Origin of the sequence: Actinomyces lilanjuaniae, assembly GCF_003606385.1 — a bacterium.
GTDB classification, from domain to species: domain Bacteria; phylum Actinomycetota; class Actinomycetes; order Actinomycetales; family Actinomycetaceae; genus Actinomyces; species Actinomyces lilanjuaniae.
The window spans coordinates 2,874,811-2,931,407 of sequence record NZ_CP032514.1; the positions used below are offsets into that span (position 1 = coordinate 2,874,811).

Below are 56,597 nucleotides of genomic sequence, written 5' to 3' on the forward strand. Positions count from 1 at the left end.
GTCCAGCTCGATGAGACCGTTGTCAGCCAGCAGCTGCAGCCCGCGGGCCGCGTTGGCAGGGTCACTGTTGATCAGGATAAGACCCCCCTCAGGCAGGTCGTCCACCGAGGTGTACTTGGAGGAGTACAGGCCCAGGGGCTCGATGTGGACGTCGGCAATACTGACGAAGTCGTAGCCCTTCTCGTCGATCTGCTGCTCCAAGAAGTTGGGGGTCTGGTAGAAGTTGGCAGCCAGGTCACCATCGTTCAAGGAGGTGTTCGGCGTCTGGTAGTCGTTGATCTCCACGATGTCCAGGCTGATACCGCTGCCCTCGACCAGGTTGTCCTGGACGTACTGCAGGATCTGCACGTGGGGGACGGGCGTGGCACCGATCGAGATGACGACGTCGTCGCCCTGCTGCTCAGTACCGGGGATCGGCCCCGAGCTGCTGCTGCAAGCGGCCAGGGTCGCCCCGACAGCCACGACGAGGCCGGTGGAGAAGGCGCGACGGGTCAGGCCGACCGACCTGCCCGGTGCCGTCGCCACGCGACGCCGGGCAGAGACAGGAGAAACGGAAGACATGTGAGAGGTCCTTTCAGATACGAGCCGTGGGTCCCAGGCCAGCAGGGCGCTGGCCACGGCAGTTGCAGGGGGTCAGGTAGGCAGTCGCCAGCACAGGCCGACTGCCGCCGAGGCCAGGCGTCGTACCGGGGGTGCCGGGCAGCCGCTGCCGTGGATAAGACCAGTCATCCCCCAGCAGCTGCCAGGACCGAGGCGGCTCGCCGTTCCTCCGGCTGGTGGTTGCCTCAGCGGTGGTCCACCAGCCGGCTGAGCATGTCGCCAGCCAGCTGGATGACAGCGACGATCAGCAGGATCAGGACGACGGAGACGACCATGACATCAGACATGCTGCGGTTGTAGCCGTACTGGATGGCGAGGTCCCCAGGCCCCCGCCCCGATGGTGCCCGCCATGGCGGTGTAGCCCAGGAGGGCGATCAGGGTCACCGTGGCCGACTGGATGAGAGTGGGCAGCGCCTCCCGGACTAGCACCCCCCAGGTGATCTGGGTCCCGGAGGCCCCCATCATAAGAGCCGCCTCGACCTTGCCGTGGTCCACGTTGTTGACCGCCGTCTCCACTAGTCGCGCGTAGAAGGGAATCGCCCCGATGGTCAGCGGGACGCAGACGGCCTGCCAGCCCAGGGAGGTGCCCACAATCAGCCGCGTCAAGGAGGCGATCGCGACCATGAGGATGATGAAGGGCATGGAGCGCCCGACGTTGACCACGAAGGAGAGGACCTCGTAGAGAGGACGATTGCGGTGCTGTCCACGCGTGCCCGTGGTCACCAGCGCCAGTCCCAGGAGCAGCCCCAGGACGACTGTCAGGAAGCCCGAGACAAAGGTCATCTGCATCGTCTCGGTGACGGCGCTCAGGAGCCTGCGCTCGAACACCGGGTTGTTCTGCCACGTCTGGTCCTCACTGCTGGCTGCCAGAAGCACAGGGGCCGCACCCAGAGCCGCCTGCGTGGAGCCGTGCGCGGCAGCAGAGACACTCATAAGAAGACTCACGCTCGTACCTCCGCAGTGATACCGGCCTGGCGCAGCGCGGTGACGCAGCGCGATGCCTGGGTAGCAGGAACAGTCACGGCTAGACGGCCGATCTGGGCTGCCCCGACCGTCTCGAAGACCCCGGAGGCGATGTCCCCGCCCAGCTCGGCCACCATCGACATCAGGGCAACAGCGGCCGGCTCACCAGGGTGTGCCGTGACACAGACGTCAAGGACGGCATCCCCCTGGGACCGAGCAGCCTCAGGGACCGCCGGGAGGGGGACCACCTCACGGGAGAGCCGGGAGGAGGTGTCGAGCACGACGTCCTCCAGGCGGCCGCCCTCCACGACCCGGCCTGCCTCCAGCAGGCTCACCGCGTCACAGACCTGGCGGACCACGCTCATCTCGTGGGTGATGATAATGACGGTCAGCCCCAGGGCGTCACGCACGTCCCTGATAAGGTCCAGGATGGAGCGCGTGGTCTCCGGGTCCAGGGCAGAGGTGGGCTCATCGCACAGGAGGACGGAGGGGTCGTCGGCCAGCGCCCGGGCGATACCGACACGCTGCTTCTGACCGCCGGAGAGCTGTGCCGGGTAGGAGGCACCCCGGTCAGCCAGTCCCACGAGCTCAAGCATGCGCTCGACGGTCTGGCGGCGCTGGCCCCTGGGCACGCCCGCCAGGGCCAGGGGGTAGGCAATGTTCTGCGCCGTGGTGCGCTGGTCCAGGAGGTTGGCGTGCTGGAAGACCATCCCGATACGACGGCGGGCCTCACGCAGCTGACGCGCGGACAGGGATGTCATGTCCTGCCCGGCCACACGGATGCGCCCCTGGGTGGGACGCTCCAGGGAGGTCAGGCAGCGCACCAGCGTGGACTTGCCCGCCCCGGAGGTCCCGACGATGCCGTGGATGGTCCCGGGGGCGACGTCAAGGCTCAGCCCGTCCAGGGCACGCACCTGCGCTCCTCCACGTAGTCGGTAGACCTTGCGGACGTCCTTCAGCGAGATCATGGGGTCGGGCGACGCCGGGGCGTCCTCCTCGGGAGCCGGTGTGCTCACCGCTGGTCCGCTCACTGCTACCTCCATCGGTCCTGGCGGAAGCACCCGCACCGCGACGGGGGTTGCTGCAACGTCAACGAGCCAGGTCTCTCGGCTGCTCTGGATGGTCGGCTACACGTTACGCATCCGGGACCCCGCAAGCAAGCTGACACCCTCACGCCATGGCCGAGCCACGGGGCACAAGCTCGCCCACAACTATGCTGACACCCGCCCCAGGAGGCCTCCGCGCGTCGAGGACTGTGCTTGGATCACACTATGAGTCCCGCACCGTCCTCACCCTCGTCTGCCTCCGGCCCCCTCGCCGAGAGCCTCACACCTGACATCCTGGGAGACCCGTGGGTGGCCCGGCACCTCCCCGTGCGGGAGTCACCCCGGAAGGCGCCCGGCGCCCACCACGCCGTCCTGGTCCATCAGCACCAGGCCGGGCGGGCAGGCGTGCCACGACACGCCAAGGCCGTGCTCTACATCCACGGCCACAGCGACTACTTCTTCCAGACCCACCTAGCCCAGGCCTACCTGGAGACGGGCTACGAGTTCTACGCCCTCGAGCTGCGCTCCTGCGCCCGGGCCGGGATCGGGCACCCACGCCCCCACAGCGTGCGCGACCTCCGCGTCCACGACGAGGAGATCGCCAAGGCGCTGCACGTCATCCGCACCGAGCACGGGCACGCAACCGTGGTCCTCAACGGGCACTCCACCGGTGGCCTGCAGGCAGTCATCTGGGCGGCCGACCACCCGGCCACGGTGCAGGCAGTAGTCCTCAACTCACCCTGGCTGGACCTACAGGCCTCCGCGTTCATGCGCTCCTACGGAACCGCCTTCGTGGATCTCCTGTCCCGTCACGACCCCGACCGAGTCATCCCCGACCCCCGCAACCCGAGGCGGGGAGCCGGCGTCCCCGACGTCTACGTACGCTCCCTGCACCAGCACTGGGAGGGTGAGTGGGACTGGGACCTGGCCCTCAAGCCGGCGGTGTCCCTCCCGGCGCGCGCCGGCTTCCTGACAGCGGTCCGCCGCCTGCACCGCGAGGTGCACCACGGCCTGGGCATCCAGGAGCCTGTCCTGCTGTGCTGCTCGACGACCACGGGGCCGGTATCACCGACGGTCCAGGAGGCCCAGCGCAGCGACGTGGTGCTGTCAGTGGAGCAGATGCTGGCACGCGCACCCCTCCTGGGACCGGACGTGACGGTCTGTCAGGTCCCCGAGGGGGTCCACGACCTGTCGCTGTCCCGGCCCGCCGCCCGAGCCCAGTACCTGGCCTCGGTCACCCAGTGGCTGCGGGCCCGGCTGGGCTGAGCGCCCGGCAGCCTCACATCCAGGGCCGCAGCCGCACGGCCAGCTCGTCACTGACACGCTCGACCACCTGGAGCGTGTCAGTAAAGTCCTCCACGGACCCGTACCAGGGATCGGGCAGGTCTGGCACCGCCCCCGGAGCCGCCGCAGTGCCGGATACCGGCGACGCACCCGGCTGAGGCGACACCTCAGGATCCAGCGCCCGGTACATCACTACACGGGAGGGGTCAGCGCCCAGGCGCTCACCCCGGCGCCGCAGCTCACGCCAGTGGTGGGCGGTCATGGCCAGGAGAAGGTCGTTACCCAGGATCTCAGCGTCGCTGATGCGGTGGGCACGGTGGCCCGCAATGGCCTCAGAGGCCGTCGGGCTGGTGTAGCCCGCCTCAGCCAGCACGCGCCGCGCCCGGGGGTCAATGGGACTGCCCTCCTCCTCGTCGGAGGTGCCTGCCGACCAGACCACGACGCTGGTCCCGGCCACGGGCACCCGCCGCGAGACAGCGTGCTGAGCGCGCCTGGCTGCGCCACCTGGCCCCCTGTCCACCCCTACGGCAGCAAGGCGGTCGCACAGCACCACCCTCGCCATGGCGGAGCGGCAGATGTTGCCGGTGCAGACCAGCATGACCTGGTACAGGCCGTCAGTCTGGGGCGGCGGCAGGGCGACAGGGGCGCTCGAGACAGTCATGGCTCCATTGTCTCCCGGGGCTGTCTCCCGGGCCTTGTCGGCCTTGTCCTGTACCCGCCGTCCGCCTGGGCGTAGGTGAACCAGCATGGCGATGCACAGCGTGTCTGACCCTGCACGTCCTCACTGCGCCCAGAACCCCTCCACGTCTACGACCCCGCCGCTGGCCTCGAAGTCCGCCTGGACCGCCTCACGCAGGCCGGCGTCGCACAGCCAGTCCAGGGACACCGCAGCCAGCCCGTAGGCTCCGTCCACCACGGCCGTGTCTGCCGCGGGAGAAGCAGCGGCCTGCGCCATCTCGCGGGTGTGAAGCGCGACGTCAGGACCCTCGGTCACCTTGACAAGCGGGTGGATCCCCGGCACGCGCTGGGAGACGTTGCCAAAGTCCGTCCCGGCGGCGATCGTCTCGCTGAGCACGCCAGCAGGCAGAGGGTCGCGGCCCCGCTCCCGCTGGGAGCGCACCCACGACTCCAGGAGCGGGGCGTTATCGCGCACCGGCATCTCGTTGGTGAACGAGTCTGTACGGATCTCCACACCCGTACCGGTCATGAGCGCCGCCCCGTACAGCACCTCCTCCACCCGGGCAACGACCTCCTTGAGGGTCTCGGGATACTTCGAGCGCACCATGACAGCCAGCTCAGCGCGCTCCGGGATGACGTTGGCGACCTCTCCGCCGTCCACTACCACGGCGTGGAGGCGGTCCATGGGCAGCAGGTGCTGGCGCAGCAGGCCGAACCCGGTGAGGGCCAGGGTGGCAGCGTCCAGCGCGTTACGCCCCATGAACGGCTGGGAGGAGGCGTGGGCGGGTACGCCGCGGAACACCACGCTCAGGCGCCGCACCCCCAGCCAGGTCTGGTGCGTGACGTCAGCGGCGTAGGAGTGGGTCTGGACAGCCGCATCGACGCCGTCCAGCATGCCCCGGGTGGCCAGGATCTCCTTGGCTGTCGAGTTCTCCTCAGCCGGGGTGGTCTGCAGCACGACGCGTCCAGGCAGCGGAGCCGCCTCCCCACCGCCCTCCTGGGCTATTCGGTCTACGGCCGCCAGCGCCAGGAAGGCACCCACCGAGCTGGCGCACATGACGTTGTGACCGCAGCCGTGGCCGATACCGGGAAGGGCGTCGTACTCGCACAGGATCGCGATGGTCGGGGCAGACTCACCCGTCCGCCCCACCTGCGCCCTCAGGGCTGTGTCCATGCCGTAGACGCCGACCTGGGGCTCCAGGTCGTGGCGACGCAGGAGGTCGGCCACAGCAGCAACAGCGTGGTACTCCTGGTAGCCGGTCTCAGGATGTTCGTGGATGTCGTGGGACAGCGCAACCAGCTCCGGGCCGAGCACCTCCACGGTCTGCCTCAGCCGCCGTCTCAGGGCCGACGGGGCACCGACGCCCTCCGCGAGGCAGGCGGCAGACCCCGCTGCGGCCTGGCGCTCGGCTGTCTCCTGGGCCATACGCGTCTGAACAGATCGTGAGGGAACGGTGGGGACAGAGAGGTCACGCATACCCCTATGATGCCGGATACGGAGGTTTTGCGGGGGGCGTAACGGCAACCCTCTCCCGCACGGCGCCTCGTCCCGTAAGGCGCTGCCGGCGGACGCGACGGACGCACGGTCCCACCCGCACAGGGGTCGTCACTCCTCAGGCAGAAGGATGGAGGCGCCCAGGGCGAAGGGGAATCCGGGCTTGAGCAGGCACTGCACAGCGGGCTGGGCCATCTCCAGCACCTTGTCCGCGTCAAGCCCCTCCTCCCCTCCGCCACCTCCCCGGCCTGCCTGCCCAAGGTCGGCCACAAGGTCGGCGTAGGGGACGGTCAGGTCCAGCAGCGTCATCTCCCCGAGCGAGTCGCCTTCTCCCACGCCCCTCCCTCCATGTCCAGCAAGGTGCCCAGGTGGAAGGTCATCACCGCGTGGTCGTCAGCCTCAGCGGGAACGGACAGCAGGTGGTGCGGCTCGGGGTCCCGGGAGCACGCAGGGCGAAGACCAGGATCCCGCCGTCACGGGCGGCCCGCAGCATGCAGCGACCAACATGGATGCCAAAGCCCACCAGGTCAAAGTCACCCTCCATGGCCTGCTCGACGCTCAGCGGCTCCCGAGGGCCACCGGCATGCCCGAGCCAGGGTTGTTGACGGCACGGCGGCCCGAGGGAGAGGCCGCCCTGAGGTGCAGGAGCCGCCCGCCGTGTGTCAGGGTACCGGTCTCCACATGCTCGACCCAGCCCGGCGGGGTCGAGGCCGGGCCGGGCTCCGTCTCCACCAGCCCCAGACCCAGGACACCAGCCAGGTCGGTACCGTCCACGGGGCGGTGCCAGCTGATGGTGGCGTCGTCGTGCCAGACAGGGAGGACCCCGTTAAAGGGAACACCAAAACGAACATGCTCGGCGGACGGGTCCTGCGGGCGGGGCGCAGGGTCGGCACCCGGCCTGGACGCGTCGGCGGGCCGGGCGGGACCGTCGACGGCGCGGGAGGCGTCGACGTGCCTTCCTCGGGAACCCGCTGGGAACTCACTCATACCCCCAGGCTAGTGCCCCCCGACAGGTTTCTCAGGCCCTACCTTCCTTCCCGCACCGGTTCCCCCTCACGCACACGCAGCCGCTCCGTCTTGCGCGCCCGCTCCCACTCGTGGCAGGGCCGCGCGGACATGGCCAGCAGCGCCAGGACGCTCAAGGACGCCGACACCACCACTCCCCACCCGGCCTGGCGCTCACCCACGGCCGATACCTGAGTCATGGTGTTGATGATGTGGAGGGTCAAGAACACCATGAGTGCGATCCGCCCACGCGGGTGTCCGAACCAGGCCGCCACCCCCAGGCCTGCGATAGCTGCCATAAGAATAACCGTGACCGTGACGGCGACCGTCAGCACGGCCCCTCGTTCGTCGGCCACACCTGCCCCTTCCAGGCCGTCAGCCAGCGTCCCCACGACACCTGAGGTGACCAGCCTGAGCACGTTGACCACTGTCACCAGGACCAGCAGGACCACGGCGACCACCAGCTCAGGGGGTCTTCTCCTGCGCACCTGGGCCTCGGCCTGCCGGGCCTCAGCCAGCTCGCTGCTGCCACGCAGCCCCGGTACCACCTCGTTGAGGTCGAGGACGTAGAGGTCACCGTCGGTGACGACCCGGTCCCCACCACCGTTCTTGTCATGGTAGGCGGTGAAGAAGTCCGGCCACACCGACAGCTCAGCCGCCTGGTTGGCCCACAGCACGTCGTCGACGACGTAGTTGCGCTCGACGTCGATATTGGCGTCGATCTTGTGGGTCACCTGGAGGGTGAGGGTGGACAGCCCCACGGAGCGGTCGTAGGTGGCCGCCGCCAGCCACTCCACGCGGCGCCCACCGGGCATGACCCATCCGCTGGGGGCGTGCCAGAAGCGGATGTGGTGGCGCTGGGCAGGGTTGCCCTCGACCTCCTTCTGGTAGGCAAAGTCCTGCTTGCGTCCGAAGAGCAGCAGGTCGGATACCGGGGCGGCAGGGTAGGAGCGGCGCAGCAGGGAGGAGACGACAATGTTCCACGAGGTGCGCAGGGATATGGGGTCGGCTCGTACCCACCCAGCCGTTGTCATGGCCTCGTGGATGTCCTCCTCGTGGCCCTGGACGGCAAGGTTGACCGGGTCGCCCAGCAGGCCGTCGGCGGTGCGGGTCCGCCCGATGAAGTACTCGGGGACGTAGAGCCAGGTGAGCACCTGGTGCAGGCGCGGCAGGGCGAGGTAGGCCAGCACCACCCAGAAGAGGACGACGTTGAGGGCCGCCCATGGCTCCAAGTGCCAGCCAGAGCCGAGCAGGAGCCAGGCAAGCCACAGGGCAGCCAAGGCAGCGGCAGCGAAGAAGAGCGCGTCCAGGACGTCATCAAGTCCCCACCTTCGGGCCTCCGTGGCTGAGAGCTTGGCCGAGCCTGCCGGGTAGACCGGTGCCGAGGCGGGACGGGGGCGCACGGCAACCGCTGGCGTCGAGTCAGCTGGCACGACAGTCGCCGAGGCGGCCGACCCTACCGGTGCTGGCGCCTCTGCCGCTGCCTGCGCTCCCGCACACGCGGCGCTAGTCGCCGCTGACTCGGCACCATCACCGTGGCGGCCGAGGGGCGAGGGAGTTTCTGTCACACCTGCACGATAGTGGGCGACCTGCCTGGCTGGCACGTGTCACCCGGTCTCTTTCCAGTCCCCGACCTGAAGGGCGGCCGACGGTCACGCAGTGCAGCCCGGTACAGGCCTGGCAGCAGGCCCCGACGGAGGAGTCTCCACCACAGGCCTGCGGCCAGGAGCTGCTACACGGAGCGCTGCGTCGGACTGCCAGCAAGGAGGACCTGCAGGACCCGCGGCGCGGTGAAGCGGCGCGGGTGTGTCCCGGGACTGACAAGCTGGAGGAGCCCGAGGTCAACCAGCTGTCCCACCAGGGTGTTGGCCCGTCCATAGGACAGCCCAAACTCGGCCTGCACCGTGCGGACAGTGAAGGAGGGGTTGGCCACTGCCAGTCCCACCAGGTCGACAGCATGAGCCGAGCTCAGGGAGGAGGCCCGGACCTCCTCCACCAGGTCCTCCTGGACCCTGGCCAGCGCCAGCATCTGCTCACGGGTGGCAGTAGCCGCCGCAGCCAGGCCCTGCGCGAAGAAGGTGAGAAAGGCGTCCCGGTCGCCGCGTGCGCTCACCCCCAGCAGGGCGTCGTAGTACTGGGCACGACGGGCCTCGAACCACGGCGAGACAGTGAGCGTGGGCTCACTGAGGACCCCGACAGACAGCAGGGACGCGACGATGAGGCAGCATCCAAGGCTGCCAGCGCGGCCCTCGCCTGGGCGACAGCCCGGTGGGTGGCGCCTGCCAGGACCGGCTCCGCAGGGCCAAGGGGGGTCGGGACAAAGGCCTTGTGAGCCCAGGCCCCAGGACCGGGTCCGAGCCGGAGATGTCCACCAGCTCCCCCATCAGCTCGTTCTGGAACATCAGTAGGTCCACGATGTCAGTCCAGGGCTACTTGTGTGACATCCGGGCCGACGGCTTTGCACACAACAGCCGCACGTCGTCCGCACGACCGGTCCCGGAGGATACCGCTCCGACGAAAACGGGCACGGCGACGGGCACGGAAAAGGGGCCAGAGGTGGTCGAGCCACCCAGGCCCCTCGCGCCCAGCCCCTGTTTGATGACACTCTGTGTTATCCTACATGTGACATAGCATGCTCGGACCTGACCGCCACAACGGCAGCATCAGGAGCCGGAGATCGGGGGCCGGAGTAGGTGTCACAGAGCGCAAGGGGTGCCACATGATGCGTCGCATCAGGTCAGTGTGGCGCACCCTCACCGGCGCCTTCACCGGCTGGACCAGGATCGCCCTGGCGGCGATGCTGGGGGTTTTCCTGGGCCTGGCCGGCTTCACGGTCCAGTACTCCGGGGTGACAGGCTACCTGGGCGACAACCCGGAGAACTGCGCCAACTGCCACGCCATGGACGAGCAGTACGAGGCGTGGCAGAGGGGCAGCCACCACGACGTGGCCACCTGCCACTCATGCCACACCCCGCACGACAACCTGGCCTACACCTACATCAACGAGGCCGACAACGGTCTCTGGCACTCGCTGCGGTTCACGCTGGACAACTACCCGCAGAACATCCAGATCCGTGAGCACAACCGTAATATTACCGAGGCTGCCTGCCTCCACTGCCATGGCGACTTCGTCGACCAGGCCACCAACAGTTCGGCCCACAAGGGTGAGACGGTGTCGTGCATCCGCTGCCACGACGGCGTCGGGCATGAGAGGTAACGCGAGATGAGCACCGAGAAGGACGACACCACGGGCGCCGGGCATGACACCGGCAGGGACGATAGCGGCAGGGACGACGCCGCGACGAGCGGGGACGAGAACGACACCACGTCCGCCACAGAGTCGACTGCGCAGGCCGCTGCCGAGGACTCCGGAAAAGGCACCGGGAAGACCGGGAAGAAGAGCACCCGCCGCTCGCGGTCACGGTGGATACCGGTCGTGGTCCTCGTCAGCGTCGCCGTGTCCACGGCGGCCCTGACCTGGCTGCTGACGACGATCTTCTCCCACAGGCAGGAGTCGGCGGCCTCCTTCACCGAGGTGGTCGAGCTGACCGACACCTCCTACGACCCGGCGGTGTGGGGGGAGAACTTCCCCATCCAGTACGAGCAGTACCGCCAGACCGTCGAGGACACCGACGGTGACTTCATTGAGGTCACCCCCACCGCTGAGGACCCCCGCGAGTACCACACGATCTCCCGGATCGAGTCCGAGCCCCGCGCCCAGAGGATGTGGCGCGGCTACGCCTTTGCCGTGGACTACACCGAGCCCCGCGGGCACGAGTGGGCTCTGCTGGACCAGATGTACACCGAGCGCACCGACGAGCGCTTCAACCAGCCTGGGGCCTGCCTGAACTGCCACGCCTCCACGCCCGAGATCTACGACGAGCTGGGCGACGGCGACCGTGAGGCCGGCTTCGAGGCCATGAACGCAATGGACTACGAGGACGCGGTCGAGCACGCCTCCTCCTCCATCGCCTGCATCGACTGCCACGACCCGCAGACCATGGAGCTGACGATCACCCGTCCCGCCTTTGCCGAGGGGATCCGCGAGGCGAAGGCGGCCGAGGGCATTGAGGACTTTGACGTCAACCGTGACGCCACCAATCAGGAGATGCGCACCTACGTGTGTGCGCAGTGCCACGTCGAGTACTACTTTGCCGGGGACGGCAAGACCCTGACCTTCCCGTGGGACAACGGCCTGACCGTCTACGACGCGATGGACTACTACGACGACATCGGCTGGACCGACTTCACCCACGAGGAGAGCGGCGCCGAGGTGCTCAAGGCCCAGCACCCCGACTTCGAGACCTGGTCGCAGGGCATCCACGCGGCCAACGGCGTCACCTGCGCCGACTGCCACATGGCCTACGGCCGGGAGGGAGCGGCAAAGGTCTCCAACCACCAGATCATGAGCCCGATGGCCAGCGAGGAGACTATCAACGCCTCCTGCCTGACCTGCCACCACTCCAGCGCCGAGGAGATGCGCCAGCGCGTGGACACCATCCAGACCACGTGGCAGAGCTCGCTCAACGTCAGCTTCACCGCCCTGGACGCGCTGATCACTGACATCACCACCGCGGTCGACAACGGCAGCGCCGACGAGGCCGACCTGGAGAAGGCCCGTGACTACCAGCGCAAGGCCCAGTTCGTCGTCGACTACTCGTTCTCCGAGAACGGTCGGGGCTTCCACGCCCCCGCCTACTCAGTCTCCATCCTCAACCAGGCGACCGACTGGGCCCGTTCCGGACAGCTGGTACTGCGCGGCATCGAGGTCGACAACGGGGTCGGGCCGGCGATCCCGGAGCAGCACATGCCCAGTGACGACGACTGACGGAGGGCGCAGGCAGGCATGGTAGACGACGCACAGTCGGGGACCGACGGCGACGGCCCGGGCCAGGGGCCGCAGCCGGACTCAGTCGGCCGCCCGGGCCGCGACGAGCTGCGCTCCTTCCTCTCATCTGCTCCTGAGGGGCTCAGGGGCTGGGCCAGTGAGCAGCTGGCGCGCCTCGACGCCGAGGGGGCCGACGGTGAGCCCGACCCACCTGCCGGCTCCGGGCCTGGCGGTGCAGACGGTGCGCACGGTGCTACCGGGGACGACCTGGACGACGAGCCCGCTGCCGACGTCGAGGACCTGCTGCCCGACGACCCTACCGACGACCTGCTCCCTGAGGACCGAGAAGCCGACCTGGCCGACACTGCCGGAACCCAGCCCCGGAAGGCCGCCTCGGCCCGGCAGTCCTCCCAGGTCGGCTCCTCCCCGGCACGGCCGCGCGCCCGGCCGTCCTCGACACCGCGCCGCCGGGGCGGGGTCTCACGCACCACCCTGGTGCTGGTGGTGCTGTTGTCGGCCGCTCTGGTGGTTCTCATCCAGCAGACCGGGCGCGGCGACACCTCAGCCGAGGCGACGATGACGATGCCGGCTGACCACCCCTCAGTGGCTGGTGCGGATGCCACGGAGATCGCCCAGATGGACGAGGCAGAACCGGTTGACGCCGAGCAGGAGGCCACCCTGCAGGCTGAGGCCGAGGCCGACCCCAGCAACATCACGGCCCGCCAGGAGCTGGGAGTCATGTACCTGCGGGCCGCCCTGTACCAGGACGCGATCACCTGGCTCCAGCAGATCCTTGACACCGACCCTGACAACGTGGACGCGCTGCTGACCATCGGTGTCGCGGAGTACCAGTCGAACCAGTACGAGGAGGCGGAGACCCACTGGCGCCACGCCTCCCAGGTCAGCCCGGACACCGCTGAGCCCTGGTACAACCTCGGTTTCCTCTACATGGCCCAGTCCCCGCCTGACACCGAGCAGGCAGCACAGTGCTGGGACAAGGTCCTGGAGGTCGCCCCCGACTCGGACATGGCGGAGACGGTCCGCAGCCACCAGGGGCACCTGGGCTCAGGCTCCTCCGGGTCCCCCGCCCCCTCCGCCTCGACGTCAGCCACCAGAGGCTAGCGATGGAGGTCACCATCACACTGCCGCTCGCCCTGCTCGCGGGGCTAGTCTCCTTCGCCTCACCCTGTTTCCTGCCCATCGTCCCCGCCTTCGTGAGCCAGCTCGTGGGGGGCGGTCACCAGGAGGTGAGCAGGCGAGGCGCCCTGGCCAGCGCCGTGTGCTTCGTCGTGGGCTTCTCCGCGGTGTTCATCGCGCTGTGGGCGTCGGTGGGACTGATCGGCCGCTCGCTGGGCCCCTACGCGGTGTACGCGCGGGTGACTGGCGGGGCCGTCCTGGTGCTCATGGGGCTACACGTTGCCAGGCTGCTGACAATCCGACCCTTCGACACCCAGGTCCGTGCCTACGGCCCCTCGGGCGCAGGACCGGCCTCCCCGCTACGCGCCGGGGTCATAGGCGTCGTCTTTGCCGCAGGGTGGACCCCGTGCATCGGCCCAATCCTCAGCGGCATCCTGGCCCTGGCCACCGTGAGCGCGACAGCGTGGTCAGGGATCGGCCTTATGGTCGCCTACTGCCTGGGCCTGGGCGCGCCCGTTGTCGCCGTCGCCCTGGGATCGGCCCAGGTCACCCGCCGGTTCGACTGGTTCCGACGCCACCATGTCGCAGTCTCGCTGGCCAGCGGGGCAGTCCTGGTCGCTGTCGGGCTGCTCATGGTCACCGGCCTCCTGGGGAGGCTGTCCGCCCTGGCTCCCGGTCTCAGTCTGTAGGGAAGGACGGCGCGTAGACGTGAGTACAGTGAGCAACGGCCCCGCCTCCTCGACGGGCAGTAGCGGCGGCCCCGGCAGCCCGGACCCGGTAGACGGCCTGGATGACCAGGCCGCGCTCTCCCTGGGTCCGATCCTGCGACAGGCCTACTCCTTCTTCTACAAGAAGACTGTCGGGCTGGCCCTCATCCTGCTGACCGGGACGTTGTCACTCCTGGGCGTCGTCATCCCCCAGATACCTGCAGGTGCCAGGGTCAGTGAGGAGGCCACCGCCCAGTGGCTGGAGTCGGTCCGACCGACCTTCGGCGGCTGGACCGACGTGCTGCGAGCCCTCGGCTTCTTCACGATGTTCAGCTCGGTCCCGTTCCTCGTGGTCATGGGGCTTCTGGCGCTGTCTATCACCGCCTGCACGGTGCACCGGCTGCCGGTGCTGTGGAGAGCCGCCCGCCACCCACGCACCCGGGTCACCGCGAGGTTCTTCGACCGGGCCCGGCTACGTGCCCGCTTCACGGCACCGGTGAGCGCCGAGCAGGCCTTCGAGGTGATCTGTTCCGACGCCCGTAGGCACCGTCTGCGGGTGGTCGTTGACGAGCGCGGCCCCGGCTACAACGCCTACATGGACCGCAGCCCCTGGGCACCTTTCGGCACGGTGCTGGCCCACCTCGCCTTCCTCGTGATCATGGCTGGGTTCGTCATCTCCTCAGTAACCGGCTTCCGTGACGAGCAGTTCACCCTGACCCTCGGCTACCCCCAGGAGGTCGGCCACGGAACCTCGCTGGTAGCCGAGGCTCGAGGCTTCCAGGACACCTACTACGACGACGGCTCCCCCCAGGACTACGTCGCTGACCTCGTGGTGTCCAGGGACGGCCAGGAGGTGGCCGCCCAGGAGGTGCGGGTCAACCACCCGCTGACCTACGACGGCGTCATGTTCCACCAGTCCTACTTCGGGGTATCCGCCGTCATGGAGGTCACTAACGAGTCCGGGACCCAGGTCTTCCACGGCGGTGTCGCCCTGGACCGCACCACCAGCGACGAGACCCTCGTCTTCGGCAGCACGCCCCTGCCCGACGGGACCACGGCCTACGTCATCGGGTCGGCCTCGGGCCAGACCGGCACCGGTATCGAGCCGGGGCAGATGAGGGTGGAGGTCTACCAGGGCGAGGACAACACCCCGGTGGACGAGGCCGTGCTCGACACCGGGGTGCCCACGCAGGTGGGGGGCCACACCTTCACCTTTGAGCGCGAGCAGCAGTTCACCGGGATGATCGTGCGGCGGGACCCGGGGGCCGGGGTCGTGTGGGTCGGCTTCGCCCTCCTGGCTGTGGGCACCTGCACCACGATGTTCTTCCCGCACCGTCGGCTGTGGGTGCGGGTCACCGACACGGGCCGCTCCCCAAGGAGGCGCTGGTCCAGATGGCCTCACCGGACCGGCGCGACTCTGGCTTCACCAGGCTGTTCACGGACATGACGCTGCGCGTCAGCCGCACCATGACACCTCACACCGAGACTCAGAGGAACTAAGAGAGGAACACTGAGAGGAGCGACGATGCTTGAGTACTCCCAAGCCCTCCTGCTGATCACGACGGCGCTGGTCGTCATGTCCACCATCGCCTACCTGGGAGCCTTTCTTGCCGCCCGCACGGCAGCAGTGACAGCCGCAGCCGCGACGGGGACCGGTGGCGCCACCGTGGTCATCAACACCGGTGACGGTGACAGGACCATTGAGGTGACCGGGGGCTCCCAGCGCACCCCAACTAGGCGGTTCACCGTGACCTGGTGGGCGGCCAGGTCCACCCAGCTAGGCCTGGTGCTGCTGACCGGCTCCCTGGTCGCCCGCACGATCGCCACCGGTCACGCCCCCTTCTCCAACCACTACGAGTTCGCCATCTCCTTCGCGTGGGGGATGATGCTGGCTCAGGTGTACTTCGAGCTGCGCTACCGGGTGCGGACCGTGTCGATCATTGTGCTACCGGTGATCCTGGCGATGCTCGTCTACGCCTCGACACTTTCCTACCAGCCCAGCCCGCTCATGCCGGCCCTGCAGAACTCCCCGCTGCTGACCCTGCACGTGTTCACCGCCTCCCTGGGCTACGGCGCCTCTGTCGTCTCCTTCGCGGCCGCGGTGATGTACCTGCTGGCACCGCACGTGCGCTGGCGGGGCTGGCCCCGGCGGGAGGTCCTTGACGACCTGGGCTACCGGGCCACGGTGGTGACCTTCCCGATGCTCACCCTCATGCTCATCCTGGGGGCGCTGTGGGGCAACGTGGCCTGGGGCCGCTACTGGGGCTGGGACCCCAAGGAGACCGCCGCCCTGGTCACCTGGCTGATCTACGGCGCCTACCTGCACGCCCGGGTCACTCGCAGCTGGCGGGGCACCCGGTCAGCGTGGCTGCTGGTCCTCGGCTTTGCCGCCGTCATTTTCACCTACATGGGCAACCTGTTCTTCGGAGGCCTGCACTCCTATGCCTAAGCGCAGTACCGCACCCGACCCAGACGAGCCGGGTGACCGGGAGGACATCAAGGACACCCAGGACACCAAGGACACCAAGGACACTGAGCCCGAGCAGCAGAAGGCGGGTCCCGACGCACCTGACCCCGAGCAGGACAGCCCCGACAGCGCTGGCTCCGGCCGCACTGACCCAGACGAGGAGCTGGACGAGGAGGAGCCGGACCCCGACCAGGAGGACGAGGAGGGCCTCGACGGGGACAGCAGGCACAGCGGCAGACGCAGCGGCACAGCAGGTGCGGCCGCTGGAGGGGAGCCTGCCTGGCGCGCCGCCCTGCGTGGCTCCAGGTTCGGGCAGGTCGCTGTCCTCGCGGTGGCGGCCTTTGCCATCGCCATCGCCGCCTGGTGGGCTGTCGGCCCCCAGGATGCCGGACAGGCGGCGCAGGCTGAGGGGGCCGCCGTCACCCAGGTGGACGTCGACGGCGTCCAGCAGGCGCCCATGGTCGGGGACACGGCTCCCGCCTTTAGCGGCACCGACACAAGCTCCCAGGAGGTGGTGCTGGACCCGGAAGCCATGGACGGGCGCCCGGTGTGGCTCATGTTCGTTGCCACGTGGTGCACCGGCTGCCGCACCGAGATGCCCGACGTCCAGGAAGCTGCCGCCGCCCACGGGGAGGAGGTACGGGTCATCGTGGTCTACGTCGGGGAGGACGCCTCCACCGTGAGCGCCTACTCCCAGCGTGTGGGCAACGACCTCACCGAGGTCCCCGACCGGTCCCAGGCGGTCTCCGCCGCCTACGGGGTCATGGGCGTGCCCTCGCACTTCTTCATCGACTCCGAGGGCACCGTCCGCCAGACGAGCGTCGGCCTGCTCACCCCCGACCAGATGGCCCAGGCGCTGGACGGGATCACACGGGCCTGACCTAGGGGTGAGCCAAGGGACCCGGGTGTGCCCGCCCCTAGTCGAGCCTCAGCACCTCCCAAGGCTAGACCGGCAGTTCCGAACCCACATGGGAACACAAACCTATTGACAAGCCCGTATCCGTAACATAACATAGCACGTGTCGGCCGCAACTGAACAGTAGCGGCAGGCGCAATCCCAGCACCTCAAGGTCGAGCAAGGAGCAGCCATGTCCGAGACCGCGACCGCCCAGGGCTTCAGCATCGCGACGTACGGGGAGGAGGAGACGCTCTTCGAACCCACTGCGGCACGGTGCAGCTCATCGTCAAGCACCTGCTGCATCGCCTGCGTCAGGCTCTAGGGCCAGGTCGGCGGCACTGCCCGCCCGCCGTCTGTGCGGCAAGGACGCGTCACCCGCCGCACACATCGCTGTCCACGCGGGCAGTGCCGCCGGGCCTCCCGAACAGAAACGGCACTCAGACGACCAGGGACTATAGTTATGCAGCTCACCTATCTAGGAAAGAGGAAGACTCTGGGCGAGCGCCTCAGCAAGCAAACCCACGACGATCCGATCGCAGTTATCGACCTGATCTGCCTGAGCCGACAAGAGGCCCGCGACTTCGCCTCCACAGCATTAGCAGAGACACCCCCGCCACATAGTTTGGTGCTGTTGTCAGCAAAAAGCGGAGGCAGGGAGAGTGCCGATCTCATCAAGTACTACACTGAGTTGGAACATATTGTCAGGACCCACGTGAAGCCTACAGGGGTGCAGGTAAGGACTCTGCTCGCTCCCGCTGTGATAGAAGAACTCTCCCCGTACCTCACCGCGTCGGGAAAGATCTTCGGAAGTTACCCAGAGTCGGCGATGCCATGGGTGACCACAGCAGACCTGGCATCGGCGGTCACGACAATACAGGAAACTCCCGACGCCGCATCTTCAGCCGTGCCCGCAACGCTCACGGCGTCCGTGGAGCAGGCACTCAGCCATCTCGCCGGGAGAAAAGTCAAGCGCATTAGTTACCACCACCTTCCTCCCAACATTCTTGCAGACGCGTTCCGTCAACGCGGATTATCAAAGAATGACTCACAGGTTGCCGACCAGCTCCCCTACTACCAGTACCACGTCGGCCACTTACCACAAACCAACGCAAAGGAAAGGCTCTGATGGGTTCAGAAGTCAGACGCGGCGCACTCATCGGTGTCACCTGTGCAGCCATCGGCAGCGCCGGGTACTACCTTACCACGCCGGATATCGTCGGGGCGCTGTTCGTTGGGGTCATCGGACTAGCCATAAGCGTCGTCATCTTTGTCATCATGAGCATCGTCGGGCGAGGGCGGCACGATGACGAGCCATAGAGGACCGGCCACACCAGAGGAGCAGTCAGGAAAACCAGAGGGAGCGCCCGCGCAGGGCGCGCCGACGACCTACAGTTGGAACCCTCTTCTTGTCATCGAGACCGGCGACCATGAGATGCGCGTCCGCAGGGGCGACTCGGTGACCGTGCTAAAAGAGCCTTCCGGGTCTGTGGCACTATCGCGAATGGTGGAACTTGGTTGGCTTGACGCTCCAGCGTTTACGGCGAATAGCCGCGACATGAGCGACGAGATGGAGTACATCCTGGAGGGGCTGATCCAGAACGACATCCTCCGCCCGCACACAGGCCTTGATACGATACCGCCCGTCGTCGCAGAGTACTGCGCCAGAAGCGGTTACCAGGTCGAGGAGGCAGAGGCAACCAGAAGGCTTCACAGCACCAGACTTATAGTTTCTGGGGACAACACCTCTCTCGCAGACCTCCTAATTGCGGAGCTACGAAGTCTCGGCATCACCGTAGATACCCTAGACACCTTTGACGCCAAGGAGGGGCAGGACTTCACCCAGATGCCGGCCACAGCCGCGGAGAAGGGTCAGGAAAGCGTGGCGGTATCAGTACATCATGACATACTTTCCGAGGCGTCGCTGAGGCAGAACAGGCTCCTTGTGGAACAGCAGTTCCCCGGGCGGATCCTGTTCGTCGGCGGTTTTGACGGGAAACGGTCGGTCATTGGGCCATGGGTCGTCCCCGGAAGCAGCGCCTGCCTTCGCTGCTGGGCATACCGGTATCACGCCAACCTTATTAGTGTACCTGAGTCCGTCCGCCCAGGTGCACCCAAAAGCCCCTGGCACCTGCATCACCGACCGCGTGCACCGCTTCCAGCAGCAAACCGGCTTATCACCGCCCTTACCTCGGACCTCATAGCTGAGTATGTGACGCTCGGCCCTCACGCTCCCTCGTCACAACCCGGCACGTACAGGGTCATCGAGTCCTCTCGAAACGGCACAGTCCTCGACCGTCACCACGTCCTCCGCGTACCACGCTGCGATGTGTGCAGCCAGTCAAGGACAACCGGGTACCCGCAGGTGTGGCACCATGGCTGACCCTGGGCAGGAGTGGACAGCACTCGACGCAGTAGAGTCTGTGTACGACCGCTTTGTCTCCCCTTAACGGGAGTTGTCAACTCTCTCTATAACCAGCTCCATGAGACCGATGATATACCCGGGTATGCGGTAGGAGCCCGCGCATGTGACGGAGCACCGGTGATTGGTGCCCCGTCAATGAACTGAACGGAGGCGGCGCATTAAGTTATCGTGCCGCCAAGGTCGCCGCCATTGGTGAGACGATTGAGCGGTACTCCGCAGCCTACATGCCAGACGACCTATTCTTTCGCAGCGATGCACCAGGTACTGCCGACAGTGCGTTCCGGTACGACTGGAACCTATTTCATTCTCGTCAGTACGAGGAGGAAGACTTTCCGTTCGCCCCTCTGACGCCGGACACACCTACACTATGGACCTGGGCACGTGATATCGGCACGCAGCAACAGTCAGCGGTTCCTGCCGACCTTGTTTATCTCAGACCCCTCAAGTCCACCGGTGCCACCGTAGCATATGCCACCAGCAACGGGGTTGCGTGCAGCCTGACCATGCCAGAAGCCCTTGTGTCGGCTATCCTGGAAGCCTTTGAGCGTCACGCATTCATGCTCACGTGGCACGCCACCCTGACTCCCCCACTGATCGACGGCCCCACGCTGTTCAGGACGAGCCCCTTCTGGCACGATCATGTCGAGCCCACCAACCTGGACGTACGTCTGTTCGCCCTGTCCGAGCTCGTTGGCGTTCCCACCGTCCTTGCAGTGGTACTCAACACGGCTACCGCCTCTGCCCCTATCTCCTTCGGGGCCGCGTCAGCGCCGACGATATCCCGCGCCGCCGAGAAAGCCACGGTTGAGGCATTCCAGACTCGCGTATGGATCAAGGCTGAGCAGCGTTCTAGAAACACCATCAGGTTTGACAGCGACTGGCGCAAGACGATCCACAGTTTTGATGACCATGTGCGCCTGTACGCTGGACCGAACCAGGACCCCCTGTGGAAGGCAATTAGTTTTCTTACCGACGCCACCGAGGAGGAGCCTCACCCAGAACGCTTCGACCTGCCCTCCGGCCTTGGTCCCAGCGACTCAGTGAAGGAGTTGGTTGCAATTGCAAGACGGAGAGACGTCGAACTGTTCAACGTTGACGTCACTTCCCCGGACGTTCGCGACGAAGGGGTCGTGGTGGTGAAGGTCCTCTCTCCTCAGCTGATGCAACTCGACGCATCCTACGTTGGCCGATTTCTCGGTAATCCTGCTCTGTACTCCCCTCTGCCGTGGGGGCATGGCTCCGGGGGAGACTTCGACACGTTGAATCCCATTCCGCACCCATTTCCCTGACATAGGCGCCAGGCGGGCAGGAGGAGATGACTATGGACGGACCAAGCATCCACAGCGCAAATCTGACAACTATTGTGTACGGGGCCGGCGTCCCAGATGCTCTTGACTGCTCCGAGACCTGGTTCGAGGCGTCGAAGGTACGCCGCGAGTCGATGGGGTGGGACTGCCCGGGCATCCAGGTGCTGCAGAACTCTCCCGCACTGCAAGAAATCTCTTCCCGTGGTGCTAGAAGCTACGACCACCTTCCAAGGGTAAACCTCGGCGCGCCAGAGTATCCTGTTGCGGCCCTGGGGCAGGTCCTACTCGACCGAAGATCATCAGACGTATTCCTCGGCTCCATGACCTTGAAGCAGCTTTCGGGCCTGCTGCGGTACGGAGCAGGGATGACTGACGTAAAGGGCAGAAGCAGCCACCTACGCACTACGCCGTCGGCAGGTGCGCTACACCCTCTGGACCTGTTCTTCTACGGGCGGCACGTTGATGACCTCCAGGAAGGCGTGTACTATTACTTGCCACAAGAAAACCAGGCGGTCAAGATCGCTACCTCACTGGGGGATGCAATATCCTCCTCATTTTTCGACGCGGCCGGATCCTCGGACAGCGCGGTCATCATTCTCATCGCGTGCTCCTTCTGGCGCACGCGGTTCAAGTACGGACACAGAGGGCTCCGATTCTGCCTCATAGAGGCTGGGCACATGGCTCAGAACTTCCTTCTGCTGTCCACCGCCTACGGACTTCCTTCTCGCGCTCTTGGAGGATTTGTCGACGACGAGGTCAACGAACGCATACCTTCTCTCAACGGAGTCGACACGGCACTGCTCTACGCACTCGCCATCGGCTAGTGCCCTATATTGTCAAGCAGGTAGAACAGGAGGAGCGGTGACCCACGGATACGATACCGTTGTCGAGACGCAGGGACTGTCGAAGAAGTTTGGTGACGTCACAGCGGTGTCTGACGTCAGCTTTGAGGTGACACGCGGCAGTGTCGTCGGAGTCCTCGGCAGGAACGGTGCCGGCAAGTCCACGCTGGTTTCCATGCTGGTCGGACTGACGCCTCCCTCCTCAGGCAGCGTTCAGGTACTGGGCGGCGATCCTCGCGCAGCACGCTCACGCAGCAGGCTGGGCGTTGTTCCGCAGGACGTTGCCTTGCCGGGCAACCTCACGGCATACGAGCTCGGCTCCTTTGTCGCCGCCCATTTCCCGTCAACCACCCAGCATTATCGACAGGTGCTTCACTCCTGGGGCATTGAGGACTTCTGCTCCACAAGAATCGGGAGGCTGTCCGGTGGACAGAAGCGACGCGTTGCTGTCAGCCTGGCGTTCGTCGGGAACCCCCTCCTTGTTGTTCTCGACGAGCCGACCACGGGCCTGGACCCCGAGTCCCGGCGCGCTATGTGGAACAGGATGCGTGAGGAGGTTAGCAAGGGAATGACTGTGATCATCACCTCTCACTACCTGGAGGAGATCGAGTACCTCAGCGACCACATCCTCCTCATGGAGGCGGGCATGCTGATCGAGAACCGCTCGATCTCAAGCTTCCTGGAACTCAAGAGACAGGCGCGGGTCTCCTTCAACTCATCCGTCTCTGTGGACCAGGTCCACAGGGCGATCGGCCAGCAGGCAGAGATTGTTGCAGGCCGTCACTCCTTTGAGGTCAGGAGCCAAGACACCGACGCAGTCGTACGTGCACTTGTGCATGCCGGTCTTGATTTCCAGGACCTGCGTGTTACCGGGTGGAGCCTTGAAGACGTTCTTATGGAACGAATGGAGGAGCAGGATGCGTAGCCGCAGCGGCGCCGGTAGCCAGAGGGCGTCTTCCGGCGTCCTGGCAGCCCATCTGCGAATGGTCCTGATCGACACGTTCCGTGAGCCCACGGCACTGATCGGGAACGTCCTTATCCCAGTCGTGTGCTTTCTCTTCTTTGTGCTACCTAACAGAAGCGTCGTCCAATCGGCAGACGCCGCGACCGAGGCAACGCTCCAACTCACAAGCATGCTGGGGTTCTCCACCTGCCTGTTCGGCTACTCCGTGTCTGTGGCTCAGGACCGGGACACCGGATTCGGCCTCTACCTCAGAACCCTCCCCATAGGGCCGGTCCCCCGGTTCCTTTCAGTTGCTGCTGGGGCGCTAGCCGTCACGGTTGTCGGGGTTGTGCTTCTGTGGCTGCTTTCATTGGCCACAACCGCAGCCCGTCCATCACCATCCCTTGCTGCCGGGTTGGCAGCCCTCATCGTCACGATGGTTACCTGGGGCCTGTTCGGGGCCACACTCGGACAGGTCGTCAATGTCAAGACAGTCATCACCGTCGCACAACTGGTCTTCTTATCCCTGGCCTTCGCTGGGGGCATGCTGGTGTCGCCCGACTATATGCCAGAGGCACTGGACTCAGTCAGCACGTATCTCCCCTCACGTGCCTCGCGAGACCTGGTGTGCAGCCTGGGCAGCGGGCAGGGAGCCAGCACGACAACGGTGGTCATGAGCATTGTCTGGGCACTCGTCTTTGGAGTGAGCAGCGTCCTGGCCACTCGGTTCTCTCAGCGTCGTTAGCGTGTATGGAGGCACAATGGCTGGTGATGGCTATGTTGTCCAGGATGCTGTAGGCCGACCCCTGGAGCCGCACTTGGAGCACGACTTCTACACGGCGCTGCGATACGCGCGCCATACCCAGCACGAAGTTGGGCTCAGGTACTGGAAACACAGTGCCAGGGTTCTGGACGTAGGCTGTCAGCTGGGCGCTCTAGGCCAGGTTCTCGCGGACACTCCTCACGACTACACCGGCCTGGACATGGACAGTAGCGTCCTGGCGTCCGCCCAGGCCAGCCTACCGGCTGCACACTTCCTTCAAGGAGATGTGGAGAGTCCTTCCGTCACGAGGAACGGAACCTACGACGTCGTTGTCTGCAGCCTCGTCATCGGTCTGCTAAAGAACTGGCGACAGGCGTACCTGAACATGATTCGACTGACAAAGCAGAACGGTCACCTGTTCCTTGTCGACCTGCTGCGAAACCCGTGGCACCGGCCTCCAGGCGATCACTCAGTACTGCCGTACATACAGGAGCAGGTTGCGAGGTCACTAACCTGGCAGGAGGTCGAGGAGCTGGCCCACGCTGCGAGGTCTTGGGCTGGCAACCGCAACGTGCGGCTGCGACGTCTTCTCGACGACGGGACTCGGCTTGCCCCCGATGCGTCACACTGCGCACAGCCGGACCGGGACGGACTAAGCGTGTTCGAGCTCTGGCTCCATCCAGGGAACCAACTCCCCACGGAGCGCGACGGTGCGTAGCAGACCGGGAGCCTGTAACTCTTCCCTGAACAGCGCCATAACGCTGACAACACGTCTGCTGCACCTGGTTTCCACCGCCGCCGTTCCGCAGCTGATGATGCGGCTTGGTGCTCAGCACCAGGCGCTGTACTACGACATCCCGACAGTCCTGCTGGCCGCCATCTCTACCGGCACTGGCTGCGGAAGAACGCCCCGGCTGAGGGAGTGCAATGCACAACTGGGACATATTCCGGCCGGAGTCGCGTTAGGAGTTACATTCCACGCGGTCAGCAGCACGCTCATCACAAGGAGGGCTCCACGCTACCGAAAGTGTGTGCCTGATCCCTGGCTCGTACCGACCGCCGTCGCGGAAGAGGTCATCTGGAGGGCTAGCGTGAAGCACACAGAGAACGCGGCGCTGTCATTGACTAACAGTGTCCTGTTTGGCACTACCCACCTTCACCTGGGAGGCTGGAAAGCCGCAGCACACATGGCGCTGTTCGGCATAGCGGCAGAACTGTGTGCACGAGCAGCAGGACTACCGACCGCCATGGCCTTCCACGTTGCATATAATATCTCCCAGTTGTCCGCGCAACATGTCGCCAGTACCCAGTCACGACGGGGACAGCCTCTGTTGGGCACACACGCGCCAGCGCGTCAGGGCCGAGGATGACGCTGCACACGATTGCCTGCAGCTGTGCAACAACCCGATGACTGGAGCAGCACTGGATTACCGCAGCCATACACCTTGCCCACACGAGGAGCGCGACGCAGCAGGTTTGCGTTAGTGCCGCACAACCGGCCCATTACCGGAAAAAGATCCATCTCGCCCCGCCGGTGAATTCCGACAGTGCCATCTGGGCGCAGAGGTCTCAGTGGCGTCAGCCCCTGAGGTCGCGCCGGGAGAACGCCCAGCAGCCAAGGGCGATCAGCACCGCGCACAGCGCCCAGACCAGCGCGATACCGCCCCGGCCGTTGCCCGTCGCCAGGGGGCTCTCACCAAAGGCCCAGTGGTAGGGGGAGGCGACCAGCATCCACTCCAGGGTGGAGCTCGACTCACCGACCGCGTTCAGGCCGTAGCCGAGCACGGCGATACCGACACCGGCACCGACGGACCAGGCCCGCCGCCCGGTGAGCGCGCCAACCGCCAGCGCGCACGCCCCAGACAGCAGGCCCAGGCCGGCCCAGGCAACGGTCACTGTCACCAGGTGTCCCGCCGACAGTGACAACTGTGCGGGGCTATTCAGGGCGAGGATGAGCACGACGCTGACCACGGCGAGGAGGACGATCCGCACGACCAGTGCCACCACAGTCTCCGCCACGTACTGCACCCGCCCGACCGCGTGGGCCATCGTCAGCTCTAGGCGGCCGCTTTCCTCCGCACCCGCGATCGAGTACGACCCCCAGGTAGTCGCGGCTGCGACAACCAGGAGGAAGCCGATAAGGCCAAAGTAGGTGGCCTGCGCGTAGCCCGCACCTGTGGCGATCTGGTCAAAGCCAAGGGTGTCGCTTACGCCGGCTGGCATGGTGTCGATCATCTCGCGCAGTTCAGGTGTACGCAGCGAGGGGTAGACAGGCAGGTAAAGAAGGATGATAGCCGCCAGGCCGGCTGACCAGCCCAGCAGCCCGCGCCTGCCCTCCCCGAGCTGGCGCCGCAGGACCGGAACGGCCGTGGTGGCCCGGGCGGGGGAATCTGTGGTCCCAGCAAAGGCAGTGGTGGCTGATCCGGACGTGGTCATGATGCGTCTCCCGTGTGCTCGTACAGGCTGAGGACGGTCTCCTCCAGGTCAGGCTCCTCAATAGTGAGGTCGCGCACCGTGAAGCGGGACAGGGACTTGACAAGCGGGTCAGCCTGCCCCCGCAGCACGCCGGAGAAACCGACCTGGTCCTCGCCGATGCTGTGCAGGTCAAGGTCCTCGAGGTCGTCAACCCGGTCGGGGCCCGCGAGCGCCTCCCGGACCTCCTCCACGGTCGTGCCGCTGAGCAGCCCTCGCACCCGGGAGGTGCCGGTGAGCCGTAGCGAGGCGATACCACCCTCAGCCACGATCCTGCCCTGGGCGAGCACGGCGGCGAGGTCCGCGCTGTGCTGGATCTCGCTGAGGACGTGCGAGCTGAGCAGCACAGTCTGGCCGGCCTCGCGCGCCTCGCGCACCAGAGCGAGAAACTCCCGCTGGACGAGGGGATCGAGCCCGCTGGTGGGCTCGTCCAGGATCAACAGCTCGGGGCGGTGCATGAACGCCTGGATCAGCCCCAGCTTCTGACGGTTGCCTTTGGAGAGGGTACGTACCGGTCGGCGGAGGTCGAGGTCCAGGCGCTCGGCGAGCTCGTCAGTCACGCCGGGGGCCACCGGGCCGCTGATGTCGGCGAGGTGGCGCAGCAGCGAGGCACCGCTGGTGCGCTCATTCAGCCTCAGCTCGCCCGGCAGGTAGCCGATACGGCGCCGAAGCCCCGGCCTGGACGAGCGCGGTGCGTGCCCCAGGACTGAGACTGACCCGCTGGTGGGTCGGATAATGTCCACCAGCATGCGCAGCACGGTCGTCTTGCCAGCACCGTTGGGGCCGATGAGCCCGTACACCGAGCCGCGCTCGACGGCCAGGTCGATACCGCGCACGGCGTGGACCTTCCCGAACTTCTTGTGCAGGGACCTGACCTTGATGACGCTATTCATAGTCTCTCTTCCGGGTGAACGAGGGCCGTCAGCGGTTAAAGGGTGCTGGTGACGATGGGAACGCCGCCGCAGCACCCTCAGTGGTAGAGCGGCTCACGGCACCTCGCCACAAGACACGATTGAACAGGTGTTTAACACCTTAGAGGCGCCCCGTCCCACTGTCAACCCCTTGCGGCACAACCTCGCAGGAGCGGACCGGGGCCGCCCAGCGGCAGCTGGCGGCACGGCGGGCTTGAGCGCGATGGGGGATAGCAGACACGCCCCTGACGATGTGCCGCCGGGCGGGCACGCACAGAAGAAGCGGCCGCGACAGCAGTGTCGCGGCCGCAGAGAAGTCCCGCCCTGGCTCAGCCTCAGACGCAGGACCCGGACGCCCCAACCCGGCCGGGGCTTAGAAGTCCCAGTCCTCGTCCTGGGTGGCCTCGGCGGTGCCCATGACGTAGGAGGAGCCCGAGCCGGAGAAGAAGTCGTGGTTCTCGTCCGCGTTGGGTGACAGGGAGGCCAGGATCGCCGGGCTGACGTCGGTGGCCTCGGCCGGGAACAGTGCCTCGTAGCCCAGGTTCATCAGCGCCTTGTTGGCGTTGTAGCGCAGGAACTTCTTGACGTCCTCGGTCAGCCCGAGCTCGTCGTAGAGATCCTCGGTGTACTGCTCCTCGTTGTCGTAGAGCTCCATGACCAGGTCGAAGGTGTAGTCCTTGAGCTCGGCCTGGCGGGCCGGGGAGGACTCGCGTACGGCCAGCTGGTACTTGTAGCCGATGTAGTAGCCGTGGACCGCCTCGTCGCGGATGATGAGGCGGATGAGGTCGGCGGTGTTGGTCAGCTTGGCGTGGCTGGACCAGTACATGGGGGCGTAGAAGCCGGAGTAGAAGAGGAAGGACTCCAGCATGGTGGAGGCCACCTTGCGCTTCTCAGCGTCCTCCCCCCGGTAGTAGTCCAGGATAATGCGTGCCTTGCGCTGGAGGTTCTCGTTCTCCTCGCTCCAGCGGAAGGCCTCGTCGATCTCAGCGGTGGAGATGAGAGTGGAGAAGATCGAGGAGTAGGAGCGGGCGTGGACGGACTCCATGAAGGCGATGTTGGTCAGCACCGCCTCCTCGTGGGGGGTGCGCGCGTCAGGGATGAGGGAGACCGCCCCCACGGTGCCCTGGATGGTATCCAGCAGGGTGAGGCCGGTGAACACGCGGGTGGTCATGTTCTTCTCCGCCTCGGTGAGGGTGGCCCAGGACTGGACGTCGTTGGACAGCGGGACCTTCTCCGGCAGCCAGAAGTTGCCCGTCAGGCGGTCCCAGACCTCCAGGTCCTTGTCGTCGACAAGCCGGTTCCAGTTGATGGCCTGGACACGGTCGAGAAGCGTGATCGGCTCAGGCATGGGTCCTCCTGGTGGTGCGCGACGCTGGTCCTGTGGTGCCGCCATGCTACCGACGCCGCCGCGCGGAGACGACGGCGACCCGAACCGCACGCCTGCGGATCATCTCACGGCAGCACAGCCTCACAGCCGCTGACCCCGCCCCCGGCAACCGAGGGACAATCACACCATGGCCGACTCCTTTGCATCCTCCGCTGTACCACCCCTGACCCCTGACTCCGCCTCCGACCCCTCCGCCCCGTCTCCCCTTTTTCGCACCGGCTCCGCCGAGGCCCTGCTGCTCGGCCTGGTCGACCATCTGGCTACGGCTCTTGGCGAGGCTCCGTCCCGCCTCGTCGTCGGCCTGGCCGGGGCGCCGGGCTCGGGCAAGTCGACCCTGGCCACCCGGCTCCAGGACCTCCTGGCCCAGCGTGGTCTCCTGGCCGGCGCCGTCCCCATGGACGGGTTCCACCTCTCCAACGCCGTCCTGGACGCCCTGGGGCGCCACGACCGCAAGGGCGCGCCCGACACCTTCGACGTGGAGGGGCTCCTCGCCACCCTCGACCGGGTCCGCGCCCAGGACCTCCCGGAGGTCCTGGCCCCGGTCTACCGCCGGGACCTGCACGAGCCCGTGGCCGCAGGCACGCTGGTAAGCGGGCCGGGGGCCGTCGTCACCGAGGGGAACTACCTGGCGCTGGACTCCTACGGCTGGCAGGAGGTGAGGACCCGGATCGACCTGCTGGTCTTCCTGGAGGTGCCCGAGGAGGAGCTGGTGGCCCGTCTGGTCACCCGCCACCAGGACTTCGGCCGCAGCGCCGCCGACGCCGGGCACTGGGTGCGCACCGTGGACCTGCCCAACGCCCGGCTGGTCGCCTCCTCCGCCTCGCGCTGCCACGAGGTGTGGACACTGGCGACCACCTCTGAGACGATCCCAGATCAATGACGCACAACAAATAAAGCGCTCTTTGGGTAACAGACTGCCTCGGGAGGTCGCAAGCTGTTTGCTGCACACTAGGGTGAGCCAAGTCTGTCGTATCAAATGATCGTCACCCAGGAGGAGACCATGCCTCGCCACCGCCGTGCGGCACTGCTGGCCACGTCCACGATGGTGGCAGCCACCGCCGTCGCCGGGTCACTCGCCTCAGACCCCCGCAGCAGCTACTACGCCAGCCTGCGCAAGCCGTCATGGACCCCGCCCGGCTCAGCTTTCCCTCTTGTCTGGAGCGCGCTCTACACGACCATCGCCGCCACCACGGGTCCTACACTTGCCGAACTGCGGGAGGCCGACACGAAGACGCAGGACTGGGAGGCCGCAGGCTACCTGTGCGCCACCACGGTCAACCTGGCGCTCAACGCCGGGTGGACCTGGGTCTTCTTCCGGGCGAGGAACCCTGGCCTGTCTGCAGCGTGGGCCGCTACCCTCACGCTCAGCTCCGTAGGGCTGGTCCAGCGCACCTTCCAGGTCAAGATGGCACGCGGGGTGGCTCTGGCCCCCTACGCGGGCTGGACCGCCTTCGCCACGGCACTGTCCACCGCTATCTGGCGGATGAACCGCTAAGAGGACCGAGAGGACAGGCCTGAGGAGGCCAGCGCCCCCGAGGTCAGAGAACGAGGCTGAGCAGCATAACTGTTGCCAGGGCCACCACGGAGACCAGGCACTCCATCAGCGACCAGGTCCTCAGCGTCTGTCCCACGCTCATACCGAAGTACTCCTTGACCAGCCAGAACCCGGCGTCGTTGACGTGGGACAGGAAGACTGACCCCGCCCCCAGCGCCAGCACCAGCAGGGCCGTTGTCGACGCGTCCATCCCGGCGGCGACAGGTGCCATGATGCCGGAGGCCGTGACAGTGGCTACTGTCGCCGAGCCGGTAGCCAGGCGCACCGCCACCGCGACCAGCCAGCCTGCCAGCAGCGGGGACAGGCTCGCCCCCTGGATAGCCTGAGCCATGACGTCAGCCACGCCAGAGTCCACCAGGGTCTGCTTAAATCCTCCTCCGGCACCCACGATGAGCAGGATGCCCGCCACGGGACCGAGAGAGGCACCGACCCGGTCGCTGACCTCCTGGGCGGAGTCCCCCTGGAGTCTGCCCAGGAGCACCAGTCCCAGGACAGTGGTGACCAGGAGGGCCACCACGGGTGTGCCCAGGAAGGTAGCGGCCGTGTAGAGCGGTGAGTCCTGGGCGTCGGCCGCGGTCGTCTCCACCACTGTGCGCAGCAGCATGAGGACCACCGGCAGCAGCACGATCGACAGTGACACGGCAAAGGTGGGGCGCCTGAGCCGTTCCGTCTCCTCCTGCTGCCCGCCGGGAGGGCTGCCTGCCTGGAGCGGGACCCAGCGCGCCATGTAGCGGGCAGCCAGAGGACCGGAGACGACGACGGTCGGCACCGCGACTACCAGCCCCAGACCCAGCGTCAGGCCGAGGTCGGCCCCCACGGCGTCGATGGCGATAAGCGGTCCCGGGTGCGGGGGCACCAGGCCGTGCAGGGCGGACAGGCCCGCCAGGGCGGGGATGCCCACCAGGATCACCGGCAGAGCGCAGCGGCGGGCGACCAGCATGACGATCGGGATCAACAGGACCACCCCGACCTCGAAGAACAGCGGGATCCCGATGACGAAGGCGGTCAGGGCCATCGCCCAGGGCAGCAGGGGGACCCGGGCGCGCTCCAGGACAGTGTCGACGATCCGGTCGGCACCCCCGGACTCGATGAGAAAGGTCCCGATGACCGCGCCCAGGGCAATGAGCACGCCCACGTCCCCGACCGTGCTCCCCAGCCCCTCGGTGAAGGAGGTGAAGGAGTCGGCCAGCGGGACACCTGCGGCCACTGCCATGGTGACTGAGCCCAGTATCAGGGACAGGAAGGGGTGCAGCCTGAGCCAGGTGATGAGGACGACGATGACGGCGATACCGACCACGGCGGCAACGACCAGCTGGGTGTCGCTGCCGGAGGCGGTCTCGGCGCCGGGGGCCGCCGTCGCAGCCAGAGCCGCCGGGGCGGGCGTCCCAGCCGGGGCGGGCGAGATAGGGGCGGGTGAGGTAGTGAGACTAGCCGCAAGGGCTGGCAACGGAGTCAGCACGGGAGTCAGCATCTCCCGGCCTCCACGTCCAGCAGCTCCAGCGACTCCAGGACGGCCGTCACCGTCGCCTCCGGGCTGGAAGAGCCGGATACCACGACCACGCCGTCCTCATCGTCCTCCAAGGGCTCCAGGGTGGCCAGCTGGGAGGGCAGGAGGCTGGCTGGCATGAAGTGTCCCTCCCGCTGAGCCATGCGGCGGCGTAGCTCCACCTCCTGAACCTGCAGGTGGACAAAGCGCACCCGGCCCTGCGCCTGGGCCAGCAGGTCCCGGTAGGAGCGCTTGAGGGCGGAGCAGGTGACAATAGTGGAGGACCCCTGCGCGGCCCGCTCACTCATCCAGCCGCGCAGGGAGTCCAGCCACGGCCAGCGGTCGGCGTCGGTGAGCGGAGTACCCGCGCGCATCTTCGCGATGTTGGCGCCGGGGTGGAAGTCGTCGGCCTCGGCGACGGGCCAGCCCAGGACACGGGCGAGGCCGTTGGCGGTCGTGGTCTTCCCGCAGCCAGCGACCCCCATGACGACGAGGTGGGTCACCGGCTGGGAGACAGTGCGGCCCGCTGCGAGGCCGGGGCTGGTGCCTCCTGAGGCGCTGGGATCAGTCATCGCTCCTCCTTGAGTGTCATCCTGTGTCTGGCTCGTACCTGGTGTGCGTCAGCCGCACGCAGCCCGGAGGGCGGAGGGTGCCGACCGGCGCTGGCGCCCTCAGCCACTAAGGTCCTCCATCTCCTCCAGCTCCCTGCCCTTGGTCTCGGCAATCGAGCGCAGGACGAAGACGAAGGACAGCAGCGCGCAGACGGCATAGAGCCCGTAGGCGAAGGTCAGCCCGATGTCAGACAGGACAGGGAAGGTGGTGGAGACGACAAAGTTGGCAACCCACTGGGCGGCGGCCGCCACCGCCAGCGCCCCGGCGCGGATCCGGTTGGGGAACATCTCCCCCAGCAGTACCCACACCAGCGGGCCCCAGGTAGCGCCGAAGGCGACAACGAAGAGGTTGGCGCAGACCAGGGCGACAGGCGCCCACGGCGCCTCCAGGACGACCTCCCCGCCCTCGACCGTGGCGAAGGAGAAGGCCAGGGCCATCAGCCCCAGCGCCACGGTCATCACCACCGAGCCGACCAGCAGCATAGGTCGGCGTCCCACCCGGTCCACCAGGAGGATTGCCACGATTGTCACCACGATGTTGGTCACCGAGGTAATGACGCTGATCGTCAGGGCGTCAGACTCCTCGAAGCCGACAGTGCGCCACAAGGTGGTGGAGTAGTAGAAGATGACGTTGATCCCCACGAACTGCTGGAAGACGGACAGCAGGATGCCCACCCACACCACCGGCTTGAGCCCCAGGCGCGGTCCGCGCAGGTCAGACAGCGACTCTCGCCTCTCAGAGTCGATGGTGGAGCGGATCTCCTCGATCTTGAGGTTGACGTTGACCACACCGGTGAAGTCGTAGAGCACCTGGGAGGCCTTGTCGTAGCGGCCCCTGGCCACCAGGAAGCGCGGTGACTCCGGCAGGCGGAAGGCAAAGAGGCCGTAGAGGACGGCGGGCACGGCCTCCGCCATGAACATCCACCGCCACGCGGGCCGCCCCATCCACAGGATCTCCGCGGCCCCGCCGGCCGTGCCGGCGAACCAGGTGTCGGACAGCAACGCCGTAAAGATACCGATGACGATGGCCAGCTGCTGGAGGGAACCCAGGCGTCCCCGTACCGAGGCCGGTGAGACCTCGGCGATGTAGGCGGGGGCGATGACGGAGGCCGCACCCACACCCAGCCCACCTGCCAGGCGCCAGGCGATGAAGTCGATGATACCCACGGCCAGGCCGGACCCCAGAGCAGAGACCACGAAGAGCAGGGCCGCAACGAGCATGACCGGTACGCGTCCCAGCCGGTTGGCGACCGGCCCGGCGAACCAGGCGCCAACGGCGCAGCCGATAAGGGCGGAGGACACGGAGAACCCGGTGAGGGCTGGGCTCAGGGCGAAGTCACCTGCCAAGGCGTCAACGGCCCCGTTGATGACGGCGGTGTCGAAGCCGAAGAGAAAGCCACCCAGCGCTGCAGCCACACAGATGCCAATGACGCGGGCGTTGAGGCGGCTGACAGCGGAGGTAGGCGGTGAGGTAGGTGGTTGTGGTCCTGCGGAGGTGCCTGCCATGTCTGGGTCCTGACGTCGTCGTGAGGCCGAGTGCTGGTCCGTGCAGCGTGGTCCTAGCGCCCGAGCCCGGGCCGTCCTGATCGCGGCGGCAGGCGCTGCTCAGCGCCGCTCCAGAACGGCACGGCACATCCGAACGGCACGGCACATCCGGCGGGCGCTCGCCTCCAGGCTACGCGGCCTTGCCGCAGTACGCCAGTGCCCCCGGTCCGGTCCCAACCCTGTTTGCGGCTCTGGCCTCAGTCCTGGCCTCGGCTCCGTCCCCAGCACCGTACGGCCCGTCTGCCCTGCGTTCCCGGGCCTTTTCCTGCTTCTCCAGGGCCTGAGCGCACCTGCCGTGGTCGTAGTCGGCGTCGTAGTCGGCCCTTCCGTCCACTCCGACCACTACTAAAGCGACCCGCGCGAGCTGCTGGTCCGTGGGCTGCGGCCCACGACGTCGGCCACACCTTCCGTGGCCCTACCGAAAGGAGGTGGACCATGTCCCACCCACTGTTCCACCCACTCTCCCCGGACTCCGCCTTCCGGGGCCTCGCACGTGCCGTGCTCCAGGTGGCTCTCACCGGCAGCAGGCACATCGTGGCCGGGCTCGTGACCATCGTGGCCGGGATCCTGGCAGTCGCGGCCGGGCTGCTACGAGTCGCCCTAGGCATCCCGGCCGCGCTCATCACTGCGGTGGCCCGGTTCGCCGTAGCAGCCTCCAAGAGCCTCGTTGAGACCCTTGTCCGGCTCAGCACGGCCCTGTCGCGCCTCAGCCGGGCACTTGCCCCTGAGATAATCCGAGTATCCGCAGCGCCGTCGCAGACGGCGGTACCTGGCACGGACCTGCTGCCCGCGAAGACCTCCGGCAGAGCTGCACAGGGTGATGAAGGCTCTCGCACGGAATCTGCCCCCTCCGAACCGTCTTATCCTGGAGGTGCCCCCTCCGGGCTGGACATCGCTCAGCCCAACGCCGCGAAGCGCGGGAAGCGCGGTAAGAAGCGCAGCAAAATGCGGCGCGTCCCGCCCGAGCGGACTGTCCCGGCAGCAGCTCCTCCTGCAACAACTGGCGAGCCCACCCCTCCCACGGCGACGACTGACTCCTCCCCCAAGAGGCTCGCACCCGGCTGGGGATGGTGGGCGGTCGGGGGAATATGCACGATTGCGGTCGCCTGGGGATTCTGCACCGTTCAAGGGTTCACTCTTGCCACATCCCTGTTTCTGTGCGGTCCCCTGCTCATTGGCTGCGTCTGGATGATGCCAGCGTGCCTACGTCCCTACAACGACGCCCGTCGACACCTGAGGCAGGACGTCGTCGCCTCGACGGTGCTCGCCCTGTCTATGACGCAGCTCAGCAGCACAGACTCCGTCATTGAGCAGATCGTCTTCAACGATTCCGTCAGCGCGACCCTTCTCGGGTTCCTGGTCCTCTACCCGTGGCTGGGCCTGATCAAGGCACTCCTGTCGCTGAACCATGAGTACTGGCAGCGCCGCCGTGGGGACACGGACCCGTACGGCACCGGGACCCCGGCCGAGTAGCCGGTGCAGGTAGCCCCCTGGCCGGTCTCCCGCCACGCGGGGAGGACCGGCCAGGGGGCTGCTGACAGCTCAGCAGGATCTTGCGAGCACGTCCGCCGCGAGGCAGGCATGTATACATGTCTACCTCGGTCCTCAGCCTCCGCCTTCCTGATGACCTCAAGGACCGTCTTGACCGTCTCAGCGCGCAGACAGGCCGACCCGCGTCATTCCACGTGCGCCAGGCGCTTACTGAGCGGCTCGACCACCTTGAGGACATGTACGCCCTCGCCGCACGCGCCGAGGCGGCCCGTTCTGGTCAGGCGACAACCTTCAGCCTCGCTGAGGTCGCCCACGACCTCGGCATCACCCTGGGTCCCGTCAGCGACGATGTCCTTGAGGATCTTCACTGACCTGGAAGGTGGGGATTGAGGGGCACGCAGGGTCGAGCTCGAGGAGCCGGTCCCACCGATCGCATACCCCACGCAGGGAAACCGGCCGGGGTAGCGCGGTCAGCGCTCCGGGACACCGGCAGCAGTCCCCTGGAGGCGGTCACAAGACGGTACTGCGGACGCGCGTTGCCCCGGTACCGCGTCCAAGCCACGCCTAGGCTGGCTCAGCAGCCACCGGTCACGGCTGCGCCTGTCCTGGCACCCACCGGAAAGGAGACATCTGGTGGACTCCCACCGCCGCCCCGCGTCTACCGACCGCACCGGCCGCCTGATGCGGCTGCTTGGCGGCCGAGCCTGGCTGGCTGCCCACCTGGTCACCTCGACCAGGGACTGCGCACAGGCAGCCACCAGGACAGCGAGCAGGGCACTGCGGACCCTCGCCAGCGCGATGTTCCGCCTCACCCGGGGAGCTGACCGGAGCCTCGCCCCCGACTGGGGGTGGTGGGCGCTGGCGTGCGGCGTCATCGTCACGATCGCCGCCGGGATCCGTGTCCGCACGGGCAGCCCGCTGACCGAGATCGTGCTCTACGGCATACCTCCCGCCCTGGGCTGCGCCTGGATGATGCCAGCGTGCCTGCGTCCCTACGACGACGCCCGGCGGCACCTGAGGGAGAACATCGCCGCACCCTGGCTGCTCGTCGTCATTCTGGTCCCCAGCAATGCGGACGACCAGGTCAGGCAGATTGTGGCCAGCTCACCGGTGCGCACGACGCTTGCCGCGCTGCTGGCCGTCTACACCTGGCTGGGCGTGTGCCAGGCCATTCTGTCCGTACACCACGACTACCGGGAGCGGCGCCTCACGCAGACCCCCACCACGCGTAAAACAACAAGAACGTCATAGGACAACATGGCAGCCTGTTGTCCTATGACGTTTTTGTCGCCTGAGCACGCACCCCCGCCTGAGCACGCACCCCCGCCTGAGCACGCGGCTAAGGGAGCGACGTCGCTTCCGACGCCACGAGGACCGACAGGATTGACGCCGCACGTGACGACTGGTGGTATGAGTGCATGACGGGCACACAGGACCGACCTCGCGTGCGCGCCGCTGACGTTGCCGCTGCCGCCGGGGTCTCTGCCACGGCCGTCTCCTTCGTGCTCAATGGGCGCGACGTCGGCAACATCGCGCCCGCGACCCGGCAGCGAGTCCTCCAGGCCGCAGAGGAGCTGGGCTACCGGCCCAACTATGTGGCCCGAAGCCTGCGGCGCAGCACGACCAGCTCCATCGGCCTAGTCACCGACGCCTTCGCTTCCTCACCCTTCGGCGGCAGGCTCCTGGCCGCTGCCACCGAGACCGCCGAGGCCGCCGACCACGTCCTGCTCATGATGGACCTCGGCCACCGCACCGACCAGGTAGCCGAGGCCGTCGCCGCCCTGGAGAGCCGTCAGGTCGACGCCATCATCTACGCCGCCATGGGCTTCACCCAGCTGGACGAAGTCCCCGCCTCCCGCGTCCCCCTGGTACTGGCCAACTGCGTAGCGCGAGAACCAGGCCACCCCTCGGTCAGTCCTGACGACGCAGGCGGGGCCACCGCCGCCCTGCGCCACCTAGCCGACCTGGGACACCGTCGTGTCGCTATGCTGTGCGGCCACTACACCCCCGGGGCGCAGGAGACCAAGGTCGGTAACGTGTCGGGCCCCATTCGTTGGCAGGCCTTCAGTGCGGCCGCCGAGGAGGCCGGGATCCAGGCTCACCACGTGGGCCGCGGGTGGTCGATCTCCGACGGCCACGCGGCAGCCACACAGGCCCTGGACGCCCCTGCCTCCCGGCGGCCGACGGCGTTCTTCGCCGTGTGCGACAGGGTGGCCACGGGTGCCCTGCTAGCCGCGACCCGCCTTGGGGCCACCGTCCCCGAGGATCTGTCGCTCGTCGGCTTCGACGACCAGGAGGCCCTTGCCGAGGACCTGGTGCCCCCGCTGACCACCGTCGCCCTGCCACACGCTCGCATGGGGGAGGCAGCGGTCGAGCTGGCAGTCGCCGTCGCGCGCGGCAAGCAGCCCGCTCAGCCGCACCAGGTCCTGCCTTGTCCCCTCATCATGCGCGGCTCGACGGGGCGTCCCCGCTGAGCGGCAGCACCGCTGACTGGTGTCCGCGCTGGCCGACCGCCCCGCTGGCCGACGGTGTGCCCTCAGGCAGCCAGCCGCAGCGGTGTCAGGGGACCCGGGGGACGACGTCACGGACCTCAGCCGCGCCCTCACTTGGTACCAGCAGCGTCCAGGGCTCGTCGTGCCGCCACGTGAAGGGCAGGCCCGAGACCCGGTACAGCTCGACCACAGCGCCATCGACCCAGACCTGGTCTCCTGGGACGAGCTCGTACGTTCCCAGCTCAGGGTGGCACAGCAGCGTCCCCTTCCCAGCAGCCTCCCCGACAGTCTCTGCGGCAGCACCCCCGACGACGTCAACCACCCACCGTCGTTCGCCAAGGCCTACCTCCCCGGCTGGCAGGCAGCGCGGCAGGCCAGGCGCCAGGGCGCGGGCGGCACCGGGATCAACCCGACTGGTCACTACGCCGTCCACCAGCCGCAGACGACGTGGCAGGCTCAGGCAGCCAGCGTGGTCGCGTACCTCAGGGTCCTGGTGACCCTGGCGAACCCAGCCGATGAGCAGCGGCTCGCCGCTGTCGCACAGAGGCGGCGCCTGCCCGCCAGGCACCACGACCGGACCGCCCCCGCCCTGGTCGATGCCATGCTGCGACCCTGCGGCCACGACCTGGGGCGCGTACAGGCTGGAGCCCCCGTCCACCACCTGGGCGGACCGGACGACAAACCGCCAACTCCCGCCCTTCTCCACGAGGTCACCAACAGCAGCGGCAACCGTGCCCAGCACCCCGCTTACCTGCAGGGACACGATGAGCACCCAGCGCCCTCCAAGGGGGAACAGCTGGGGGCACTCCCAGATATCCGCCTTGCCCACCACAGCCCTCAGGACGGGATCGTCAGCGACGAGGACCCCGTTGTAGCGCCAGGACAGCTCGTTACCGCGGTCGAACATAAGGACGGCGGGGGTTCCGTCGCCCATACCCGCCCCGAGGACCGCCAGCCGTCGCCCGGCGTGCTCTAGGACAAAGGGGTCACGCATGACTGCGACACCGTCGGCCTCAGGTGTGTGCCCGACGACGACGGGCGCCCCCCAGTCCCGCAGATCGGGACTGCCCCACCGTAGGCAGATCGTGGACTGCAAGGAGTCGTCAGCAATACCGGAGTAGGCCACGGCAGGCCTGTCGTGGCCGGGGACAAACACCCCTGACCAGCAGCCGAAGGCGTCCGGCGCCCCCGGTGAGGGGGAGAAGGCCACCGGCTGGAGGTCCCAGTCGGCCAGGTCCTGGCTCGTGGCGTGCCCCCAGACGATCTGCTCGTGCACGGGGGCGGTCGGGTTGTGCTGGAAGAACACGTGCCACACGCCGTTGAGAAGGACCATGCCGTTGGGGTCGTTGAGCCACCCGCTGCCGGGACGTAGGTGGTAGCTGGTCGTGGGTGCAGTCATAGGGGTGCTCCTGTCGGCGGTGTTCATCGGCACCAGGCACGCTCAAGGGTGCGAGCGAGCGGCGCGTACGTTCTCATGCCGGCTCCTGCCAGACTCAGCGGTGCGAGCCGGCAGTCAGCCCTTCGCGCAGCGTGCGCTGCCCGAAGACGAACACAAGGAAGGCCGGGATCATGGACAGCACCACGCCCGCCAGCACGGTAGCCACCGAGCCGGTCCCCATGTTCCCCTGGAGGGAGACCAGCCCCAGGGGCAACGTGAAGTTCTGCTCGCTGATAGTCATGATCAGCGGACGGAAGAACTCGTTCCAGTGTGTGTTGAACGCCAGGATCCCCACGATCGCCATCCCCGGCATCGCCAGCGGCGCGTAGACGGAGATGAAGGTCCGCCACGGGCCGGCTCCATCAAGTTCTGCAGCCTCCCCCAGCTCGGCGGGCAGACCCAGGAAGTACTGACGCATGAGAAAGGTGCCGAATGCCGTAGGGACGGCGGGCAGGATGAGCGCTAGCAGGGTGTCCGCCAGGCCCATGCCCCGCACAAGCATGAACACGGGCACGATAATCACTTGCATGGGCACCATCATGGTGGCCAGGATGAGCGCGAACAGGAGGTTCTTTCCACGGAACTCGAAGCGTGCGAAGACATATCCTGCCATCGCAGCCGACAGCATCTGGCCCACGGCGATGAGCGCGGTGACAAGCACCGAGTTGAGGATAAGCATCCACATGTTGACCTCCCGGAACACCGCCGGGTAGGAGGAGAGGTCAAGGCTTGAGGGGATGACCGAGCTGTCGGTGGCCAGGGACTCCGAGGGCGGCCGCATCGAGGACAGGACCGTCCAGATGACCGGGGCGAGGGTCGCCAGGGCCGCCAGGGTGAGGACGGTATAGGTAGCGACCTTCCTGATGTCGATCTTCCTCACGGCGGTCCTCCTCACGTCGGGGTTCTGTGCGTCGGGGCTCTTCACGTCAGGGTTTGTCATGTCAGAACTCCTCAGCCGTAGAAGACGTAGCGGCGGGACAGACGGAACTGGAGTGCCGTGACCAGCATGATGACGGCGGTCAGGACGATCCCGATGGCTGAGGCCCGACCGAACTCCAGCTGCCTGAACGCGGACTCATAGATCACCATGACGGCCGTCCTGGTCGAGTCACCGGGGCCACCACGGGTGAGCACGTAGGGCTGGTCGAAGATCTGCAGCGCAGCGATGATCGCCATAACGGAGGCGACCAGCGTCGTGGGGCTCACCAGGGGGAAGGTGATTCTCCAGAACTGCCGCCAGCCCGTGGCGCCGTCAACCTGTGCGGCCTCGTAGACCTCCTTGGGGATCGAGGACAGGCCCCCCAGGAACAGCAGGAAGGAGAAACCGAAGTTCTGCCAGACGTAGACGAGGATGACCACGACCATCGCCCCGCGCGTGGAGGTCAGCCAGGCGACGTTGCCGATGCCGAACAGGTTGAGAAAGTGGTTGACCAGGCCGAAGTTCTCGTTGAACAAGTAGCTCATGATGATCGACACAGAGGCTGCCGACAGAACCAGCGGGAAGAACAGCACCGAGCGGAAGAACGACCGGAGCATGGTCGGCATCCTGGTGTTGACCAGGACCGCGAGCGCCAGGGCGACGCTGAGCTGGAGGACGACGGCGACAGCGACGAAGCCGATGGTGTTGAGGAAGGACACCCGGATCGTCGGGTCAGAGGCGATGTCGGCGAAGTTGCCCAGGCCGACGAACTGAGGCGGGGTGATAATGTCCCAGGAGAAGAAGGCCAGCAGGACCGAGGCCAGGATCGGCAGGAAGGTGAACAGTCCCAGCCCGACAAGACTGGGGGCCAGGAACAGCCAGATGAGGAGCGTGCGCTGCATTGTCATGCCTCCAGGGCTCTGCTGAGGTCGGCGTCCAGGCGCTCCAGGGCTGCGGGCAGAGCGGCGGCAGAGCCGGTGACGGCTCCCAGGACGTTCTTGATGAGTGCGGTCTCCACCGCTGCCTGCTGGGGCGGCGCGGGGATCGGGACGCAAGGAAAGCGGTCAAGAGTGTCGTAGAAAACCTTCCAGTGGGCAGGGCCCTTGCCCGTGTACAGGTCCTCGTTGCACATGGAACGGCGGGTGGGAGTGGTGCTGGGTGCCGGGAAGGCCAGCTGCATCCCCTCCAGCGACGTGCAGAACTTCACCCACTCCCAGGCCTCGTCCTGGCGCTGCGAGGTCCGCAGGACCGCGTAGCCGGAGGCTCCGAACTGGTGGCGCTGGGAGCGCCAGGCGGGGAAGTAGGTGACGTCGTAGTCCTCGGGGGTGAGCCCGGCCGCGTTGAGTCCCTCGACCCAGAAGCCCCCAGCGGGGGTCATGCCGATGGAGCCTCCGGAGAACTGGCCAACAAGCTCGTTACCTCCACCCTGGGCGGGGCTGGTCCCCAGCCCCTCCTCCACCAGGGCGCGCACGAACTCGAAGGACTCGGCGACCCTGGGGTCAGAGGCATTGGAGCCCTCCCACAGGTAGCCGCCGGAGTAGGCGCCCTGGTGGTCGGGGTAGAAGCGGTCCCACAGCCAGTCCCCGCCCGGGGCCTTCTCCTCGGTGAGGAAGCTGGTGTCGTTGACGTAGAGCCAGGGGACGATTCCTCCCCACAGGCGGTTGGTCCAGTAGAAGGGCACGAACCCCCGGCCACCCGCCTGCCTCATCTGACGCGCCATGTCCAGGAAGTCCTCGTGGGTCCAGGTCTCTGGCGGGTAGGACACTCCTGCCCGCTGCATCGCCTCGGTGCTCAGGTACATGTTGGCGGCGTTGAAGTCGATAGGCATCTGGTAGAGGGAGCCCTTGTACATGAAGGCCTCGATGAGGCTGGGGTGGACGTCGTCGAAGTAGTCCTGCACCTCCTCCGCGTCCCGCCTGACGAACCTGTCCAACGGCTCGGCAAGGCGCTCGGCAAAGAGCTGGGCACCCTCAGTGGCGACGACGCAGACGTCAGGGGAGGTGCCTGCCGCCACCATGGTGAGGATCTTGGCGAAGAAGTCCGCCCAGTCCGTGCCCTGGACGGCCTGGAGGCGGACAGGGATGTCGGGGTGGTGGACGTTGAACGCCTCGACGAGGGACTGTCGCGCTGCAGCGTCCTGGTTGGTCCCCAGGATCGCGATCTGGAGCGAGTCGTCGCGGCGCCCCGGGATGTCCCCACCGGTGAGGCGTGGCCACTGGCCGCCAAGGAGGGCAGCGGTGCCCACCCCTGCCGCCCCTGCCAGTAGCCCACGCCTGGTGAGCTGTGTCATCGTTGACCTCCTACCTAATTCGATTTAGGCAGGACAACTATGAGACGCTCCGCACACCGGTGTCAAGAGTGTTCTATACGGAAAATTTGCGGCGACCGTGGGCGGGGCCGCCAGGTCCCACGTGCCCCGGCACAGCGGTCGAGGTGGCAGGAGAGGCTGGCTAGGACAACTCGTAGACGACCCCGCTGGCCCGTTCCTGGCCGGGCTCCAGCACGGGGGCACCCAGGTGCTCGCCGGAGCGGTCCGGACCGAACAGGGGCGCGCTCGCGGGCTCGACACCAAGCACCCACCCGCCCCGGGTCGGGTGGACCCACTGCATGCAGCGCGGAAGCTCGGCGCCATCCCAGCTCATCGTCAGACGGACGGCATCCTCGGGCGCGGTCACCACGGCCTGCACGGCCCCGGGGGCGAACCCGGTGTGCTCCCACACGCCCTCAATGACCTCGTCTGTGGGCTCCGGGAAGGCCTGCCAGCCCAGCCTCTCGGCCTCCGGCGTGCGCGGGGTGCGTGTGCTGCCGGGGACCTCGACCCGCGTCCCGGGAAGGACGAGCGGGGCGCCGAGGTTGGAGTGGTAGAGAATCGGCACCGCGGCGGGCACAGGCCCGGTGTTGCGGATGGTGTCGCGGACCTCCACCCTGGGGCGGTCCACGCCCACGGTGATCTTCCGCTCGACGAGGACGTGGCGACCGAAGACCACCGAGGAGTCGACCGCGCCGCTGACCTCGACGCTACCGTCATCAAGTCGGCGCACGGCGACGTCGGAGGCCGGGGTGAGGTGGTGCGTGCCGTGGAGGCCGTGCCCCTGCTCGGGCGGGCCAATGTGGTCGACGCCGGAGGTGACCAGCAGGCCACCGCCAAAGCGCCCGATCCAGCCCTCGTCAGCGGGGTCGACGGCGCCGCCCCGAGGCCCCAGCGCCGAGCGCCAGGACACCGGGATGCTGTTGAACCACAGGGAGCCGAGGTCGAGGCCCCGGTCGGGGAGGACCTCCACACTCACCCCGCCCAGCGTGGTGACCCGCAGCGCCCGCGAGCCCGGGCCGGAGCGCGGGTCCCTCACCTCCTCCCGGACCTCGGCGACGGCATCGGGCTGGGCCACCAGCCCCGCCGCCAGCAGCTCGCGTGCGGACAGGCTCGTGGATGTGGCTGCGGACGGGTTGACTGGCGAGTTGGCGGACGTGGTTGCGGACGGGTTCATGGTTGTGCTCCGTTCTGGTCGCAGGCTTCGCCATGGCGCGTGTCACCACCATAAGGGATAATGGCGGGTTGTGGGCCGGGTCACCAAGGAGCACCCTGACGGCCGTCGGCGGGTGCCAACCGTCTCACTCGCTTGCACAGACCTGCCCCAGCTGCTGAGCCCGGCGGTGACAAGCAGAGACGAGCAGAGCAGCCGCCTTAGCTGTTGCCGATGAAGTCCTTAACGCACCTCGCGGCCTCGTGCGGCACCTCGGACAGCAGCAGGTGCGAGGTGCCCGGGAAGTCGTCAGCCAGCGTGAAGCCGCCCCTGACATGGTCACGTATGTAGTCGGTGTTGACCGTGGAGTACAGGGGCGTCTCCGGCATCAGGTACAGGAAGGGCACGTCGATCTTGTCCATGGCCGGGCGCTGGTCGGTGCGGAACAGCGAGTACCACAGCGCGGCGAACACGAGCGGGTCCACGGACTTACGCATCGCCGCGATGGCGGCAGCCTCCTCCTGGGCGGACAGCTCCTGCAGCCTGGGGTTCATGAGGGTCTTCGCGATGAACCAGGAGCCGTAGGCGCCGTCGTCAAAGATGCGGTCGAGGTCGGAGTGGAAGTCCTCGTCGCTCCACTCCCCCTTGCCGATACCGCCCTTCCAGCCGTCGTTGCGCAGGTAGGGGGACATGTCTACCGCGACGACGCGGCGCAGGCGGCCGGTCCCGTACTGGTTGACGTAGCTGAAGGTCGCGGCAGCCCCCATCGAGTGGCCGACGGCAGTGACGCCTTCCAGACCCAGGTGCGTGACGACGTCGTTGAGGTCCTGGCCGAGGGTGCGCACGTTGAGGTGGAGGCGGGCACGGTCGGAGTCGCCGTGACCGCGCTGGTCGTAGAGGACCACGCGGTGCTCCTGACTGAGGTCGTCAATGAAGTCGGCCAGGTCGTAGTGCGACGAGCCCAGCCCGTGGATGACCAGCAGCGTCTCCCCCGAGGCACGCTGTGCGTTCCTGGCGGGGCGGTCCTCGTAGTAGAGCCTGGTTCCGTCCTGAGTCGTGATATAGGGCAAAATTCCTCCTTCTACCTGGGGTTCTGCGGCTGAGTATATCCAAACGCGGTGTCTGCTGTCTCATCGCTGCCGCCTGTGCCACCAGCACCGGCACCCCTCAAAATGCGAGCCCTGCCCAGCCACTCGCATCCATTCCGTCCTCCGGGAGCGCGCTCGCAGGCCTCCGCTTCGTCGCCACAGCACGTCAGGAGAGCGTCGCAAGCGCCAGTTCACGTCCCATGCTGCCAGTACAGTGGAGGAGGCAGGAAGGAGGTCCGCCATGTCAGCACCGGTCACGAGGATCGCGCCCGCTTGACAATCGCGGCCGCTCGGGCTATGTTGTTAGCAACATGACCGGTTCCGCCACCCGCTTCTAGTGGGAGCCCAGGGCCGGTCCTTGTTTTACCCACTAAGTGAGGCGCTGTGGTCTCAGCACCAAAACAGTTCAAGACCCGGGTGCAGCAGGTCAAACTGCTGCAGGACCGTGGGATGATAGTCGAGGATCCAGAGGGTGCAGTCACGGCACTCCGTCGCGTGAGTTATTATCGTCTGTCCGGCTACTGGCACCCTGTGCGCCGATTTGATTCGAGCACAAATCAGGCGCTCGACACCTTCCAAGACGGCGCTTCTTTCGCGTTGACTCTCCGCCTTTACAAGTTTGATGAAATCCTTCGCCACACGGTGCTCGGAGAGCTCGCGCCTATAGAACTTGCCATGCGAGCAGAACTTGGGCACGAGCTCGGACGTGTCGACCCAATGATCCACCTAGACAGCAGCAGCCTTGGAACTTCCGCCCAAGACAATTCTCCAACGGCCCCCAGCAGCCGACACAAAGAATGGCTGGATAAATACAACAAGTCACTGCGCACCTCAAAGGAAGACTTCGTCATCCACCACAGACGAAAGTACGGCGGCAAGTTACCGATATGGGCTGCAGTAGAGGTAATGGATTGGGGCACACTATCACATTTATATACCATGTCGCCCAAAGGCGTGCGCACCAAGGTGGCCGAAGGTGTCGGCCTGTCAGCACCCCAGCTAAATTCCTGGCTTAAGTCGCTCAACATCCTCCGTAACCTCGCTGCACACCAGGCACGCATGTTCAACCGGTCCTACGACATGAAGCCTAAGTTGAGCCAAGACGCACGCCTCAAGCCAATTCGCTCCTTAACAAACAGGGTATTTGGCCAACTCACGCTCATCCAGTACCTGCACCGCCAACTAGGCCTGTCACCAGCCGACCAATTACCCAGCCTGCTATCTAAGTACCCGCACAATCCTATTGTTCCACTCTCCCGAACAGGAGCACCTAACGACTGGGCCTCCTTGGAACTATGGAGGAAATAACTTGAAGCCGAAGAAAGACGAGGGGCTGGCCGAGCAGCCTAGCCACGCACGTCCAGGGGCGGCAGGGAGCTCACGATCTGCTGCGTGCGCATGGAGACGGCTGCCACACGGGCGATGAGCTCCAGCAGGTAGAGGGGCCGGGCGGGCTCGGTGGGGCCGCCACCCGCACCCTCGGCCATCCAGTCGTTGGGGTCGTTGACGATCCCGGAGGGCTTGTCGGTCTTGGCCTGGTAGCGGTCGATGAGCCAGTCCAGGCCGCTGCGCGAGCCCAGCAGGTAGCCCTGCGCCGCCTCCGGGATGCCCGAGACGGTCACGTGCTCGTTGTAGACGATGGTGGTCTTGTCATCGGCCTGCTTGCCATCCACCCGGGTCTTGGCGTAGCGCATCTTGGTGACGTGCAGCAGCGCCGGGGCAATCCGGTCGCGCTGCGCCCACGGCACCTCCTTCCCGTCAACGGTCAGGGTCAGCGGCCAGGGCTCCACGGTCTCGTAATCCAGGTAGAGGTCGGCCAGTCCGCGCCCCGCGGTGGCAATGGTGATGAAGTCCGCGCGGGAGGCGACCAGCGGGATGCGCGGCAGGGACTTCTTCAGGTCCGCGCCGTAGCGGCTGCGGTAGTCGGGCGAGTGCAGCAGCCCGTAGACGTAGTAGAAGACGTCATCCTTGCCGACCGTCGGCCCGTAGGCCTCCCGGTAGGCGTGCAGGGTGGCGTCGGTGATGTTGTCCACGCGCCGGTAGCCGCCGATCACCTCGCCCGCGCCCTCGCCGTCCAGGCTCCCGCCCTCATTGCCGACGACGGCGCTACCGGCCCGGCCGCGGTCTCGCCGGAGAGCCAGCCCAGCAGCCGGTTGCGCTCCATGATGTTCATGGAGCCATCCACGTGCCTGACCTCGACCGACTCCAGCAGTCGCTGCGGCCCAGCATTATTGCCACCCGCTGGAGCGACGGCATCCTCCGCCTCGGGCAGACCGCTGCGGTAGTCCTGCGCGACGTCGTTGAAGGACTCGGCGAAGCGCTTGGAGCTTCTGATGTCCCGGGCGAAGGCGACGGCGGTGCGCATGGGCTGAATGTCGGTGCCGTACTCGGCCAAACTCACAGAGCGCTTGGCCAGCGCATTCCAGCAGCCGACGATGCGGGCGGCGTCGTCCAGCCGGAGCTGGCCGTCCTCAGCGAGGGAGGACTGGAGCCTCCTAGCCACGGCGTCCTCGGACACGGTCAGGACCAGCACCTTGTAGTCGGTGAGCAGGTTGCGGGAGACCGCCTCACCGAAGCCCAGGCGGAAGAGCTCCTTGCCGTAAGTGTCGGCGTCGTCCATGGAGGCGAGCACCGCGTTCTTCTGGCCGGCGCGCGCCTTGGTGGAGTCATCGTAGATGCGGGGAGTCGCCGTCATGTACAGACGCTTGCGGCCACGCAGGTAAGCGTTGTCGTGGACGCGGACGAAGGCGGACTCGTCCGCTCCGGCGAGTGTGGCGCCGGTAGTGCGGTGGGCCTCGTCGCAGATGATCAGGTCAAAGTCTGGTGCCCCGAGCTCCTGCGCCCGGGCGACGACGTCGATGGACTGGTAGGTGGAGAAGACCACCGTCATGGGGGTCACGCCGTCGACGGGGGCGGCGGGCCGGGTGAGCCGACGGGCGAGGGCCTCGGCGTCGGTGGTGGCGGGGATCGCCAGGTCCACCACCGAGATGTCCTCACTCAGCGAGGACGTCCCCGCCTTGCCGCGGCCCTTGCCGACCTTGTTGTCCGAGCAGACCGCAAAGGACCGCAGCGGCGCCTGGGCCTGCGCACTCCACTCAAGCAGCGTCTGCGACAGCAGGGCGATGGAAGGAACTAGGAATAGGGCTCCCCCCCCCCGCTTCCAGCCATGGCCTCGGCAATGCGCAGCGAGGTGAAGGTCTTACCGGTGCCGCAGGCCATAATGAGCTTACCGCGGTCGGCCGTGGCGAGCCCCTGGGTCACCGCATCGAGCGCACGCCGCTGATGCTCGCGCAGCGTCTTACGGCCGACGCGCTCCATGACCTCCGGGGTGGCGAGGTTGAACTTGTCCCAGTCAATGGTCGAGCTGAACAGGTCGTCCAGGCCGATGCGGGAGACCGGTATCGCCTGGTTCTCCACTGTGTCCGCAGCCGCGGAGTTCCACTTGTCAGTGGTGGAGACGAACAGGCGCGAGGTGAACTCCCCCGTGCCCGACTCGGCCAGGAAGGAGTCGACGTCGTCCTTGGAGACCCGAGCCTGCGGGTCATAGAATTTGCACTGCACTGCGCACAGGTCGCCGGTCTCGCGCTCACGCGCCACCAGGTCGACGCCGCGATCCGGACGGGTGCCGCGCCCCGGCCAGTCCTTCCACATCCAGACCTCGTCGAAGCGCTCGACGTAGCGGGGGTCGGTCAGGAGGAACTGCCGCACCAGGCGCTCAAAACTCGTCCCCCTGCCGCGCTGGGTCTGGGCCTCAAAGTACAGTTCGTCCAGGATGGCAGCGATGCGTGGCTGGCTCACGCGGCTGAGCATACGGGAGCCAGCTCCCGCAGGGCCGCAGGGTGTGCCCAGGAAGTCCGGGAGCCCCGCGCTCCAGCTCCAACCTCACCCGGGAACCGACCTTCCAAGTCTGGAGCCTCAGAGCTGGAAGCCCGGACTGAGGATCCAACTCCACTTGCACCCTGGAGGCGAAGATCCAACTCTCGGCCCCCAGAGTTGGAAGTTCGCACCGGGACTACCCGGTGAATTCCCGCGACCAGCCCTGCGTCAGTCCGGGTACTGCATAGGGGCGTCCATGATCTGGAGCACCTCTGGTGCATACCACTGCTGCCGACCACCACGCCCAGCCGCGCCAAGGCTGACCAGCCACCCTCTGCTCTCTGCGGTGCGAATGAGGTTGCGCGCTCCCTGGTTGGTCATGCCGAGGCTGACCTGAACTGACTGTGCGGTCACGTAGGGGTTTCGCATGACGATCTCCACCAGCGCAGTCAGGTTCGAGCGGCTCCGGGAGGCCTCGGACAGGTAGGTCTCACGCAGCTGGATCAGCGCTCTTGCCCGGGTAACAGCGTCATCAGCCTGCTCTCGTACCGCACGGAGGAAGAACCGGAACCACCCGTCAATGTCCCCTGCCTCCCTGACGTCCTGGAGGGCGGCGTAGTACTCGTCCCGGTGGGTCTCAAAGTAGTGGGACAGGTAGAGAAGCGGCTCGGACAGACGTTGACGCTCCATGAGGAGCACGTTGATCAACAGTCGGCCGATCCGTCCGTTACCGTCCAGGAACGGGTGGATCGTCTCGAACTGGTAGTGCATGAGCGCCGCCTGGACCAGGGGCGGCAGGCTCCTGCCATCGTCATTGACGAAGCGCTCCCAGTCCGTCATGAGCTCGGGAAGGTGCGCTGGCAGCGGCGGGACGAAGGCTGCCGTCTCAGGCGTTGCCCCGGGTCGCCCAACCCAGACTGGCGAGCGCCTGTACTCACCAGGGTTCCTGGACTCTCCCCGGACCCCACGCAAGAGGACCTCATGCACCTGGAGCACGAGCCTCTGGGTAATCGGAAGCGTCTTGACCAGCTCGTAGGCCAGGTCGGTGGCCTCCAGGTAGCGGCGTACCTCCATGACGTCGTCGGAGTTCGCCTGCTCGTTGACCTCGGCCTGGAAGACCTCTGACAAGGAGGTCTGGGTCCCCTCGATCTGGGAGCTGGCCAGAGCCTCGCGGCGTCGGTAGGGGCCGATGAGCAGGCTCGGGTCGCTCACCAGGGTACCTAGGCCGTGGAGAAGACCCAGGGCACCGTCCGCCTCCGACAGCGCCGCTACGACCTCCCGCCCCAGATCCAGATCCCGGGGGATCGGCTTGGGCAGGTAGTAGGTGAAAGCGTAGCGGTTTCCCGGTTCACGGGCCGGCGCCCCGAAGAGGCTGTCCGCGAAGTCCCTGGCTTCCACGCGTCGGAGCATACAGCCCTCGGCTCCCAGACCTGAAGGACCAGGTTAGCGACCCACCAGATCCACTTCCAGCCGCACCCGGGAGCCGCGCCCCTGAGCCTGACAGGTGCCCAGGCTGGCAGCCTCAGAGCTGGAAGCCCGGACTGAGGATCCAACTCCACTTGCACCCTGGAGGCGAAGATCCAACTCTCGGCCCCCAGAGTTGGAAGTTCGCACCGGGACTACCCAGGCCACTGGCAGCGGCGCGCGCCTGTCTGGTGCGGTTTGCGTGTAGATGGAGGCCGTCCAGATGAGGGGGAGCGCTGCGCACCAAGCTCACTCCATATGGCTCTCCCGGCGTCCAGGCAGCCTGACGCGGCTCCCGCTCCTGCAAACGCCTTCCAGCCTGGCTGGATCTGTGCCAGCCCACCTGGCACAGATCCCAGTGAGGTAGAACTACTCACACCACAACACCCATCCCATCCACGCCCGTGGCCAGGGCGACCAGGTCCGGAGTGAGGCCGAGGCGCGCCGTCGCACCGCCAGGGCCGACAGCCAGGCCGGTCTTGACCTTGTCGAAGATGCGATCGACCGCGCCTCAGGTATCGCCGGGACCATCGTGGGCGACGCAACTCCTCGGGTCGCCCAGGCCGTCACCGGCCGCATCGATATCGCCGATCTCGCTGATCTCGCCGATATCATGGACGCCGTCAGCCCAGGCTCCCTGGGCGGCACCTACTGCGGCAACCCGGTGGCCTGCGCTGCCGCCGCTGACCATACCCGATGACCTCCTCGCCCAGGAGCTGGACATCCTCGCCCAAGCCCTGGAGAGCAACCCGCTGAGGAGCCTCCCGGCCCCTGACCGCCGGGTCGGGCCGTCGGCCTGGGCAGACGTAACCGGAGCCGGGCCGCCCCCGTGCAGCACCCGCCACGGCAAGCACCGGTCGGCGCCAGCCATCCCCACCATGACCACCGCTACCAGGAGAAGACATGACCCGCCCCACCACCCCCGTGGCCGACACAGACGGCCCAGCCAGCAGCCCGCTGGACGACGCCAAGGCCCAGCTGGCCGACGCTGTGGAGTTCCTCAACCTGGACGCGGGCACGCACCAGATGCTCGCCACCCCCAGGAAGGAGGTGACCGTGTCCGTCCCGCTTCGCCGCGACGACGGCTCCATGGAGCTGTGCCTGGGCCACCGGGTGCAGCACAACATCTCCCGCGGCCCCGCCAAGGGCGGTATCCGCTACTCCGGCAGCGTCAACCTGGACGAGGTCCGCGCCCTGGCAATGTGGATGACCTGGAAGTGCGCCCTGCTCGACCTACCCTATGGGGGCGCCAAAGGGGGCGTGGCCATCACCCCGGAGAACTACTCCGAGCGCGAGCTCGAGCGCCTCACCCGCCGCTACACCTCCGAGCTCATCCCCATCCTGGGACCGGGCAAGGACGTCCCCGCACCCGACATGGGCACCAACGAGCAGACGATGGCCTGGATCATGGACACCTACTCCGTCTCCATCGGCTACACGGTGCCCGGTGTCGTCACCGGCAAGCCCGTGGACCTGGGGGGCTCCCAGGGGCGTGCGGCAGCCACCTCCCGCGGTGTCGTCTACTCCGTCCTCAACGCCATGGAGGCCCTCGACCTGGACCCGGTCGGCTCCAGCGCCGTCGTCCAGGGCTTTGGGAAGGTGGGACGCGGCACCGCCCGCTTCCTCCACGACGCCGGGGTCAAGGTCCTGGCCGTCTCCGATGTCCACGGCGCCGTACGCAACGACGCCGGTATCGACGTGCCCGCCCTGGAGAGCCACGTCGACGCCGAGGGGACGGTCGTGGGCTTCCCTGGCGCCGACCCGACACAGGCTGGCGAGATCTTCTCCGTCCCCTGCGACGTCGCCGTACCCGCTGCCGTGGAGGGTGTGATTACTGCGGAGACGGCACCCAGCGTCCAGGCCAGGCTCGTCGTCGAGGCCGCCAACGGACCCACGACACCAGCCGCCGACGCCGTCCTGGCCGACAGGGACGTGCTCGTGGTCCCCGACATCCTGGCCAACGGCGGGGGCGTGGTCGTGTCCTACTTCGAGTGGGTCCAGGGAAACCAGGCCTACTGGTGGACCGAGGAGGAGGTCAACGACCGGCTGCGGACCCGCATGAACAAGGCCTGGGCCGAGGTGACCACCTTCGCCCGGGACCACGACCTGTCACTGCGCACCGCAGCGACCACCATGGCAGTCAAGCGTGTCGCCGAGGCGCACGACTCCCGCGGCCTGTACCCGTGAGCCGCCGCACCAGCAGCCCACCGACAAGACAGTCGAGATCTCGCAGGGACACCGGTGGATGCCTCCGACGCACCACCGACAAGGCAACAAAAGGCAACAAGGAGCTCTCATGACCTACATCCTGGCCCAGGCCAGCCCCGAGCTGGTCTCCTACCTGAAGGACCTCCACCCCGAGGAGGGCCTCCTCCTGGACGGGAGCATGGCAGGCGCCCGTGACGGCGCCCTCTTCGACGTGGTGGACCCGGCCAGCGGGGAGGTGCTCGCCCGCTGTGCCGACGCCTGTGTGGAAGACGCCACCCGGGCTGTCGACGCCGCAGCCGCCGCCCTGGGGCCGTGGAGTGCCACCGCTCCCCGCGAGCGCGCGGAGGTCCTGCGCCGCGCCTTCACCCTCATGGTGGAGGAGGTCGACGACCTGACCCGGCTCATCAGCGCTGAGAACGGCAAGTCACTGGCTGACGCGCGCGCCGAGGTCCTCTACGCCGCCGAGTTCTTCCGCTGGTTCTCGGAGGAGGCGGTGCGTACCGAGGGCGGGTTCGGCGTCTCCCCCGCCGGGGGGACGCGCACCATCGTCACCCATCGTCCCGTCGGAGTGGTCGCCATGATCACGCCCTGGAACTTCCCCGCGGCCATGGGCACCCGCAAGATCGCCCCGGCGCTGGCCGCCGGGTGCACCGTGGTGCTGCGCCCCGCCTCCCTGACACCACTGACCGCTGTCGCGCTGGGAAGGATCCTCCAGCGCGCCGGGGTACCCGCCGGCGTGGTCAGTATCGTGCCCTCGACGCGCTCCGCCGAGGTGTCGCAGACCTGGCTGGCCGACCCCCGGGTCCGGGCGGTCTCCTTCACCGGGTCCACCGAGGTAGGACGCACGCTCCTGGAGCAGGCGGCACGCCGGGTGCTCGTACCCTCCATGGAGCTGGGTGGCAACGCTCCCTTCGTCGTGGCTGCCGACGCCGACGTCGAGGCGGCGGTTACCGGAGCCGTCCAGGCCAAGCTGCGTGGGGGCGGGCAGGCCTGCACGGCAGCGAACCGCTTCTACGTGCACGCCGACGTGGTCGAGACCTTCACCGAGGCACTGGGTGCCGTGGTGCGCGACCTCAGGGTCGGGCCTCCGCTGGCGGACGAGGCCAATCAACTCGGCCCCATGGTCAGCGCTCGCGCCCGTGACCAGGTCAACGCCCTGGTGGAGGAGGCCGTGCAAGCCGGAGCCCGTGTAGCAGCCAGCTCCTCGTGCCCGCAGGAGGGCGGCGGGTTCTTCCTGCCGGCACGGGTGCTGGCCGACGTCGCTCCTGACGCACAGGTGCTACGCACCGAGATCTTTGGCCCGGTCGCGCCCGTAGTCGCCTGGCAGGAGGAGACGGACCTCTTGAGGTGGGTCAACGACAGTGAGCACGGACTGGCCGGGTACGTGTTCTCCCAGGACCTGGGCTGGGCGCTGCGCCTGGCCGAGCGCATGGAGGTGGGCATGGTCGGGATCAACCGGGGGCTGGTGTCCGACCCCGCTGCTCCCTTCGGGGGGCTCAAGCAGTCCGGACTGGGTCGTGAGGGCGCCCGTGAGGGCATCCGTGAGTTCCAGGAGACGCAGTACTTCTCCGTCGCCTGGTAACGGCTGCTGGCTATACAGCCCGCATCACCGCGAGCACAGCAGCAAGCAGGCCGAACACCGAGCAGGCCGAACACCGAGAACGTCATAGGACAACAAGGTGCCTTGTTGTCCTATGACGTTTTCGTTGCCTGGGTGAGGACCGCACCCTGCTCCTAGGACCCAAGTCCCAGACATTCATGTATACTCGTCGAACTTATTGCCGTGCACAAGGAGGTGCATCCGCATGAGTCCAACCACCGCCCCGTCCTCGCCCGTCCCAGCCTCCTCCAAGCACCCTCCCGAGCACCCGGCACCCCGGCTGGCGCAGCGCCGTCGCAGCATCGGGGTCGTGCTGGGGCTTGCCCTAGCAGTGCTGACCTACATCGCCTTCCCCTCCTCCGCCATCGACCAGGTCAATGCCACAGCCGTGGCCTCCGGCGAGGAGGCCGCCTTCACCGACACCGGCTTGCGCACGGTGGCTGCGGCCGCAGTACTGCTGGGCCTGTGGTGGATGACGGAGGCGATCCCGCTGGCTGCCACCGCCCTGCTGCCCCTGGTCATCTTCCCAGCCCTCCAGGTGGCTGACTTCGAGGAAGTAGCAGCCCCCTACGCCTCGGACACTATCTTCCTGTTCATGGGCGGGTTCATGCTGGCCCTGACCATGCAGAGATGGAACCTCCACCGCCGTATCGCCCTTCGGGTGGTGCTGTGGGTCGGTACCAGGCCCCGGTCACTAGTTCTGGGCTTCATGGTGGCCACGGGCTTCCTGTCCATGTGGGTATCCAATACCGCCACGGCCGTGCTCATGCTGCCTATCGGCGCCTCCGTGCTGGGGCTGGTCTCCTCCCTGGCCGGTGGCAGGCAGCGGATACGACGCTTCTCCACCGCGCTCATGCTCGCCATCGCCTACGCCGCCTCCATCGGCTCGGTCGGCACGATCATCGGCACCCCGCCTAACGCCCTGCTGGTGGCCTACCTCTCGGAGACCCACGGGGTCGAGATCGGGTTCGGGCAGTGGATGCTGGTGGGGGTGCCGCTGGCTGCCGTCCTCATGGTGGTGGCGTGGTGGCTGCTGGTCTACGTGCTGCTGCCTCCCGAGATCGACACGGTTCCCGGGGGCCGCGAGGTCATTGAGGAGGAGTGGCGTCGCCTAGGGCCCATGAGCGGCGGGGAGGTACGCGTCAGCATCGTGTTCCTGGCTGCGGCCGCCTCCTGGGTGCTCGTCCCCACCCTGCTGGAGAGGACCGGGGCCGCGCTGAACATCTCCGACGCCCTCATCGCTATGGCGACCGCCGCCATTTTGTTCCTCCTGCCCGGGGACCGTGCCCAGGGGACCCGCCTGCTGGACTGGGCCACCGCCAAGGAGGTGCCGTGGGACGTGCTGCTGCTGTTCGGCGGCGGACTTTCCCTGTCATCCATGTTCTCCCGGCTCGGGCTGTCGATCTGGATCGGGGAGCAGGCCAGGGGGCTGGAGGTACTGCCCACTGTCCTGTTCGTGGCCGCGGTGGCACTGCTGGTCATCGTGCTCACCGAGCTGACCTCCAACACCGCCACGGCAGCCGCCTTCCTGCCCATCATGGGGGGCGTGGCCGTCGGTATCGGGCTGACTCAGCAGGAGCCCGCCAACGTCTTGCTGCTGACGGCACCGGTCGCCCTGTCGGCAACCTTCGCCTTCATGCTGCCGGTGGCCACACCGCCCAACGCCGTGGCCTACGGGTCGGGCTACGTCCGGCTCGCAGACATGGTCCGCTCCGGGGTCTGGCTCAACATCATCGGCATGGTGCTGGTGACGCTGGCTGTCATGGGCCTGGTGGTCCCAGTGTTCGGGCTGAGCCTGTGAGGGTCCGGGGGTGCTCAACGCTGTTGAACGTGGAGGCACCCCACCCAGCACGCCCCGGCTCACCTGAGAGGACCGCCTCGCCCGCAAGGCGTTCGCGTTCACACCACCCTTGAGGGTTCGTGCTGAGAGCATCCACCTGGGCGGCACCACCGTCGTAGCCGTCAACGTCGAGGAAGCAGCCGTCAACGACAAACCGATGACCTGAGCCCTACCGCTGTCAACGACTTCGCGGCCTCCGTCAGACACTCCACTCCCGCCCTCCAGGATGCTGCCGACGACAAGATCCTCCTGCGGATGAACGTCCTCGCAGGCACCGGCGAGGCCACGGTCGCCGGCCTCTATGCGCTGGGCACCTACCCCCAACAGCACCTTCCGCACCTCAGCCTCACCGCAGCAGTCGACCTTGGCAACGCAACAGACTCGACCCGTCGTGCGATGAACCGCAAGGACTTCACCGGCCCACTCCCCACGATCCTCGACGGTGCCACCGAGTGGGTGGCCCAGAACGTCTCCAGCACCCTGGTTGTCAGCACTGACGGCCGTTCCGGCACCGAGTTCTCCATCCGGCTCGTCGCCGTGAGAGAGGTCGTCGCCAACGCCCTCGTCCACCGTGACCTGTCGGACGCGACCGCAGGACGCGCCGTCGAACTGCGGCTGACGGACAAAGGGATGGTGCTCACCAGTCCTGGCGGACTCTGGGGACTGAGCGTCGATCAACTCGGGACACCGGAAGGCAAGAGCGCCGTCAACGAGTTCCTGTACGGCATATGTCGGCATATTGGTGGGCGCGACCACCGCGTCATCGAAGCCACTGCCAGATCCATCGGTGACCCGGGCGCCCACATCACCCCTCGGACTGCCTCGCCACTCCCGCCAGGTGACCCACACTCAGGCAGGTTGTCCAGACACGGACAGTCACCATCACAGCATGCAGCTCACGCAGCCCTCAACCTCGGTGCCGGTGAGCGCCGCCTGGCGCACCCGCCTACGGGGACTCAGAGGCGGTCCTGCCGCAGCCAGGCGGGTGCAGCAGGGCCAACTGCGGCCGCCTTCTGCATGGCCACGGCCACCTGTATAGGCTCAGCAGAGGACACAGCACGCTACCGGCACAGATTCTCTCTTGCCAGGCGCCTCGGCAGCACCGTACACTAGGGATGTGCGTTGCACTAGCAGCGCAAAGTGTGCCCGGCAGCCTTCCGGACGGTGGGCGAGCCGGGTTTCGCGTACCTGGGAGCAGCCCAGACCGTCATCGGTGCGTTGCTCCCTGTCACACACTGAGTTCGATGACCTTGATGTCGATACCGTTCAGCCGTCTCCGCCACTCCCCGCCCTTGTTCCAGGACCAGCTGATGGCATCGGCGAGCCACAGCAGAGGCTCTTCATGGTCTCGAAGATGGTCATAGGTCCCTTCCCAACCACAGCCGAGCACCTGCTGAAGGATCTGCCGATCAGCCCTCATCACGGAGT

The 56,597-nt window shown here is 67.1% G+C and carries 54 protein-coding genes, 2 pseudogenes and 1 riboswitch (2 of these 57 only partly in view); of the genes and pseudogenes, 30 read left to right on the plus strand and 26 right to left on the minus strand.

What is annotated here, in order from left to right:
* From D5R93_RS12330 to D5R93_RS12340, 3 genes and pseudogenes are all read right to left on the minus strand, one after another.
* Window positions 1-561 carry the 5' portion of a MetQ/NlpA family ABC transporter substrate-binding protein gene (locus D5R93_RS12330; RefSeq protein ID WP_119835477.1) on the minus strand. It extends 339 nt beyond the left edge of the window, so 561 of the gene's 900 nt are visible here — the first part of the coding sequence; the start codon lies at window positions 559-561; the stop codon falls past the left edge of the window.
* Window positions 562-785: 224 nt separating this feature from the next.
* Window positions 786-1,533 (minus strand): annotated as a pseudogene (locus D5R93_RS12335) (methionine ABC transporter permease).
* A gap of 8 nt (window positions 1,534-1,541) precedes the next feature.
* Window positions 1,542-2,606 carry a methionine ABC transporter ATP-binding protein gene (locus D5R93_RS12340; protein WP_396027217.1) on the minus strand — a complete coding sequence of 355 codons (1,065 nt, stop codon included), beginning with the start codon at window positions 2,604-2,606 and terminating at the stop codon, window positions 1,542-1,544.
* A riboswitch (SAM riboswitch) is annotated at window positions 2,600-2,689 on the minus strand. Its footprint overlaps the gene before it by 7 nt.
* 145 nt (window positions 2,690-2,834) lie before the next feature.
* Between D5R93_RS12340 and D5R93_RS12345 the strand changes: the two genes are divergently transcribed.
* Window positions 2,835-3,875, plus strand: coding sequence for an alpha/beta hydrolase (locus tag D5R93_RS12345; protein WP_119835474.1), 1,041 nt, complete (start codon window positions 2,835-2,837; stop codon window positions 3,873-3,875).
* 13 nt (window positions 3,876-3,888) lie between these two features.
* Here the strand turns inward: D5R93_RS12345 and D5R93_RS12350 are convergent, their stop codons facing one another.
* The 7 genes from D5R93_RS12350 to D5R93_RS12370 all read right to left on the minus strand — a co-directional run bounded on the left by D5R93_RS12350 (window position 3,889) and on the right by D5R93_RS12370 (window position 9,184).
* Window positions 3,889-4,554 carry an arsenate reductase/protein-tyrosine-phosphatase family protein gene (locus tag D5R93_RS12350; protein WP_119835615.1) on the minus strand — a complete coding sequence of 222 codons (666 nt, stop codon included), beginning with the start codon at window positions 4,552-4,554 and terminating at the stop codon, window positions 3,889-3,891.
* 120 nt (window positions 4,555-4,674) lie between these two features.
* On the minus strand, window positions 4,675-6,048 hold the full coding sequence (locus D5R93_RS12355; RefSeq protein ID WP_120205509.1) for an amidohydrolase: 1,374 nt from the start codon (window positions 6,046-6,048) through the stop codon (window positions 4,675-4,677).
* 129 nt (window positions 6,049-6,177) lie between these two features.
* Window positions 6,178-6,402, minus strand: a complete 225-nt coding sequence (locus D5R93_RS14370; RefSeq protein ID WP_243106807.1) for a hypothetical protein — start codon at window positions 6,400-6,402, stop codon at window positions 6,178-6,180.
* A gap of 43 nt (window positions 6,403-6,445) precedes the next feature.
* Window positions 6,446-6,610 (minus strand): hypothetical protein, encoded by a 165-nt coding sequence (locus D5R93_RS14375; RefSeq protein ID WP_243106808.1) that lies wholly within the window; start codon window positions 6,608-6,610, stop codon window positions 6,446-6,448.
* A gap of 14 nt (window positions 6,611-6,624) precedes the next feature.
* Window positions 6,625-7,053, minus strand: coding sequence for a hypothetical protein (locus tag D5R93_RS14380; protein ID WP_243106809.1), 429 nt, complete (start codon window positions 7,051-7,053; stop codon window positions 6,625-6,627).
* Window positions 7,054-7,091: 38 nt separating this feature from the next.
* Window positions 7,092-8,474 (minus strand): LssY C-terminal domain-containing protein, encoded by a 1,383-nt coding sequence (locus D5R93_RS12365; RefSeq protein ID WP_243107096.1) that lies wholly within the window; start codon window positions 8,472-8,474, stop codon window positions 7,092-7,094.
* A gap of 329 nt (window positions 8,475-8,803) precedes the next feature.
* Window positions 8,804-9,184 carry a Fic family protein gene (locus tag D5R93_RS12370; RefSeq protein ID WP_119835470.1) on the minus strand — a complete coding sequence of 127 codons (381 nt, stop codon included), beginning with the start codon at window positions 9,182-9,184 and terminating at the stop codon, window positions 8,804-8,806.
* Window positions 9,185-9,790: 606 nt separating this feature from the next.
* Here D5R93_RS12370 and nrfH point away from each other — a divergent pair.
* The 17 genes from nrfH (at window position 9,791) to D5R93_RS15085 (ending at window position 24,755) form a co-directional block, all read left to right on the plus strand.
* A complete protein-coding gene (gene nrfH / locus D5R93_RS12375) occupies window positions 9,791-10,288 on the plus strand; it encodes a cytochrome c nitrite reductase small subunit (protein WP_119835469.1) in 498 nt (165 codons plus the stop codon).
* Window positions 10,289-10,294: 6 nt separating this feature from the next.
* Entirely contained in the window at window positions 10,295-11,899 is a 1,605-nt protein-coding gene (locus D5R93_RS12380; protein WP_120205512.1) for an ammonia-forming cytochrome c nitrite reductase subunit c552, read from the plus strand.
* 18 nt (window positions 11,900-11,917) lie between these two features.
* Entirely contained in the window at window positions 11,918-13,021 is a 1,104-nt protein-coding gene (locus tag D5R93_RS12385) for a tetratricopeptide repeat protein (RefSeq protein ID WP_120205514.1), read from the plus strand.
* A 2-nt stretch (window positions 13,022-13,023) separates the two neighbouring features.
* Window positions 13,024-13,725 carry a cytochrome c biogenesis CcdA family protein gene (locus D5R93_RS12390; RefSeq protein WP_119835466.1) on the plus strand — a complete coding sequence of 234 codons (702 nt, stop codon included), beginning with the start codon at window positions 13,024-13,026 and terminating at the stop codon, window positions 13,723-13,725.
* 19 nt (window positions 13,726-13,744) lie between these two features.
* Entirely contained in the window at window positions 13,745-15,190 is a 1,446-nt protein-coding gene (locus D5R93_RS12395; RefSeq protein WP_243106810.1) for a cytochrome c biogenesis ResB family protein, read from the plus strand.
* 78 nt (window positions 15,191-15,268) lie between these two features.
* Entirely contained in the window at window positions 15,269-16,192 is a 924-nt protein-coding gene (gene ccsB / locus D5R93_RS12400; protein ID WP_119835464.1) for a c-type cytochrome biogenesis protein CcsB, read from the plus strand.
* A complete protein-coding gene (locus tag D5R93_RS12405) occupies window positions 16,185-17,090 on the plus strand; it encodes a TlpA family protein disulfide reductase (RefSeq protein WP_120205517.1) in 906 nt (301 codons plus the stop codon). Before ccsB ends, D5R93_RS12405 begins: the two co-directional genes overlap by 8 nt.
* Before the next feature lie 208 nt (window positions 17,091-17,298).
* Window positions 17,299-17,430, plus strand: coding sequence for a hypothetical protein (locus D5R93_RS14635; RefSeq protein ID WP_259390628.1), 132 nt, complete (start codon window positions 17,299-17,301; stop codon window positions 17,428-17,430).
* A gap of 138 nt (window positions 17,431-17,568) precedes the next feature.
* Window positions 17,569-18,234: a Rossmann-fold NAD(P)-binding domain-containing protein gene (locus D5R93_RS13440; RefSeq protein ID WP_162933973.1), complete on the plus strand. Its 666-nt coding sequence runs from the start codon at window positions 17,569-17,571 to the stop codon at window positions 18,232-18,234.
* Window positions 18,234-18,425, plus strand: coding sequence for a hypothetical protein (locus D5R93_RS12410; RefSeq protein WP_119835462.1), 192 nt, complete (start codon window positions 18,234-18,236; stop codon window positions 18,423-18,425). Before D5R93_RS13440 ends, D5R93_RS12410 begins: the two co-directional genes overlap by 1 nt.
* Before the next feature lie 238 nt (window positions 18,426-18,663).
* The gene (locus D5R93_RS12415) at window positions 18,664-19,488 is read left to right on the plus strand and encodes a TOMM precursor leader peptide-binding protein (protein WP_162933974.1); all 825 of its coding nucleotides are present in this window, start codon (window positions 18,664-18,666) and stop codon (window positions 19,486-19,488) included.
* A gap of 182 nt (window positions 19,489-19,670) precedes the next feature.
* Window positions 19,671-20,819: a YcaO-like family protein gene (locus D5R93_RS12420; protein WP_120205519.1), complete on the plus strand. Its 1,149-nt coding sequence runs from the start codon at window positions 19,671-19,673 to the stop codon at window positions 20,817-20,819.
* Between the two features lie 32 nt (window positions 20,820-20,851).
* Window positions 20,852-21,661: a SagB/ThcOx family dehydrogenase gene (locus D5R93_RS12425; protein ID WP_162933975.1), complete on the plus strand. Its 810-nt coding sequence runs from the start codon at window positions 20,852-20,854 to the stop codon at window positions 21,659-21,661.
* A gap of 37 nt (window positions 21,662-21,698) precedes the next feature.
* On the plus strand, window positions 21,699-22,604 hold the full coding sequence (locus D5R93_RS12430) for an ABC transporter ATP-binding protein (protein ID WP_162933976.1): 906 nt from the start codon (window positions 21,699-21,701) through the stop codon (window positions 22,602-22,604).
* Window positions 22,605-22,662: 58 nt separating this feature from the next.
* Entirely contained in the window at window positions 22,663-23,367 is a 705-nt protein-coding gene (locus D5R93_RS12435) for an ABC transporter permease (protein ID WP_243107098.1), read from the plus strand.
* A gap of 73 nt (window positions 23,368-23,440) precedes the next feature.
* Window positions 23,441-24,103, plus strand: coding sequence for a class I SAM-dependent methyltransferase (locus D5R93_RS12440; RefSeq protein WP_162933978.1), 663 nt, complete (start codon window positions 23,441-23,443; stop codon window positions 24,101-24,103).
* Between the two features lie 97 nt (window positions 24,104-24,200).
* Window positions 24,201-24,755 (plus strand): CPBP family glutamic-type intramembrane protease, encoded by a 555-nt coding sequence (locus D5R93_RS15085; RefSeq protein ID WP_423243334.1) that lies wholly within the window; start codon window positions 24,201-24,203, stop codon window positions 24,753-24,755.
* 208 nt (window positions 24,756-24,963) lie between these two features.
* On the opposite strand, the gene D5R93_RS12450 is transcribed toward D5R93_RS15085, so the two are convergent.
* The 3 genes from D5R93_RS12450 to nrdF all read right to left on the minus strand — a co-directional run bounded on the left by D5R93_RS12450 (window position 24,964) and on the right by nrdF (window position 28,116).
* Entirely contained in the window at window positions 24,964-25,821 is an 858-nt protein-coding gene (locus tag D5R93_RS12450; RefSeq protein ID WP_120205522.1) for an ABC transporter permease subunit, read from the minus strand.
* Window positions 25,818-26,750 (minus strand): ABC transporter ATP-binding protein, encoded by a 933-nt coding sequence (locus D5R93_RS12455; RefSeq protein ID WP_119835453.1) that lies wholly within the window; start codon window positions 26,748-26,750, stop codon window positions 25,818-25,820. Before D5R93_RS12455 ends, D5R93_RS12450 begins: the two co-directional genes overlap by 4 nt.
* Before the next feature lie 391 nt (window positions 26,751-27,141).
* Entirely contained in the window at window positions 27,142-28,116 is a 975-nt protein-coding gene (nrdF, locus tag D5R93_RS12460; protein WP_119835452.1) for a class 1b ribonucleoside-diphosphate reductase subunit beta, read from the minus strand.
* A gap of 166 nt (window positions 28,117-28,282) precedes the next feature.
* Between nrdF and D5R93_RS12465 the strand changes: the two genes are divergently transcribed.
* Both D5R93_RS12465 and D5R93_RS12470 read left to right on the plus strand, forming a co-directional pair.
* On the plus strand, window positions 28,283-29,035 hold the full coding sequence (locus tag D5R93_RS12465) for a nucleoside/nucleotide kinase family protein (protein WP_119835451.1): 753 nt from the start codon (window positions 28,283-28,285) through the stop codon (window positions 29,033-29,035).
* A 96-nt stretch (window positions 29,036-29,131) separates the two neighbouring features.
* A complete protein-coding gene (locus D5R93_RS12470) occupies window positions 29,132-29,650 on the plus strand; it encodes a TspO/MBR family protein (protein WP_205570059.1) in 519 nt (172 codons plus the stop codon).
* A 43-nt stretch (window positions 29,651-29,693) separates the two neighbouring features.
* Here D5R93_RS12470 and D5R93_RS12475 read toward each other — a convergent pair whose 3' ends face one another.
* From D5R93_RS12475 to D5R93_RS12485, 3 genes are all read right to left on the minus strand, one after another.
* Entirely contained in the window at window positions 29,694-31,181 is a 1,488-nt protein-coding gene (locus D5R93_RS12475; protein WP_120205525.1) for a GntP family permease, read from the minus strand.
* Window positions 31,175-31,768 (minus strand): gluconokinase, encoded by a 594-nt coding sequence (locus D5R93_RS12480; RefSeq protein WP_119835449.1) that lies wholly within the window; start codon window positions 31,766-31,768, stop codon window positions 31,175-31,177. The genes D5R93_RS12475 and D5R93_RS12480 overlap by 7 nt, the downstream gene beginning before the upstream one ends.
* Before the next feature lie 99 nt (window positions 31,769-31,867).
* Complete coding sequence (locus tag D5R93_RS12485; protein WP_120205527.1) at window positions 31,868-33,313, minus strand: sugar porter family MFS transporter; 1,446 nt, start codon at window positions 33,311-33,313, stop codon at window positions 31,868-31,870.
* Between the two features lie 474 nt (window positions 33,314-33,787).
* Here D5R93_RS12485 and D5R93_RS12495 point away from each other — a divergent pair, with 474 nt between their 5' ends.
* The 4 genes from D5R93_RS12495 (at window position 33,788) to D5R93_RS12510 (ending at window position 37,317) form a co-directional block, all read left to right on the plus strand.
* Window positions 33,788-34,825, plus strand: a complete 1,038-nt coding sequence (locus D5R93_RS12495; RefSeq protein WP_120205533.1) for a hypothetical protein — start codon at window positions 33,788-33,790, stop codon at window positions 34,823-34,825.
* A gap of 116 nt (window positions 34,826-34,941) precedes the next feature.
* Complete coding sequence (gene relB / locus D5R93_RS12500; RefSeq protein ID WP_120205535.1) at window positions 34,942-35,214, plus strand: type II toxin-antitoxin system RelB family antitoxin; 273 nt, start codon at window positions 34,942-34,944, stop codon at window positions 35,212-35,214.
* 262 nt (window positions 35,215-35,476) lie between these two features.
* Window positions 35,477-36,094, plus strand: a complete 618-nt coding sequence (locus D5R93_RS12505) for a hypothetical protein (protein ID WP_120205537.1) — start codon at window positions 35,477-35,479, stop codon at window positions 36,092-36,094.
* A gap of 194 nt (window positions 36,095-36,288) precedes the next feature.
* Window positions 36,289-37,317, plus strand: a complete 1,029-nt coding sequence (locus tag D5R93_RS12510) for a LacI family DNA-binding transcriptional regulator (protein WP_243106811.1) — start codon at window positions 36,289-36,291, stop codon at window positions 37,315-37,317.
* A gap of 85 nt (window positions 37,318-37,402) precedes the next feature.
* Here D5R93_RS12510 and D5R93_RS12515 read toward each other — a convergent pair whose 3' ends face one another.
* The 6 genes from D5R93_RS12515 to D5R93_RS12540 form a co-directional block, all read right to left on the minus strand.
* Entirely contained in the window at window positions 37,403-38,734 is a 1,332-nt protein-coding gene (locus D5R93_RS12515; protein WP_162933979.1) for a glycoside hydrolase family 32 protein, read from the minus strand.
* A 94-nt stretch (window positions 38,735-38,828) separates the two neighbouring features.
* A complete protein-coding gene (locus D5R93_RS12520) occupies window positions 38,829-39,713 on the minus strand; it encodes a carbohydrate ABC transporter permease (RefSeq protein WP_182911324.1) in 885 nt (294 codons plus the stop codon).
* A gap of 11 nt (window positions 39,714-39,724) precedes the next feature.
* Window positions 39,725-40,600 (minus strand): carbohydrate ABC transporter permease, encoded by an 876-nt coding sequence (locus tag D5R93_RS12525; RefSeq protein WP_243106812.1) that lies wholly within the window; start codon window positions 40,598-40,600, stop codon window positions 39,725-39,727.
* Window positions 40,597-41,982 (minus strand): extracellular solute-binding protein, encoded by a 1,386-nt coding sequence (locus D5R93_RS12530; RefSeq protein WP_119835440.1) that lies wholly within the window; start codon window positions 41,980-41,982, stop codon window positions 40,597-40,599. The genes D5R93_RS12525 and D5R93_RS12530 overlap by 4 nt, the downstream gene beginning before the upstream one ends.
* A 160-nt stretch (window positions 41,983-42,142) precedes the next feature.
* Window positions 42,143-43,177, minus strand: a complete 1,035-nt coding sequence (locus D5R93_RS12535) for a DUF4432 family protein (RefSeq protein ID WP_120205545.1) — start codon at window positions 43,175-43,177, stop codon at window positions 42,143-42,145.
* 197 nt (window positions 43,178-43,374) lie between these two features.
* Window positions 43,375-44,223: an alpha/beta fold hydrolase gene (locus D5R93_RS12540; protein WP_162933980.1), complete on the minus strand. Its 849-nt coding sequence runs from the start codon at window positions 44,221-44,223 to the stop codon at window positions 43,375-43,377.
* Window positions 44,224-44,625: 402 nt separating this feature from the next.
* Between D5R93_RS12540 and D5R93_RS12545 the strand changes: the two genes are divergently transcribed.
* Complete coding sequence (locus D5R93_RS12545; protein WP_243106813.1) at window positions 44,626-45,549, plus strand: Abi family protein; 924 nt, start codon at window positions 44,626-44,628, stop codon at window positions 45,547-45,549.
* A 38-nt stretch (window positions 45,550-45,587) separates the two neighbouring features.
* Here the strand turns inward: D5R93_RS12545 and D5R93_RS14385 are convergent, their stop codons facing one another.
* From D5R93_RS14385 to D5R93_RS12555, 3 genes and pseudogenes are all read right to left on the minus strand, one after another.
* Complete coding sequence (locus D5R93_RS14385; RefSeq protein WP_243106814.1) at window positions 45,588-46,295, minus strand: type ISP restriction/modification enzyme; 708 nt, start codon at window positions 46,293-46,295, stop codon at window positions 45,588-45,590.
* Window positions 46,292-48,051 (minus strand): annotated as a pseudogene (locus tag D5R93_RS15090) (restriction endonuclease). The gene D5R93_RS14385 and the pseudogene D5R93_RS15090 overlap by 4 nt, the downstream one beginning before the upstream one ends.
* A 234-nt stretch (window positions 48,052-48,285) precedes the next feature.
* A complete protein-coding gene (locus tag D5R93_RS12555; protein WP_205570060.1) occupies window positions 48,286-49,455 on the minus strand; it encodes a Fic family protein in 1,170 nt (389 codons plus the stop codon).
* A gap of 598 nt (window positions 49,456-50,053) precedes the next feature.
* Between D5R93_RS12555 and D5R93_RS12560 the strand changes: the two genes are divergently transcribed.
* The 5 genes from D5R93_RS12560 to D5R93_RS12580 all read left to right on the plus strand — a co-directional run bounded on the left by D5R93_RS12560 (window position 50,054) and on the right by D5R93_RS12580 (window position 56,282).
* Window positions 50,054-50,221: an aminotransferase class III-fold pyridoxal phosphate-dependent enzyme gene (locus tag D5R93_RS12560; RefSeq protein WP_120205549.1), complete on the plus strand. Its 168-nt coding sequence runs from the start codon at window positions 50,054-50,056 to the stop codon at window positions 50,219-50,221.
* A 203-nt stretch (window positions 50,222-50,424) separates the two neighbouring features.
* Window positions 50,425-51,708, plus strand: coding sequence for a Glu/Leu/Phe/Val family dehydrogenase (locus tag D5R93_RS12565; protein WP_119835432.1), 1,284 nt, complete (start codon window positions 50,425-50,427; stop codon window positions 51,706-51,708).
* A gap of 109 nt (window positions 51,709-51,817) precedes the next feature.
* Window positions 51,818-53,311, plus strand: a complete 1,494-nt coding sequence (locus D5R93_RS12570) for an NAD-dependent succinate-semialdehyde dehydrogenase (protein WP_120205552.1) — start codon at window positions 51,818-51,820, stop codon at window positions 53,309-53,311.
* A 223-nt stretch (window positions 53,312-53,534) separates the two neighbouring features.
* Window positions 53,535-55,130 carry an SLC13 family permease gene (locus D5R93_RS12575; RefSeq protein WP_120205554.1) on the plus strand — a complete coding sequence of 532 codons (1,596 nt, stop codon included), beginning with the start codon at window positions 53,535-53,537 and terminating at the stop codon, window positions 55,128-55,130.
* A gap of 294 nt (window positions 55,131-55,424) precedes the next feature.
* Entirely contained in the window at window positions 55,425-56,282 is an 858-nt protein-coding gene (locus D5R93_RS12580) for a putative DNA binding domain-containing protein (protein WP_120205557.1), read from the plus strand.
* 115 nt (window positions 56,283-56,397) lie between these two features.
* On the opposite strand, the gene D5R93_RS14395 is transcribed toward D5R93_RS12580, so the two are convergent.
* Window positions 56,398-56,597: the 3' portion of a hypothetical protein gene (locus D5R93_RS14395; protein ID WP_243106815.1), read on the minus strand. The gene runs 202 nt beyond the window's last position; only the last 200 of its 402 coding nucleotides appear in the window; its start codon lies off the right edge, out of view — the gene reads right to left on this strand; its stop codon occupies window positions 56,398-56,400.

Excerpts from the sequence above, each read along its gene's own strand:
- D5R93_RS12340 (WP_396027217.1), bottom strand. The coding sequence starts at position 2,606 with ATGGAGGTAGCAGTGAGCGGACCAGCGGTGAGCACACCGGCTCCCGAG.
- D5R93_RS12345 (WP_119835474.1), top strand. The coding sequence starts at position 2,835 with ATGAGTCCCGCACCGTCCTCACCCTCGTCTGCCTCCGGCCCCCTCGCC.
- D5R93_RS12350 (WP_119835615.1), bottom strand. The coding sequence starts at position 4,554 with ATGACTGTCTCGAGCGCCCCTGTCGCCCTGCCGCCGCCCCAGACTGAC.
- D5R93_RS12355 (WP_120205509.1), bottom strand. The coding sequence starts at position 6,048 with ATGCGTGACCTCTCTGTCCCCACCGTTCCCTCACGATCTGTTCAGACG.
- D5R93_RS14375 (WP_243106808.1), bottom strand. The coding sequence starts at position 6,610 with ATGGAGGGTGACTTTGACCTGGTGGGCTTTGGCATCCATGTTGGTCGC.
- D5R93_RS14380 (WP_243106809.1), bottom strand. The coding sequence starts at position 7,053 with ATGAGTGAGTTCCCAGCGGGTTCCCGAGGAAGGCACGTCGACGCCTCC.
- nrfH (WP_119835469.1), top strand. The coding sequence starts at position 9,791 with ATGATGCGTCGCATCAGGTCAGTGTGGCGCACCCTCACCGGCGCCTTC.
- D5R93_RS12380 (WP_120205512.1), top strand. The coding sequence starts at position 10,295 with ATGAGCACCGAGAAGGACGACACCACGGGCGCCGGGCATGACACCGGC.
- D5R93_RS12385 (WP_120205514.1), top strand. The coding sequence starts at position 11,918 with ATGGTAGACGACGCACAGTCGGGGACCGACGGCGACGGCCCGGGCCAG.
- D5R93_RS12390 (WP_119835466.1), top strand. The coding sequence starts at position 13,024 with ATGGAGGTCACCATCACACTGCCGCTCGCCCTGCTCGCGGGGCTAGTC.
- ccsB (WP_119835464.1), top strand. The coding sequence starts at position 15,269 with ATGCTTGAGTACTCCCAAGCCCTCCTGCTGATCACGACGGCGCTGGTC.
- D5R93_RS12405 (WP_120205517.1), top strand. The coding sequence starts at position 16,185 with ATGCCTAAGCGCAGTACCGCACCCGACCCAGACGAGCCGGGTGACCGG.
- D5R93_RS14635 (WP_259390628.1), top strand. The coding sequence starts at position 17,299 with ATGTCCGAGACCGCGACCGCCCAGGGCTTCAGCATCGCGACGTACGGG.
- D5R93_RS13440 (WP_162933973.1), top strand. The coding sequence starts at position 17,569 with ATGCAGCTCACCTATCTAGGAAAGAGGAAGACTCTGGGCGAGCGCCTC.
- D5R93_RS12410 (WP_119835462.1), top strand. The coding sequence starts at position 18,234 with ATGGGTTCAGAAGTCAGACGCGGCGCACTCATCGGTGTCACCTGTGCA.
- D5R93_RS12415 (WP_162933974.1), top strand. The coding sequence starts at position 18,664 with ATGAGCGACGAGATGGAGTACATCCTGGAGGGGCTGATCCAGAACGAC.
- D5R93_RS12425 (WP_162933975.1), top strand. The coding sequence starts at position 20,852 with ATGGACGGACCAAGCATCCACAGCGCAAATCTGACAACTATTGTGTAC.
- D5R93_RS12435 (WP_243107098.1), top strand. The coding sequence starts at position 22,663 with ATGGTCCTGATCGACACGTTCCGTGAGCCCACGGCACTGATCGGGAAC.
- D5R93_RS15085 (WP_423243334.1), top strand. The coding sequence starts at position 24,201 with ATGCGGCTTGGTGCTCAGCACCAGGCGCTGTACTACGACATCCCGACA.
- D5R93_RS12450 (WP_120205522.1), bottom strand. The coding sequence starts at position 25,821 with ATGACCACGTCCGGATCAGCCACCACTGCCTTTGCTGGGACCACAGAT.
- D5R93_RS12455 (WP_119835453.1), bottom strand. The coding sequence starts at position 26,750 with ATGAATAGCGTCATCAAGGTCAGGTCCCTGCACAAGAAGTTCGGGAAG.
- nrdF (WP_119835452.1), bottom strand. The coding sequence starts at position 28,116 with ATGCCTGAGCCGATCACGCTTCTCGACCGTGTCCAGGCCATCAACTGG.
- D5R93_RS12465 (WP_119835451.1), top strand. The coding sequence starts at position 28,283 with ATGGCCGACTCCTTTGCATCCTCCGCTGTACCACCCCTGACCCCTGAC.
- D5R93_RS12470 (WP_205570059.1), top strand. The coding sequence starts at position 29,132 with ATGATCGTCACCCAGGAGGAGACCATGCCTCGCCACCGCCGTGCGGCA.
- D5R93_RS12475 (WP_120205525.1), bottom strand. The coding sequence starts at position 31,181 with ATGCTGACTCCCGTGCTGACTCCGTTGCCAGCCCTTGCGGCTAGTCTC.
- D5R93_RS12480 (WP_119835449.1), bottom strand. The coding sequence starts at position 31,768 with ATGACTGATCCCAGCGCCTCAGGAGGCACCAGCCCCGGCCTCGCAGCG.
- D5R93_RS12485 (WP_120205527.1), bottom strand. The coding sequence starts at position 33,313 with ATGGCAGGCACCTCCGCAGGACCACAACCACCTACCTCACCGCCTACC.
- D5R93_RS12495 (WP_120205533.1), top strand. The coding sequence starts at position 33,788 with ATGTCCCACCCACTGTTCCACCCACTCTCCCCGGACTCCGCCTTCCGG.
- relB (WP_120205535.1), top strand. The coding sequence starts at position 34,942 with ATGTCTACCTCGGTCCTCAGCCTCCGCCTTCCTGATGACCTCAAGGAC.
- D5R93_RS12515 (WP_162933979.1), bottom strand. The coding sequence starts at position 38,734 with ATGACTGCACCCACGACCAGCTACCACCTACGTCCCGGCAGCGGGTGG.
- D5R93_RS12520 (WP_182911324.1), bottom strand. The coding sequence starts at position 39,713 with ATGACAAACCCTGACGTGAAGAGCCCCGACGCACAGAACCCCGACGTG.
- D5R93_RS12525 (WP_243106812.1), bottom strand. The coding sequence starts at position 40,600 with ATGACAATGCAGCGCACGCTCCTCATCTGGCTGTTCCTGGCCCCCAGT.
- D5R93_RS12530 (WP_119835440.1), bottom strand. The coding sequence starts at position 41,982 with ATGACACAGCTCACCAGGCGTGGGCTACTGGCAGGGGCGGCAGGGGTG.
- D5R93_RS12535 (WP_120205545.1), bottom strand. The coding sequence starts at position 43,177 with ATGAACCCGTCCGCAACCACGTCCGCCAACTCGCCAGTCAACCCGTCC.
- D5R93_RS12565 (WP_119835432.1), top strand. The coding sequence starts at position 50,425 with ATGACCCGCCCCACCACCCCCGTGGCCGACACAGACGGCCCAGCCAGC.
- D5R93_RS12570 (WP_120205552.1), top strand. The coding sequence starts at position 51,818 with ATGACCTACATCCTGGCCCAGGCCAGCCCCGAGCTGGTCTCCTACCTG.
- D5R93_RS12575 (WP_120205554.1), top strand. The coding sequence starts at position 53,535 with ATGAGTCCAACCACCGCCCCGTCCTCGCCCGTCCCAGCCTCCTCCAAG.
- D5R93_RS12580 (WP_120205557.1), top strand. The coding sequence starts at position 55,425 with ATGAACGTCCTCGCAGGCACCGGCGAGGCCACGGTCGCCGGCCTCTAT.